Raw genomic sequence first — 56,290 nt, 5'->3', positions numbered from 1 at the left:
CGCTGGCAGCAGCGGTCGTGTTTACCGGCACGAGGCTCACACACTCCGCCGCGCTCGCGCTGCTCGATCCGCACGCACCGTCACGGCAGGTGACGCACGTGATGCGTGAGCTGGGCCGCAGCACTCACCACGTGACGACCCTGCACGCGGTCCTCCGCCTGGCAGCTCTATTGGACACGCAAGACGTGCCCATCGACTACGCCCGCCGCCGCCACCTCGACTACACCGATCTCCTGCCCGAATCACAGTGGGGGCAGCTCTGCCGGGACGCGGGCGTGTCCCCAGGGAGCGGACGACGCTGGGAGTTGGCGCGCGCAGCCCTGTACCAAGAACTCTCCGGGAACCCGCTGCGTGCGATGCCTACGGCGTGGCACACGACCAGGGCGAGCCCGCCCGCCGTAGCCCGCTTCGTAGAGGAGCTCCCGCCGGCGGTGCGGGCGGCGCTCGATCAGATCGCCGCAGAGTTCCTCGTCGCCAACGGCATTCAGGAGCCCGTCACCTGGACACCCGAACCCACCCCTCAGCTCCCGGAAGTCGGACCCCAGATCGCGCCGTCGTGGCCGCCCATCCGGCCGGCACGAGCGACAGCGACAGAAGCCATGCCACCAGACCGGCTGACGCAGGTGTACGCGGCGGGAGCTTCCACCTACACGATCGCCGCAGACACGAGGGTGTCTCGGCAGACAGTGGGTCGCATTCTCGCCGACGCGGGCACCCGGACTCGAAGGGGACGACCCCGCACCTTCGACCTCGACCCCCGTTGGCTCCGCGATCACTATGAAACGAAGCACTGGACCATCGCACAGATCGCGCAGCTCGCCGGCTGTAGCGAGATGACCATCAACCGGCATTTGCATAGCGCCGGCATCCCGGTCCGCCCACGCGGGGCGCGCATCAACGGGTCTACCTCGGACGCAGGCAGGCAACGATCTGACCCGCCCGCCCCGCGGGGCCCATCACAGGCTCACGGACTCCGTCGCAGCACTCCCGTCGAGCCATCGACGAATACTCGAATTCCAGACACGCGAAGGACGTCGGCATGACGCAGAAGAAACGAACTTCCAGTCGGCTGCGGCACGACGCGCGGGAACGCGTGAAGGTGACAGGAGAGAAGTACACCACGGCGCTGAAGGCAGTCATGGATGCGGGTTCATCCAGCAGCCGAGCTGGAGGACGAGATCAGGGCGAGGAGCCTGCGGGTCCCGCCGACACGCAACGCGCACCCGACGACACCCGTGACCGGAGCTGAGTCCGGGGTGGGATCTCTGCGATGACGGTCGAGGGCAAGGAATGCGTGGTGTCGGCCGACTCAGGCCGGGAGGACAAGCCGTGGTCGGCACCTCACCTCGCGCCGCTGTTCATTGAACTCACCGCTGACGAGACGGCGCCGGTGTGGGCGCGTCGCGCTGTGACATTCCTCCATCGCTACGCCCGCGAACACGGCCAATCCCCGACCTTCCGGGAAGTATTCCCGGAGCTCGCGTCGCACGATCTCAGCGCCGCGGAGCATCAGGCTGCCTGGACGTCGTCGTCGCCGCGGTACCTGACGATGGTGCACTGGCAGCGTTGTGGATGGATCCGCTTCCGACGAGAACCGCGGACCCTCCGATCCGGCCCCGCGGCAGGCGAACTGTTCATACCGTCGCCCGCGCCGAAAGCGCGTCCGAGGCAGTCCTAAGCCTTGGCGGTGTTCCCGGGGGAGTCGGGGTGGGAAGAGTAGAGCGCGCCGAGGAGTTCCTCCAGCGCGACGCGCAGTTCGTTGTAGCCCATCGTGTAGAACATCGCGTCGGAGTTCGAGGTTTCGGTGGCGTCGAGGTTGGCGAGGAGTTGACGGGCTTCACGGACCGCCACATCGAGCCACGGCTCGACATCCGGTAGGCCCCGGACCCACTCGTCGATGACGGTGAACGGGATGGGCGCGTATGCGTGGGCGTCGACGCCGACGTGGAACTGGTGCCCATTCGGGCCGTGGTCGCGTGCGTGCGTGTGACCGTGCAACAGCGGGATCCCATCGTCCCAGCGGGGCCGGTGCGACGTGTGTCGGTCCGACTCCTGCGAGTCGCCCTTGTACGGGTAGTGGGATGCGAGGATCCGGTAGCCGTGCCGGGTGCCTTCGATGACCTCCGGCAGAATCGTCCACCCGGCCGCCTCGTAGAGCGGCGCGAACCGTTCGATCGCCTTCCTGGACTGTGTCGCTGGTGAGACCCGGTCATGGTTCCCGGGGACGAGGTACCGGTGACCGTTCAGCTGCGCGGTGAGGGTGATCGATTCCTCGATCGGCCCGAGCGCGACATCCCCGAGATGTAGCACCACATCTGTCGGGGCGACCGTCTCGTTCCAGCGGCGGATGAGCTCGGTGTTCATCTCGTTGACGGTGGTGAATGGACGGTCCGCGAGTTCGCTGATCCGGGCGTGGCTGAAGTGGGTGTCCGCGGTGACGTAGTCGACTCGGTCGAAGTCGAACCACGGATACTCACTCACGGCTAACGCTCCTCGCATGTGACGGATGTCTAGCAGAATCTAGCGGTGTCTAGCGTTTCGGTAGACACCGCTAGATGTTCCTAGAGTTCGTCGAGATCGATCCCGAATTTCCGGGCGAGATCGGAGCGCGCCACCTCCGCACTGTCGGCGGGACGCTCCCGGGCGATACGGGCGATTTCCTCGTCTTCCGCCGCATCCTCCGTGGCGGCGACCGCTGCCAGCTCATCGATCAGGACAAGAACGGGTGTGCCGTCGGCGGTCGCGCGGCGGCGGATCTCGGCGGCGGCATGGCCGAGGGTGTACATCCGCTCCCACGGGTGCTCGCCGTGGCGAGCGATGGCCACGGTGTCGCGGGTGTAGCTGCGCTCATCGCCTGGGACGAGCCACCGTTCGGTGCCGTCCGAGGCGAGGAAGAAGTCGACGTAGCAGTTCCCACACGGCATCCGGTAGACCCCGGGCTCGGTGGGGGCAGAGTCGGTGCTACGCGCGATCATGTCGCGGATGATCCGCCCCCAGTCCGTGTTGCCGTCAGAGTGTGACATCGGCCAGACCCTTCGTTTGGCGAACGGAGTAGTCTCTCACACCGGTGAATTTGTGTCCACTGATTGGGTCAGAGCCTGTTCGAGTCGAGTGGTTGCTCTCGCTCAGGAAGTCTCGCCCGTCGTGAGATGCTCGCCTCATGGCATCGCACACTTCAAGCGGCTGAAAGCGGCCCCAGAAGACCTCATCGACATCCAGCGCTGCGTGACGTTCGTCGCGGGCATGGGCCTGGACCCCGTTTGGCCCGAGGCCCAGCAAGGCCTAGCAGCCGGTGGAAGGCCATTTCACTCGACGCGCTGGACCGATCACAACTCAATGGGTAGCCCACCCGAGGCACATGAACGTGCTGCTCAAGGCGCGCCGCCTCGGTGGGACGGCGGACGGCGACTGATATATCGAGCCGTGTCATCGCAGCCGGTGTCTGCAGCATGCAACAGACTGATCTGGCAACCCGGCTTCGCCGGTAATGCACAGCCCCTGGCAGACACAGCGGGCCAAGTGACCACGAGCGGAGAACAGATGGCGAAGATGCGAGTGCACGAGCTCGCCGCCGAACTGGGAGTCGACGCAAAGGCCGTCTTGGTCCGTCTGCGAGAACTTGGTGAGTTCGTCAAGAGCCCGTCTTCATCGATAGAAGCTCCAGTTGCTCGCAAGGTGAGGGCGTCGTTCGGTGCCCGACCCCCTCGACCCGGTTCGCCTCGGCCATCGCCGATGCGACGTGAGCACGTAGACCCGCATGTCGATCGGCCGGGATTCGATCCGACCGCACCATCCACTCGACAGTTCGGCTGGCGATCGGGCGCTGTGGCGGCGCCCCAGCACCCAGACCTGCTGGCAAACGTCGAGCGCGTTCGATACAAGTACCCGGTCCTGCGTGACCACATCGACGCTCTGCGAAGTCTTGGCTCCCAGGTGGTCTACGCGGGGTTCTGCCGTCAGGATGGCTTCAGGGACTGCGCGATCGTCCATGTGCGATTCAGTGGAGCGATCGAGGCCGGGTTTGGGTTTACCCGCGAGGTGATGATCTTCTACAGTCCGCATGAGGATCTCCAGGGCCGGACCTTCCAGGCTGCGGCCCGCGAGCTCGGTGGCGCCGATCGTTCCATCACTCCGGACATCTTCTTCATGTGGTCGCCCGATCGGCGTCTACAGATCAAACTGAACGACTGGTCGCGCCCCGCGAAACTAGCGATCCCGCTCTTGATTGACGACGAAGACGAACTCTCGCTAATTACCCTTCTTCGCGACTACATCTATGCCCGAGACCTCTTCTACATGACGACTCCCGTGTATGGCGCGAGCTTCTTCGGCCGCAGGACACTGCTGCAGTCGATGCGTGACGACGTGTTCAACCAGCGAGTCACAGGCGTCTTCGGACTGCGGAAGTCGGGCAAGACGAGCATCCTCATGCAGCTTAAGGAGGAGTTGCAAGAGGACAAAGTGGTGACCGTCCTCATGGACCTGGAGGCCTTCCCCTCTCCGCCGGAAGACCCCACCGACGACATCGTCAGCGATCTGCGTCGACGACTGATTGCTGAACTCAAAGCTCACAAGCTGCGCACCCAAGAGCTTTCGCAGCTGCAGGAACGCCCGAGCATCCTCGACCTGAAGAACGCTCTCCAGGCGATACTCAAGCATCTCCACAAAGACGGGCATAGGATCCTGCTCCTCCTGGACGAGATCGAGTACTTGACCCCAGCGGATCGCATCGATATCGCTGAAGGCGACATGCCACGCATTGCGCAGCTGCTATCGGCCCTCAGGAGCATCGTGCAGGAGTCTGAGAACTTCACCTTCGTGCTGTCCGGCCTTACAAGCGCCATCGTTGAAGGTGGACGACTGTATGGTCGACCGAATCCCCTCTTCTCTTGGGCGAAGGCCGTGTACGTGAAGCCGCTGGAGCGAGAAGAGGCGGACGATCTCGCGAGCACCGTCGGCGGCAAGATGGGCATCCAGATCGAACCTGGTGCGCTCGAGGCACTCCACGAGGCGTCCGGTGGTCACGCCTATCTGTATCGAAATCTGAGCTCAGCCGTCGTGCAGCACCTTCCGACCGACGTCTTCCAACGTACGATGACTCGCGCTTCCGTGCTCACAGAACTTGATGATTGGAAGAGTCGCGTCCAAGGCAACATTGAGGAGATGGTCCAACACGTCAAGCGCTACTACGCGAACGAGGCCGTCATGCTGGACGTGCTGATGGACAGTGCAGCCGACTTCAAGGAACTCGCATCCAGCGAGCACGTCGCAGTTCGTCGACTGAAGGACCTGGGTCTGATTCACGAACAGGACGGCGAGTTCGAAGTCAGCGTGATCCTGGAGCTCGTATGAGCGCGACCGACTACTCCGACTGGATACTGGGCGTTCACCGAAAAGCGGAGCAACTCCGCGTCGTGTTCCTGCAGCTGGGCTCGAGCAACGAGCCAGCCCGCCGCGCTCTGGGGGCTTCGCAGGTGAACGTGACGCGCGTCCGGGACTACTTGCAGCCAGATGGCCCACTTACCACCGGAACAGTCGTGATCGACGGGATGGAGTCGCTCACGATGCAGAGTGAGGCCACTCAGATGGGTGCGCTACGCGAGCGCGTCTTCAGCGACGTCGAGGCCGGCGGCAGGGTCATCCTCCTCTCCCGGGCGCCTCGGATTGCTTTCCCTCCAGTGGTCGGGAGTTCGCTCCTTGACGACGCCAGCCTGGCGCATGCTCCGGTCGTCAAGAGCACAGGCGCTCACGAGTGGCCAACGTGCGTTGAAGACGGCGCCTCCCCGGCCGACGTACTGTGCCGGGCGCTGACAGAACTCGGTATGGACCTGGCTGCGTCTCTCGATCGTGTCGTGTACGAGAGCCTGCTGATTGGCCAGAGCGCGCTGGGCCTGCTCAACGCGAGGGAGCTTGAGGCGCTGGATGGTTCCAGCCTTACAGCGCCCGACGGTGCGACTCGGACATGGAATTTTCCGAAGCATCTCGGACCGCTCAAGAAGGCGCTCGACGAGGTTCTCGCGGATGCCCTCGATCCTCAGCAGCAGCTTGCCGAGGTGAGTTCGGGACTCTGGAAGATCGAGCGGATCATCCGACGCGAAGTGCGTCGGCGCGCAATCGCCGCATGGGCGGAGAACTGGCGCACGCAGTGCCTGAACGGCGACCTTCCGGAAAAAGTGCTCGAGCGAGCGAGCGAATCGGCATACATGGGCGCCACGTCGGTCAAGCAATTGCGCGACCCTCTCGAATGGCTCTCACTCGGGGAGTTGCTCCAACTAAAGGACCGTTCCCAGATCGGCGACTTGGGGTTGAGCGCCGCTCACTGGCGACAGTTCAGCGCGCAGATCATGCCGATTCGGAATCGTCTGGCACACATGCGCAGTCTTCGGCCCGAGGACGCCGCCGACGTCGTCAAATGGCAGCGAGTGCTCGAAATGCGATTCCCCACAAATTGAGACGAGCGCACTGCGAGGAGCGTACGCCCGATCAGTAGGCTCATCTCGGTAGCGGGTGAGGAGATTCGAATGGCGGAGAGCACCACTGCCGATCTGGACGTCAACAGGTCCGACCGGCGACTCGGGCGCGCTGTGACGCGGGTTCATCAAGCCTCGCGCACAATCGACCCGGCTCTGAGACCCAGACTCGAGTCACTACTTCACGCAGGCGAAGCGATGGACTTCGTCGCCCGCATCCATGGATTCTCCGACCCCTTGAGTGCATCCGCCCTCGAGTCTTTCGCCGTCCAGGCAGGAATTGGAAGGCAATCACTTCACTCGACCGTGCTGCCGGCGCTGAAGGCTGCCAATGTTGCAGACTTCGCGCTGGACACACAAGGCGTTGTAATCGAGGTGCAGGAGTTTCTGGGCGTAACCGGGAACCTCATCGAACAGTCCTACCGCGTTCTACAGCAGCTCAACCCGACCATCGATGAGATCGTAACGCTGCACTCGATCGAAGTCGCATCGTTCGCCCCGTTGACGACCACCCAACATCTCGACCAACTCCACCGACGAGGATTCAACGACCAAGTCAGCGAAACCGGTCTGAACCTTGCACTGGCGACAGGCCTTACAAAGCGCGTCAACTCCGTCGATCTCGCCGAGGACGTAATTTATAGCCCTTACGTGTGGGAGTCAGGACAGATTGAGATCGCGTCGTTCCTCCGTGGCCTTCCCCCGGGCGAGCGCGACGCGCTTCTCGGCATATGTGAACAGGCAGCGCAACACCCCGGCCTCGCACTTCCACTCCTCGCGCAACCGACCCCCGGCGTGTTCGGCGCAGCACAGAAGGTCGGACTCGTCCAGGCCGCCACCGTCAAGTCGACGGGAGGATCCGGAGCGCAGACATATGTCTTTTCACCTACTCTCGAGTCGGAGGACGACCGGCTCACAACCACCGAGGCGCTGAATCAGCGCAAGCTTTTTGTCGCCCACATGCTCTTCGGGCATGAACGAGCGGAACGTAGCGGCGGTCGAATACACGATCCTGTGGTCCTCGTGCGGGCGCTCCTAAACCGCGGGAGCGTTGGGCCTGCGAGCAACATCAGCACCGACTACCACCTGCTTGAGGCGCACGGCATCGTTCGCGTCCGTGAAACGGACCACGGCCGGGCATACCTCGAACTTGTGAAGGAGGAGATCGTCGAAGGCGGGCTCGCGTGGCTTCAGAACTCATCAACGTCCGCAGGAACGACGGACCCGACGGTGAACCTCCTCCGAGCTCCAGGCGAGTTCACCAACCCAGAGCAAACACGTGCGGGCGCGGGCGACCTCGGAGCCGCTGACGAGATCGCGAGATCAGCGATCCTCGAGCTGAGAAAGGAACTGCAACGTGCCACCCGTCAAGACCGACCCGCTAACCCCCGGTGATCGACTCGAATGCCGCGTAGGCCAAGTGTGGTTCTGGGAGGGGTACTTCACTCGGGTAGGCATCGACCTCATCAGCTACTACGGCGCGGAACTCATCCAAGTCACCGACCTGGATCTACTCGCCATCGGGCTTGGTCCCGGGCTCGAGAGTCACCGGACCATTGGCGAGTCCAAGAGCGGGACGGGGAAGAGCGCGCCGAAACCACTCGACCGTATTGTGTGGCTACGCGGACTGCAAGAGTTGGTAGGCGCAGAGCGAGCGGAACTGACTGTTGCCTCGAGCGTGACGCCCAGAACCCGGGAGCTGGGCCGCCATTCCCGCGTCAGCGTCGAATCGATCAACGACCTCCAGGCGCGAGAGGCCGCACTTAATCTCTCGAAACTCACAGATCTTGGGGCCCACGGACCCAACGCCCTGCTTCTGCGGCGCACAGTCAAAGTAGTCAGCAAGGACGATCCCACGCTCGGACCTGCGTTCAAGTTCCTCACTTCCACCGTGTGGTTTCTAGATCCGTTCGCTGCACTGAAGCAGAGCCTGGGTCTACTTGAGACGCTTTGCCAGCGCTGGACGCCCGGCGTCAAGGATGACGAACAGCTCGCGGTACGGTGGCTCATTTCAGAGACCCTCAGTATCTGGGTACTCAACCTCGTAACGATCGTGGGATTTGTCCGCCCGATGGATCCGAGTGCATTCACAAGTTTTCTTCGCGAACGCCTCGCAGACGGAGTTGTGCCCGCTCAGCGCATGCGCCAGTTGTCGCGCGACTTCGACAAGTTCATCAGTGGACTGCTCGCGGCGGCGAAGGCCTCGCCCGAGGTGCGGACTGAGGCCATGGGCGCGTTTGAGCCCTCACCGCCGGAGTGGGCTGACTCTGCTGCAGAACTCGCAATCCGGCTAGGCCGTCAGCCCGCGCTCCGAGACTTGCCTCGACAGTTTGATCTCGTCGTTCACGAGCGGCTAGCTCGTGGGCGAGACATCTCAGAAGCTGCGGGGGCTCAGCTTCGACTCAATGATCCGGCGGCAAGATCAAGCGTGAGCCTCATTGCAGCGTTCCTGCGAAGCTTTGGCTCTCTGAAGGACGACATCAGCGAGCTTCTAATCGCAGGGTTCGGTAAGCCGGCGCAGGCGCCGCCCGAGCCTGCACCCCAGCAAGAGATCGAAGCGACTGCTCTCACACTGCCCGGCCTCGACGCCGCTGACAGCGTTGCCGAGGACTGACTGGCGTGGGGCTGTAGGGATTCGCCATTCCCCACGGAATCCTGAGCCTTCGGCCACTGCCAACTACCGGGGATTCCCGGCATCCTCGGCCATTTCCAACGGGAACCTACACGTCGTCGAGGTCGTCGTTGCAGTGAGCTTCCGATGGTCGGCGACATGCGCGGGTTCGTCGCGGGGGCCTTCGATCTCGAACCCGCAGACACCGCAGCTATGCAGCCCGATGCCGTCGACGTCGTCCGAGGGGATGTACATCGTGGTGGGCTCTTCGCACATCAAGCAGCGCATGGTGTCTCCGTTCGTGATTGTCAGGTGATCGGTTGGACGGTGGCGGAGTATCCGCGGTGGGAGCCCCAGGCCGCGGCGATGCGGTCGGCAATGTCGCGGTCCTCGCCGAGGTATGGCCGGTATCTCTTGCCGCGAGGGTCGGTGATCACGACCTGGACGACGCCGGCGGGCTCGCGCACGGTGACCCTGGCGGCGGGGATCGGATATGCCTGGACGCGACCGGCGATGATGAAAGTCGGGTACAGGTCGCGTGCGAGCTCCGGGGCACGGAACACGTCGTGAACCCACGCCGTGATGGCGAGCGCGCCGGCGGGGCTGAACCCGATGAGGCGGGCGGGGAGTTGCTCGAGCCCGGCGCGGACGAAGTAGTGCTCGTCGACGAGGATCGGCGTCGGCGGGAGCAGGGTTTGCTCGTCGTGGGCGGGGTAGATGGTGAGGCTGGTGCGGCTGTTCATGAGGCGCTCGTTCATGCGGTGCGGCGGATGCCGGCGGCGATGATGTGGGCCTTGGTGGGCCGGGAGTAGAAGCCGAAGCTGTCGTCGTCGTCGGAAGCGGAGACGGTGGCGGTGAGTAGATCTTCGCCGTCCGGCGTGTGCTGCCGTCGCTCTCCGTGGAGATGGAATCCCGGCTGTCGGTCTCGTCCTGGCGACGGTCTTCACGCAGAGCGGCTGGGTCGGAGCAATGGCGGTGACCGCCGCGACTCTCGTCGTGGCGGCGCTGATCGTCTGGCACCGTGCCCGATCCGGTCTCGTTCGTGCGCTGGATCCTGATCATGCCGTGCGCCGGAGCCGATCTCTGTCGTGGTCACCGGGCAACCCGGGTGAGCTGTTCCAAATCGGCACAGCGCTGTGGCGGAATCCTCCCTGAGAGTAGAGCTCATCCACCGAGTGGTCGCCTAGTTCCTGCAGGCGCCGAGCATCAACGAAGGAGTTATGCGATGTCCTCGTCATCCACCGCGACCGCAGTCGTCCCGAGCGCCCTGCGTGATCTGTATCTGGGCTGGTCCGAGCTCATGGCCACCCACGAGCTGGACATGCGGCTGTTCCGCAGCATCTTCGATGAATGGCACCAGCCGACCATCGAACCGGAAAATGTCACCTACAAGGAGGAGACGGTCGGCGGCGTGCCCGGCATCTGGGCGTTCCCGGCCGGAGCCGATCGCTCCAAGGTCCTCCTCTACACGCACGGCGGCGGGTTCGCCGTCGGCTCTGCGGCCAGCCACCGGAAGCTCGCCGCGCACGTCGCGAAGGCGGCCGGGGTAACAGCGTTCGTGCTGGACTACCGTCGCGCGCCCGAGCACCCGCACCCCGCCCAGGTAGACGACGGGGTCGCGGCGTTCGAGGCCCTGCTGGAGCGGGGGGTCCACCCCGAGGACGTCACCACCATCGGCGACTCGGCGGGAGGCAATCTCGCCATCGCCATCCCGTTGGCGTTGAAGGCGAAGGGACGGCCGCTGCCCGGGCACGTCATCGCGTTCTCCCCGTGGCTGGACATGGAGAACCGCGGCGCGACGCTGGTCACCAACGATGCGACCGACGCGCTGATCTCCGTGCCGCTCCTGGAGGGCATGATCGCCGGCGTGCTGGGGGAGACCACCAGCCCGTCGGCGCCGCTCGCGAACCCGCTCTACGCGGATTTCACCGGGTTCCCCCCGCTGTACGTCAACGCCGGTTCGGTCGAGTCGTTGGTCGACAATGCCATCCGCGTGGCAGAGCGCGCCAAGGGCGCCGGCGTTGACGTCACCCTGCATGTCGCCGAAGGACAGCAGCACGTCTACCCGTTCCTGGCTGGCCGCGACGCGGACGTCGACGCGGAGCTTGCGGCGATCGGCCAGTGGCTTCGCCACTGACCTGCAGCACCCCACCCACCTCATTCACCGAAGGAGTTGCACCATGACATCCACACAGACCACGGACTTCGACGCGATCGTCGTCGGCGCCGGTTTCGGCGGCATCTACCAGCTACACACCCTGCGCGACAAGCTCGGCCTGCGCGTCCGCGGGTTCGAGAAGGGCGCCGGCATCGGAGGAACCTGGTACTGGAACCGGTACCCCGGCGCCATGTCCGACACGGAGAGCCCTTTCTACCGATACTCGTTCGATGACGAACTGCTGCAGGAGTGGGACTGGGCCCGCAAGTACATTGACCAGCCCGACATCCTCCGCTACCTTGAGACCGTCGTCGACCGGTACGACCTCCGCAAGGACTTCCGGCTGAACACCGAAGTCACGTCGATCGTCTTCGACGAAGCCACCAACACCTGGACGGTCGGCACCTCCGCCGGAGAATCCTTCACGGCCCGATACGTGGTGGCGGCGCTGGGACTGCTCGCAGCAACCAACATCCCCGACATCCCCGGGATCGACTCGTTCGAAGGCCGCCTCGTGCACACCGCGGAGTGGCCGGAGGACCTGTCGATCGAGGGCAAGCGGGTGGGGGTCATCGGCACTGGCTCGACCGGAACACAGTTCATCGTCGCCGCGGCCAAGCAGGTGTCGCACCTGACCGTGTTCCAGCGCTCGGCGCAGTACAGCGTCCCCTCCGGCAACGGACCGGTCGGCCCGGGGGAGGTGGACGGATACAAGTCCCGGTTCCCGGAGATCTGGGAGCAGGTCCGAAACTCCGGCGTCGCCTTCGGGTTCGAGGAGTCCACCGTCGCGGCCACCGATGTCGACGAGGCCGAGCGGGAGCGCGTGTTCCAGGCGGCATGGGACCGAGGCAACGGATTCTATTTCATGTTCGGCACGTTCAACGACATCGCTATCAACCCGGAGTCGAACGAGGCAGCCGCTGCGTTCATCCGCCGCAAGATCGCTGAGACGGTCAAGGACCCGGAGACGGCGCGATTGCTCACCCCGACCCAGCCGTATGCGAAGCGGCCCCTGTGCAACCAGGGCTACTACGACGTGTACAACCAGGACAACGTGAAGCTGGTGTCGATCAAGGAGAACCCAATCGTTGAGATCACCCCACGAGGGGTGAAGACCGCGGACGGTGTTGAGCACGAGCTGGATGTGCTCGTGCTGGCTACCGGGTTCGACGCGGTCGACGGCAACTACCGCCGCATCGACATCCGCGGGCGCGGAGGGGTGAGCGTCGACGAGCACTGGGCCGACGCCCCGACCAGCTTCCTCGGCATCATGACGGCCGGATTCCCGAACATGTTCATGATCCTCGGCCCCAACGGGCCGTTCACCAACCTGGTGCCCAGCATCGAGGCGCAGGTCGAGTTCATCACGACTCTGGTGACCGAGGCGGAGCGGAGAGGCGGGCTCATCGAGGTGTCGCAGCAGGTCGAGGACGAATGGACCGAGACCTGCACGACGATCGCAAACTACACGCTGTTCCCCAAGACCGACTCGTGGATCTTCGGGGCGAACATCCCCGGCAAGAAGCACGCCGTGATGTTCTACCTCGGCGGCCTAGGCGCCTACCGCGGCCTCCTCTCGGAGATCCAGGCGAAGGACTTCGAAGGATTCAGCATCGGACAGCCCATCCCGGCCTGATCGACGGTAACCGTAGGCCGGGAGTGTGCTTCCCGGCCTACGGTCGTCCTATGAGCGACAACATGTCAGAAGACGTCACCTTCCGATCACGCCGCTGGGTCCGTCCCGAGGACCTGAACGCGTACGGCACCCTGTTCGGCGGCAGCCTGCTGCGCTGGATCGATGAAGAGGCCGCGATTTACGCCATCATCCAGCTCGGAAACCCTCGGGCGGTCACCAAGTACATATCCGAGATCGACTTCGTCAGCTCCGCACGACAAGGTGACCTGATCGAGATGGGACTGCGCGCCACCGCGTTCGGGCGCACCTCCCTCACGATGCGCGCCGAGGTGCGCAACATGATCACCCGTGACCGCATTCTGACGATCGAGAAGATCGTCTTCGTCGGCCTCGACGACCACGGCCAGCCCATTCCTCACGGCTACACCGACATCACCTACGAACGCGACCGGCTTCCCCACCACCATGGACTCATGCGCACAGAGGATGGATCCACAGCGGACTAGGTATTGGCGGGTCCTAATAGGGAGGCGGATACTGGGTGGGACCACTTGCAGTGACGCGAGGTCCCAGCTATGTCCACCGATACCTATTCCGCCGCGAGCGCGCGGCAGGCTCGTGAACGCCTTCTCGAAGCTGGCGTCGGCGCGCACGGTCTCACTCCCCGAACACTGAACGTCCCCCCGGTGATCGAGCGCAGTTGGCGTCGCTCGTTCACCACCGGTGGCGGCTACGATCCGACGGCGACTCCTGCCTACCACCCGTTCTCCGAACCGGCGGGACGCTTTCAGGACACCGCTGAGATCGTCCTGGCGCGATGGGCGGAATCACTCGCGGACATGCGTGTCGCGCTGCTGGTCAGCGACCGATCCGGACGGATCCTCGCCCGAAAGGTGGGCGACCCGAGCCACGCGAGACGGCTCGACAAGGTGTCCGCGGCCGAAGGATTCGAATTCTCGGAGTCCGCGCTGGGCACGAACGGACTCGGAACGGCGATCGAGGAAAGATCCGCAGTGTTCGTGCGCGGCGCCGAGCACGTCAACGACCGGCTGCAGACCCTCGCCTGCGCTGGCGCCCCCATCCACGACCCTCTTTCGCGGCGGGTCATCGGCTCGCTCGCCCTCGCCTCTCCCGTCGGGGCGTCCCACCCCGCGATGCTCGCGATCGCGAAGCAGGCCGCTCGTGACCTCCAGGACGCGCTGCTTAACACCGCACCGCTGGAGCTGCAGGCGCTGCTGGCCCGGTTCGCGGACGGTACCGCCCGCCACCGTGTGCTGGCCATCGGCCGTGGCGGCGTGCTCGCCTCGACGGGCGCGTTGCCGATGCTCTCGGCCGAGCGGCACGTGACCCTGTGGGACGAGCTCCAGGCCCACCACTGGCAGGGGGATGTCGCATCCGTCTTGCTCGCGGATCGGCCGAGCACTGCCCGCCGCATCGTGAATCGGGCAGGGGAGAGCATCTACCTCGTGGAACTTGCCGAGTCCGAGCCGGCCGCAGCGCCGGAACCCACCCGGCTTTCCCGCCTTGCCGCGCACCTCGACGTGCTCGGCCGCAGCAGCGGGTGCATCGCGATCCACGGTCCGCGCGACAGTGGGAAGACGCTTCTCGCCCAGCTCTGGCTGCGCGAACGCGATCGCCACGACCCGGTCGTCATCGGCGCCCCGGCATTTCGGGAACCGGGGGCCGTGGCCACGGCGGTGCAGGCGCTGAGCACAGGTACATCGGTGGTCGTCTGCAGCGTCGAGTCTTTGACCGACGTTGACTTCCCGGTCCTGCAGCAATTGGCTGGCGCGGCAGATCCCGTCCGGTCCGCCCGGGTGGTGTTCTGTGTCGCAGACGACCTGACTGGCGTCGTCGTCGATTTCCTGGGCCGCCAAGGGCCGCGGCTCGATCTCCCTGCGCTGCGCGATGACCCAGACCGTGTCATCGGCCTGGCTGTGAGACTCGCTCAGGAGTACTCGGTGACACTGAGTCCTGCTGTGCTGCAGGCGCTTTCCCGGTGGGATTGGCGTGGTGGCGCCTCGGAGCTGCGGGTTCTGATTGCCGCGATGGTGGTGCAGCGTCCCGGCGGCACCGTCCTGGACGTCGACCTTCTGCCCGCCGAGATGCGCACACGTGCCCGCCAGCTGCGCGGCATCGCCGCATCCGAGTACCGGGCGATCGATGCGGCGCTGCGGGAGGCGGACGGAAACCGTTCGCGTGCAGCGGAGATCCTCGGTATCGGGCGCACGACGCTGTACCGGAAACTGCGCGCGTACGGTTTCGACGGGCAGAACACCCTGATCTCCTGAAAACAGCGCCCCCGCCTGCCGACCAGGGAGGCCTGGATTCGCAGTTGCGTACTCGGCGCGGCGGAGGCGTTACACGGGGATATCAGGCGGGGGTTCGGATGAGCTTCTTGTTCGCGAACTCGTCCATGCCGTACCGGGCGAGTTCGCGTCCGACGCCGGAGCGCTTCACGCCGCCGAAGGGGAGGTCCGGTGCGCTGCGGCTGGTGCTGTTGATCCACACCATCCCGACCTCCAGTTCGCGGGCGATCTGCGCGGCTGCCAGAGGATCCTGCGTGAAGACGCTGCTGGACAGCCCGAAGGGCGACTCGTTGGCCAGGGCGACCGCGGCCTGCGGGGAGGGCACCCGGTACACGACCGCGGTCGGTCCGAACAGCTCCTCCTCGTAGGCTCGCATCAGCGGGGTGACCCCGGTGAGCACGCTGGGCGGGTAGAAGGCGCCCTCTCGGCGTGCACCGGGGGCGATGTGCAGGGTGGCGCCCTTGGCGACCGCGTCCTCGACGAGCTCCTCGAGCTCATCTCCGGCATCCGCGGACGCCAACGGGCCGAGGAACGTGTCGGGGTCCGTGGGGTCGTCGGGGATGATCTTCGTGATCGCGTCGATGAACTTCCGAGAGAACTCGTCGTAGACGGCATCCACGACAATGAACCGCTTGGATGCCGTGCACGCCTGGCCGCCGTTGGCGATGCGGCCGCGTACGCCGGCTGCCACGGCCGCGTCGACGTCAGCATCCTCTAGGACGATGAACGGGTCCGAGCCGCCCAGCTCGAGGACGACCTTTTTCATGTGCCTGCCGGCCACCTCGCCGACAGCCGAGCCCGCCTTCTCGGAGCCGGTCAGCGACACCCCTTGCACGCGCGGGTCGGCGATGATGCCGGCAATCTGGCGGCTGTCTACGAACGCGTTGATGTACGCGTCGGCTGGAAGCGCGGCGTCGTGGAGCACGCGTTCGATGGCGAGGGCGGACTGCGGGCAGTTGCGGGCGTGTTTGAGGATGATCGTGTTGCCCAGTGCGAGGTTGGGGGCGACAAACCGGGCCACCTGGTAGTAGGGGAAGTTCCACGGCATGATCCCCAACAGCGGCCCGATCGGCTCGGTGCGGACGAGCGCTTCCCCTCCGCCGACGATGTCGAGGGTCTCGTCGGCGAGGAACGCTTCGGCGTGGTCGGCGTAGTACTGGTAGATCGAGGCGACCAGCTCGACTTCCCCGCGGGCCTGCGTGACGGGTTTGCCGACCTCGAGTGTCAGCAGCGCGCTCAGTTCATCAATGCGGTCCCGGTGCAGCTGCGCCGCGCGTGCCAGGATCCCCGTCCGTTCGGCGAGCGGCAGCTCCCGGTACTTGCGGTAGGCCGTGTGCGAGCGGGCGACGATGTCGGCCACGTCCGCATCGCCGATCACGGCGTACTCGGCGACCGTCTGACCGGTGGCTGGGTTGATGGTCCGGTATGCACCCATCGTGGTCTCCTCGCTTCATTGCTGTCGTGCGTCTCACGGGCCACGCCCGCCCAGATCGGCGGTCGTCTGGCGCGGTACTGCCCTCTCAGCCTGTCGCGCCGTGGCCGAGTTCGTCCAATACTGATCCCGGTCCAGATTGATGACGATGGCGCATCAGATGTACGTGGATCGGGTATTGGACGCGCATTGATCGGTGATGGGAGGCTGGGACGGTGACCACTCTGATACTCCGCGAGGGCGCGGACCGGCTTCACGTCGAACTGAACCGTCCTGACGTGCGAAACGCGATCAACGACGACATGGTCGACGAACTTCACGCGGTATGCACGAGCCTGGAGCGAGAGCCCCGCATCCTGATTCTCACCGGAACCTCTACGCCCGAACGGGGTGTGTTCGCGGCTGGCGCAGACATCCGGCAGCTGCTCGAGCGCGGCCGCGACGAAGCGCTGGCCGGCATCAACTCCGGGCTGTTCATCCGTATCGCGCGGCTGCCGATGCCGGTGATCGCTGCGGTCGACGGGTTCGCGATCGGGGGCGGTGCGGAACTCGCGTACGCGGCCGACATCCGGATCGCGTCCACCCGCGCCGTGTTCGGCAACCCCGAGACGGCGATCGGAATCCTGGCCGCGGCCGGGGCGACCTGGCGGCTCGCCGAGCTGGTGGGGGAGCCGCTGGCCAAGGAGATCCTGTTCACGGGGCGCCGGCTGGACGCCGAGGAGGCGCTGCGGTGTGGGTTGGTGGCCTCGGTGCATGAACCCGACCAGTTAGCGGCGGCGGCGGATACCGTCGCCGATCGGATCGCTGGCCAGGATCCGCTCGCCCTCCGCGTCTCGAAGCGCGTGCTCGCTGCGCCGCGGGACGCCCACCCCCTTGTCGACGAACTCGCGCAGGCGATCCTGTTCGAGTCGGACGCCAAGACGCAGCTGATGACCCGATTCCTCAACCGTTCTCAGGAGACCCGATGATCACTGTTCCCTCCACCGTCGGCGTGATCGGGGGCGGCCGCATGGGCGCCGGTATCGCGCAGGTATTCGCTCAGGCGGGCGCGCAGGTCACCGTGATCGAACGCGACCCGGCAGCGGCGGGCGCGGCCGCCGCGCGGTTGGCCGATGGGATCCGCAAGGCCGCGGAGCGGGATGCCTCGGTCGACGTCGACGCAATCGCCGGCCGCGTCGCGGCCAGCGCCGACTACGAGGCGCTGCGGAATGCCGAGCTCGTGATCGAAGCGGTCCCAGAGACATTCGCACTCAAGGTCGAGGCGATGCAGAGAGCAGAGGGGATCGTGGAGGAGTCGGCGTGGCTGGCCACGAATACCTCATCGTTGTCGGTGACAAGGCTCGCGGCGCAGCTCGCGAGGCCGGAGCGCGTGTGCGGACTGCACTTCTTCAATCCGGTGCCGCCCTCGTCACTCGTCGAGATCGTGCTGACGCCGTCGACCGACCCGGACCTGCGGCAACGGGCGGAGCAGTGGGTGACATCGCTGGGGAAGACCCCGATCGTCGTCAACGACGCGCCCGGCTTCGCGAGCTCCCGCCTGGGCGCGGCAATCGCGCTGGAAGCGATGCGGATGCTCGAAGAGGGGGTGGCCAGCGCTGAGGACATCGACACGGCGATGGTGCTGGGATACCGTCACGCGACAGGTCCGTTGCGCACCTCCGATCTTGTCGGGCTGGACGTGCGTCTCGGGATCGCCGAATACCTCTATGAGACGCTCGGCGAGCGGTTCGCCCCGCCGCAGATCCTCCGCGACAAGGTCGCGGCCGGGGAGCTGGGACGCAAGACGGGACGCGGCTTCTTCGACTACGCGTGAGTCGTGGCCGGCTGGACGCCCGGCGCGGTCACGCGCTGAGCACGATCCGGCCGGGCACGCCGCCCGCGGCGAGCCGGTCCAGCGCATCCTGCACCGCCGTCGCAGACAACTCCCCGTCGATGATCGGGAGATGCGGGAGCGCGCCGCGCCGCGCGAGCCCGACGAGCTCCTCGAGCTCGCCGAGGGACCCGACGAAGCTTCCGCGGATGGTGATGATCTTCAGAGTGAGCAACGCGGTGGGGATGACCAGCTCTCCGCCGAACAGCCCGACCTGAACCATCGTTCCGCCCTTGCGGAGCGCGGCGAACGCAGCGGGAGCTGTTGTGGAGTTGTTGACGAAGTCCACGATCGCCGCGACCGGCCCACCGGCGCCGGCGACGATGGCGGCGGCAAGGTCTTCCTGGCGGGCGGAGATCGTCGTGGTCGCTCCGAGCTGCCGCGCCAGTTCCAGATTGCGCTCCTGCAGGTCCACCGCGAGGACTGCTTCGTGGCCGAGCGCGCGCAGCGTGGCGATCGCCATCAACCCGACACCGCCGGCGCCTATCACCACGACCGGATCGGACGCGGTGGCCGGAAGGGCCTTGCGCGCGGCACTGTAGGCGGTCAGGCCGGAGCAGGCGAGAGTTGCGGCCCACCGCTCTTCGATCCCGGTGACGTCGAGGAGGTAACGGGGGTGCGGGACGAGGATAAACTCGGCATACCCGCCGTGGCGGGCGACGCCGAGGTTACGGGGCGAGGGGCACAGGTTCTCGTGACCTGCCTGGCATGCGTCGCAGGAGCCGTCGCCGATCCATGGGTAGACAAGGCGATGCTCACCCGGCGAGACCCCGTCGGCGTCGGGGCCGGCCGCTTCGACGACGCCGACGACCTCATGGCCGAGGACAAGCGGGTAGGTGACGCCCCGGTCGATCAGATTCAGACGCCCCCGGCTGCCGAGATCGTAGTACCCCTCACGCAGGTGCATGTCGGTGTGGCACACCCCGGAGCGAACAACGCGGAGGAGCACTTCGGTGCCCTCGGGCGTTGGTGTCGGCAGTTCCACATCGGTCACGGTGTGGTCGTCTTGGAAGATCGCGAACGCGTGCATGGTTGTCCTCGCCGTTGATATACGCACAGTGGACTCCACGCTTCCACTTCGTTCTGATTCTCTCCAATACCAAATGGCAGGCGGATTGATACCTGGCGACCCTTAGTCCTGCGGCGTCGGGAGGACGGATTCGGACAACCGGAGCACGGCGTGCAAGGCACGGTCGTCGCTGTCGCGCAGCCACGCCATCCGCAGCTCGACAGGTGCGACGTCGTCGGTCAGGCGCAGGAAGCGCAAGTGCGGGTCGGCGATGCTGTCGATCACCGAGGACAGGGTCAATGAGCAGCCGATCTCGGCGGAGACGAGGGACATCAGCGTCCACGAGTCCGGTGCGTGCTGGACGACATCGGCGTTGAACCCGGCGGCTCTACTCATCTGTCGCAGCCGCTCCAGCAGCAACGTGCCGGTCTGCGGTTGGAGCGACACGAACGGCTCACCCTCGAACTGCGCGATCGACACGGCACCGGCGTCGGCTAGACGGTGGGTCTCCGGGACGGCGATGACGAGTTCCTCGACAGCGATCACGCGGGTGCGCACGGCGGCGGGAATGTGGTCCCACCTGCCGAGGGCGATGTCGATGTCGCCGCGGGTGAGCAGCTGCATCGCCGGTTGGGCGAAGTGCTGGCTGAGCAGCTCGAGGTGGATGCCCGGGTGGTTCTGGTTGACCGCTCGGGCGAGCAATCCGACCATCACGTTGGAGGACGCACCCGCGTACGCCAGACGGACGTGACCGATCTCGCCCGTTCCGGCTGCGCGGGCGACCCTGCTCACCCTGTCCAGCGCGTCCAGGACCTCCTGGGCGGGGGCGACGAGGGCCTCGCCCACCGAGGTCAGCGTTACCTTGCGGGTGCTCCGCTCGAACAGCCGCGCACCCAACTCCCGCTCCAGCTGCTGGATGCCGCGGCTGATCGGCGGCTGCGCCATATGCAGGCGCTCGGCTGCCCGCCCGAAGTGCAGTTCCTCGGCGACGGCGAGGAAGGCGCGCAGCTGCTGCAGATCCATCCAGGGATTATTGCATAATCCGTACCGATGGAAGGTGGATTGGCATACAAGTCTGGATGAGTCGGCCGGGGTCGCGCAGACCCCGGCCGACCGAGATCACTGCGCGGTATAGCCGCCATCCACGACATACTCGGCGCCGGTGACGAAGGAAGCCTCGTCCGAGGCGAGGAAGAGCACGACGTTCGAGACCTCCTCGGGCTGGCCGGGCCGGTCGAGGATCGTCGTGGACAGCACGGCCTTCGTCGACTCCGGCGTCGCCAGCAGCCCCGTGGTCATGGGGGTGGCGATGACACCGGGATGCACAGAGTTCACCCGGATGCCGTACTTGGCCAGGTCCACCGCGCTGGCCTTGGTCAGCAGCCGGACGGCGCCCTTTGACGCCTCATACGCGGCGGCGCTCGGTGCGCCGACGATGCCGTAGATGGACGAGATGTTCACGATCGATCCGCCGCCTGAGCGGACCAGAGCAGGCGCCGCGGCCTTGGTGCCGAGGAAGACGCCCTTGGCATTGATGCGGAAGATGAGGTCCCACTCCTCCTCTGTGGTCTCCTCGACGGGCTTGAGGATGAGCACCCCCGCGTTGTTGACCAGGATGTCGAGCCGACCGAAACGCTGCTCGGCTTCTACCACGATCTCGTCCCACCTCGCCGCGATCGCGACGTCCTGCTCCAGCCCCACGGCCGTCCCGCCGTCACTGTTCGCTTCGGCGACGGTCTGCTCGAGCCCGGCGGAGTCGACGTCGGTGGCGAGGACGCTCGCCCCTTCCTGGGCGAGGCGGCGCACATGCGCGCGCCCCATCCCGTTCGCCGCGCCGGTGACGATCGCGACCTTGCCTGCAAGCCTGCTACCCATGGGTTCTCCTTAGCCTCATTGCTGATCACGCCCAGGCGCAGGCCGCTGTCGGCACCGTCGCCTCGACGCTCCCCAGGGTGATGTCCAAACGGGAGTCTCGAGTGTGCCGTTCTGGAACAGCCCCTCGTTTCATGAGATCACAGCATCAATACGTGTCCGATCAGGTATTGGACGGACATAAACGGCTGCTGGGAGTCTGGATGGACATGACGACGACTGAGGTGTTCCCGATGATGAAGAGCTCGCTCCCGGATGACCGGACGGTGCAGGACGTTCCCGGCGGCCCTTTCGACGGCCTCCTAGTCGCCGATTTCGGCCGGGTACTTGCCGGCCCTTACTGCACGATGCTGCTCGCGGACCTCGGCGCGACGGTCATCAAGGTGGAGAGCCCGCTGGGGGATGAGACACGCAGCTACCGGCCACCGGAGTACCGAGGCGAGTCGACCTACTTCCTCTCCATCAACAGGAACAAGCAGTCTGTGGTGCTGGACTTCCGCAACCCCGATGACCTTGTCCTCGCACAGCGTCTCGCGGCCAGAGCCGATGTGGTCACAGAGAACTTCAAACCCAGCGGGCTCCGGCGATTCGGCCTGGACTACGAGTCCGTCAAGCGGGAGAACCCCAATGTGATCTACGCGTCGATCACCGGCTTCGGCACCGCGGGAGGCGCAGGGCTCGCCGGCTACGACCTGCTCGCACAGGCACTGTCCGGACTGATGAGCGTGACCGGCGCGCCGGACGCGGAAGGATTCCGCGCGGGCGTTGCGGTGTTCGATGTGATCACCGGATTGCACACCTGCATCGCGATCACCTCCGCCCTTTACCACCGACAGCGTTCGGGAGAGGGACAGCACGTCGAACTGAACCTGCTGTCCTCCGCACTGTCGGGCATGGTCAACCAGACCGGCGGGTTCCTGCTCAGCGGGCAGTCTCCTACCCGGATGGCCAACGACCACCCCAGTATCTACCCCTACGCACCGTTCCCCACCCGTGACGGGGAACTGGTCCTCGCGATCGGCAACGATGTGCAGTTCGCCACGTTCTGCGACACCATCGGGCTGCCGCAGCTGGCCGCAGACACCCGCTTCGCGTCCAATGCGGACCGCAGCGCGCACCGAGACGCCCTGCGCCCGTTGCTGACAGCACGGCTGGCGTCCAAGACCGCATGGGAATGGTTCGACATCCTCAGCCCGTTGCAGGTCCCATGCGCGCCGGTCCTGGATGTTCGCGGAGGCGTCGAGTTCGCCGCCAAGATCGGGCTGGACCCGAGCGTTCCGGCCGGCACCGACGACCAGGCGGTGCCCACCATTCGCAACCCGATCACGTTCTCCCGCACCCCCGCGACCTACCGCACCGCGCCTCCTGCACTCGACCAGGATGGCGAGGCGGTCCGACGGTGGCTGCAAGACGCGGAAGGCGATGAAGACCACGTCGGCGGCCGGGTCACCGTCCCGGCGATTCGGGAAGAGGGACACTAAGATGACGATCACGACGACAGCACACCCGGTCGACACAGACTTCTACCAGATCGGCGATCTTCTCGGCGACGACGACCGCAACCTCATCACACGTGTGCGCGGATTCGTGGACTCCGAGGTCCTCCCTGTCATCAACGAACACTGGGAGTTGGCGGACTTCCCCTACCAGATCCTCCCCGCCCTGGGCGAGCTTGGGATCGTGGGCACCGCGATCCAGGGCTACGGCTGCCCGGGACTGACCCGACTGCAGACCGGCCTCGTCGCGATGGAACTGTCACGCGGCGACGGCAGTGTGAACACGCTCAATGCCGTGCACTCGGGACTCGCGATGGGCAGCATCGCACTGCTCGGCGACGACGAGCAGAAGCAGCGCTGGCTGCCCGAAATGGCAGCCCTCCGCAAGCTCGGCGCGTTCGCGCTGACCGAGCCCGAGCACGGATCAGACTCCGTTGCGCTGGAAACCACAGCCCGCCGCGAAGGAGACGTCTATGTGATCGACGGTGCCAAGCGGTGGATCGGCCTCGGCCATGTCGCCGACATCGTCATCATCTGGGCACGCGACACCGCAGACTCGAAGGTGAAGGCATTCGTCCTTGAGAAGAATGCCGATGGAGGATACCCCGACGGATATGAGGCCGAGGCGATCACCGGGAAGATCGCCAAACGCGCGATCCAGCAGGCGCACATCGAGATCTCCGGACTGCGGATCCCTGCCGGGAACAAGCTCGCGAAGTCGAGCTCCTTTCGGGACGTCTCCGCGATCCTCAATCGCACCCGCAGCACCGTCGCGTGGGAGGCGCTCGGGCACGCACTCGCCGCGTACGAGGCGGCAGCGGCCTACGTCCAGGAGCGCGTCCAGTTCGGCAAGCCCATCGCGAGCTACCAGCTGGTGCAGAACAAGCTGGCCAACATGCTCGCCGATCTCACCGCGATGCAGCTGCTCTGCTTCCGCACAGCCACCCTGCAGGATGAAGGCCGACTGACGAACGAACAGGCCTCGCTCGCGAAGATGTTCACCGGCGAGCACGCGCGTGCACTCTGCCGGGATGCCCGTGACCTCCTCGGCGGCAACGGACTCCTTCTGGAGAACCACGTCGCCCGCCACCTCACCGACATGGAAGTCGTCCACACGTATGAGGGAACCGACTTCATCCAGTCGCTCATCATCGGGCGCCAGATCACCGGAATATCGGCGTTCGCCTGACCCTCGGCCGACCACGGAAGGGAGCCCGCCATGACCGCGAGCTTTGTCTACGATGCTGTCCGCACCCCCTTCGGGCGGGCGGGTGGCGCGCTCAGCGGCATCCGGCCCGACGATCTCGCCGCAGTCGTCATGAAGGCGACCGTCGCGCGCATGGGCCTCGACCCCGCGCGCATCGATGACGTGATCTTCGGCGATGCGAACCAAGCAGGAGAGGACAACCGCGACGTCGCCCGTTTCGGGGCGCTGCTGGCAGGCTTCCCCACCAGTGTCACCGGCGTGACCGTCAACCGACTCTGCTCGTCGTCGCTGGAAGCGGTGATCCAGGCCGCCCGCGCTGTCGAGACCGGCGACGCCGGTCTCGTGCTCGCCGGCGGAGTGGAGTCGATGAGCCGGGCGCCGTTCATCGTGGAGAAGTCGCCGAGGCCGTGGCCGGCGGTCGGTAACCAGACACTGTGGAACACCTCCATCGGGTGGCGGATGACCAACCCGAAGCTGCCGAAGCAGTGGACCATCTCCAATGGAGAATCGGCGGAGAAGATCGCCCGAGAGTGGGGAATCTCCCGAGATGCCCAGGACGAGTTCGCCGTGCGCTCTCACCGGCTGGCAGCTAAAGCGTGGGCTGACGGGGTCTACGATGGCGAGATCGTGCACGTGCCAGGGGCCGACCTGGCACGCGACGAGGGCATCCGGGACGACACTTCCGTGGACAAGCTCGCCGGGCTTACTCCGCTGTTCGCGCGCGACGGCGAAGGCACCGTCACCGCCGGCAACTCCTCGCCGATCAACGACGGCGCTTCCGCCGTTCTGATCGCCGCGGAGGGTGCGCTGCCCGGCGAGCCACTCGCGCGGATTGCGGGACGCGGGGCGCATGGCGTCGATCCGCATCTGTTCCCGATCGCGCCGATCGAGGCGGCGAACAAGGCGCTCGCACGCGCCGGCCGGTCCTGGGCCGATGTCGACGTGGTCGAGCTCAACGAGGCGTTCGCTTCACAGTCGCTCGCATGCGTCGCCGGGTGGCCTGAACTTGATCCTGAGCGGGTCAACATCCACGGCGGAGCGCTGGCCATCGGCCATCCGCTGGGCGCTTCGGGGGGCCGCATTCTCGGGCATGCCGCGCATGAGCTTGCGCGACGCGGAGGCGGCGTCGCCGTCGTGGCGATCTGCATCGGCGTGGGTCAAGGCCTCGCCGTCGTGCTGGAACGGTGACAGTGAGACCGCGAGCATCCGTTCGTGGTGGGGTCATTGGCAGTCCCAGAGTCAACCGAAGCTTCAGCATTCCCCTCCGACGTTCTTCCTCGACGGTGAGATGCTCGAGCTCGGCCAGCTGCAGTGACCTCCAGCGCTCTCGCCGCCGTGACAGGCCGCTGACCAGACAGGGTCGGCGCGTCAGAGAGCGGTGTAGGAATCCGCCATTTCCCGTGGAATCCTGAGTCCGGGACCACCGCCAACTAGCGTGGAATCCCTGGGGTTATCCGCCATCTCGAGCGGGAACCTACACCTGATTGACCCTTCCCACCTTCGAAAGTGCGTCGTGAAGCAGCGTGCCGCGCACCGACCATGGGTGCAAGTCCCCGAGAAGTCACCGGCGACGTGACGTCGTGTTGGATGCCGACCGAGGACGGCTAAGCCGCAGGGCGGGTCGATGGGACCCATCGCTCAGCTCCCTCGGTGAGGGTGAGGTGAGGGACCAACCAGAAGTCGGGGGCCGCCATAGAAGCGGGTCGCGCCGGGTTCCGTTGCCCTCGTTACAAGACGTGCCCCATCGCGCCCGGGTCTGCTCAGGCACGGCTCACACCGCGCGGCGGCTTGTAGGCACGCGCGCTTAGCGTCTGAGCGGTCACCCGCGTTGCGTTCAGCCGGGGGTGATGCGAGAGAAACCCGCGGGAGATTAGCTTCGCCCTCGGGTCGCAGCCGAGGACTGGCTGCGGGTGTTCCACGATCTGAGGGGCAAGTATGGGCAGTCGTAATCGAGGCTGGAGGGCGCCTCTCGGCGCACCCAAGGGTGGGGTGGCGTCGCGGGCGACGGGCGCGGCCCCGCGGGTCATGCTCGCCGGTGCTGTTCTCGCGCTCGCTGGTGTGACCGTGAGCGGTTGCGCGGGGGCGCCCGAAGCGAATGCGGAAGCTAAGCTCGCGTCATCTTTCGAGGACCTTTTCTCGGAATGGCTCGCAGCGTCCGACGCGACGGCGTACGACAAGGTCGTGCTGCAGGAGGCGATCGAGACGGGAGCAATCACGGAAGATCAGTATCGGCAGGGTCTTGACCTGTACCTCGCTTGCATGTCTGAGGCCGGGTACCAGTTGCGGCAAACGCGGTACTCGACGGGAGTGGTCAACGTGCAGCCCCCGGCCGCGGTGAACGATGTCGCCAAGCTGATGGCAACGGATTCCCTTTGCCGAGAGAAGACGTCTGTCTTCGCTGTCATGGGCTACGAGACGCAGCAGGGGAATCCTGACCTGCTTGTGGATGCGGGAACCGTCGCCTACAGGTGCTTGAAGAAGGACGGTCTGATCGCCGACGACGTCACCGTCGAGCAGGTCGCCGCATTCCTCACGGAAAGCCACCGGAAGGTCTATCCCTTTGATGTCCATGATCTCGGCGTGGAGTCCTGTTTCTACGCCGCGGGGATGGCGTATCAAATCGACGTGACGGGGTAGTTCCAGGCGGTTGTGATCACACGCCTACGCCACCCAGTACCCCACCGCACACAGCATCCGCGTCTCCTCATCCGCTCCCGCGGGCGGCTCGATCGCTGGCGGGAACACGCCCCACTGGCGCCACGCGTCGGCGTGCGGCACGACGTGCTCGTTGAGCCCTTCGATCAGTTCGGGGGAGAGGTGGAACGGGATGCCGAAGTGCTTCGCGATCGAGTACGCCTGGAACGCGCGGTAGGTCGCCATGTGCGCGAAGCCTTCCGTCGCCGGGTATTCGCCGTACGTGAAGCGGAACGTTTCGGCGAACCCGCCCGAGCGCACGGCCGCCCCCGCGGCGTCGTTGAGCGCGTCGTACGAGGCGATCGGATCGTCGCCGAGCAGGTCGGCGTCGGCGAACGGGTCGCCGTCGGCCGCTGCGCGGCCGACGATCACGTCGGGGATCCACGCCTCGTCGTAGGCGTGGCGGCCCAGACTGCCGAGCAGCGTTAGCGACTCGAGCTCGCTCCACTCCTTCGGCACGGGGGCGGAGAAGTCGGCGGGATCGAGCTGGTCGATGACCTCGCGCAGCGCGGCGTCGGAGTGGAGGAAGAGTTCATCCGCTTTCATGGCGCCGACGGTACTCCCGGGCACCGACACGGACCAGGCGCGATGCGACGCAGCACGTACGGCGACCCGGCCATCGGCACGAGCCAGTCCCGAGACGCCCGAGGCCCCGCGACGACCTGGGCAACCGACACGGACGAGGCCCGAGGCGCCCGAGGCCGCACGGCGACCCCGGGCACCTCGCTGGCGTCAGGCAGCCGACGGGACGATGTCGGTCGTGACGGCCAGTTCGCGCGCGGCGTCGATCTCGCCCTGTAGCGTCTCGACGCGTGCGGTCGCGAACTGTACGGAGTCCGAGCCGAGCAGCTGGTGCAGGGGAGCGCTTTCCGTGCGGGCGACCGTGATGTTTGCGGCGGCGGCCTTGGCCGGGTCTCCGAGCTGAGTCCCGGGCATGTCTTGGTGCGCCCGGGTCATCTCGCGGATCGACGGATATGCGTCTACTTCGCGGGTGGGCAGCCCGAGGGAGTTGGACGTGAGGAAGTCGGTGCGCATGTAGCCGGGCTCGACCAGGTGCACCTTGATGTCGAACTCCGCGACCTCGGCCGCGAGCGATTCCGTCATCCCCTCGAGCGCGAACTTGCCGGCGCAGTAGAGCCCCCACCCCGGGAAGGACGTGAGGCCCAGGATCGACCAGACGTTGATGATGGTGCCGCTTCGCTGGGTGCGGAAGTCGGGGAGGACGGCACGCAACACGTTCCAGACGCCGAAGATCTGCACGTCGAACATCTCGCGCGCTTCGTGATCGGTGACCTCTTCGATGGCGGCGAGAAAGCCGTATCCGGCATTGTTCACCACGACGTCGAGGCCACCGAAGCGGGCCTTCGTGGCATCCACGGCCTGCGCCACCTGTGCCTCGTCGGCGAGGTCGACTTCGAGGACGAGGAGACGCGACGTATCGGCGTCGGCCAAGGCGCGCGTCACCCGCTCGGCGGAACGGGTCGTCGCGGCGACCATGTCACCGCGTGCGAGCAACTGGGTGACGAGGTCCCGTCCGAGTCCGCGAGAAGCACCCGTCACGAACCAGACGGCGGGGCGGTCAGTGGGTGAGGCATGATTTCCTCCGTTCAGGTGGGCCGGCGGCTGTCGTTCCGGCTGGTGAACTCAGGCTCTCGCTCGGGAGGTACCCGTGGGGGCTGATATAAGGGCGCGATACCGATGTCCTGGCGGCCAACGCGATGGCACGCGCTCTTTTCACCGATTTCGATCGGATGCCTCCCCGTGAGCGCAACTATGCGCGGTGGATTCTGTGCTCGGCGGAGGCACGCGAGCTGTTCGTGGATTGGGAAGAGCAGGCGCGCAACGCGGTCGCTTCACTTCGCCTCGAGGTGGGGCGCGATCCGCACGACCCCGACACCACCAAGCTGGTCGAGCATCTGACGGAGGCCAGCAGCGAGTTCCACACCTGGTGGGCGGAGCACCACGTGCACCAGCGGACATTCGGCAGCAAACGGCTGCGGCATCCCCTCGTCGGCGAACTCACCGTTCGGTACGAGTCGCTCACGCTTCCCGGCGACACCGAGCAGGCGCTCTACATCTATACGAGCGAGCGCGGGTCCGCCTCACGAGAGGCTCTCGCTCTCCTGTCCAGCTGGACCTCGCGCACGCTCGCCGTCTGACTCAGCGGCGGACCCGCGCTCCGCCAGCGAGCGCCCCGAAGATCCGCTCGTAACGCTGAGCCGGGTCAAGGCTGAGCCCGGCCTTGATGAACGCCGCCCAGTCGTCGGCGAGCACTTCTTGCGCGCCCGATTCGACGGCGTCGAGGGCGGCGCGTGCGACGTCGATCGGCGCGACCCTCGGACCCGGGATGCCATCGGACATGTCGGTGTCGACCAAGCCCATGTGGACGGCGACAACATGCGTGCCCTCAGCCGCCAGCTCCAGGCGCGCGCTATCTGCGAGTGACCAGGCCGCGGCCTTCGAGGCCGAATACGCGCCCGACAGGGGAGTCGTGAACCAGGAAAGCGCTGAAACGACATTGATGATCGCTCCTCCGCCATTGCGGGCGAGCGCGGGTGCGAACGCGCGGATCATTCGCAGAGGGCCGTAGAAATTGGTGTCCATCTCGCGGCGAATGTTCTCCTCGTCTCCGGTGGTCAACGGAGTGCTCGTCGAGATTCCCGCGTTGTTGACGAGGACGTGGACGTCGCCCGCGACGGCGGCGGCGGCAACGATCTGGGCGGGGTTGGTCACATCGAGCCGGATCCTCTCGACGCCGGTCGCGGTGATGCTGTCGATGTTACGCGCCGCGGCGTAGATGGTGGCAGCCCCGCGGCGCTTCGCCTCGTCGACGAATGCCGCTCCCGGACATGGGCCAGAGCTTCCTGACACCAACCTCGCTCTGTCGCAGCTCAACCGTGGTGCCGAGCAGCGTGCTGACAGGAAGTCGGCACTGAGCGACCTGCGTGAGTCGGGCTCGATCGAGCAGGATGCCGACAGGGTGGTGCTGCTGCACCGCGAGGCTGCATACAGGAGGGGCTCACCGCGTGCGGGTGAGGCCGACATGATAGTCGCGAAGCACCGTGGCGGGCCGACCGACACCATCACCGTGGTGTTCTAGGGGCGATACTCGCAGGTCACGGACACGGCGCCGGGGATACAGGCCTGAGGCGACATCCGTAGCACAGTAGGTTTCACGGAGTTGTCCATATCGAACTGATCGCCTTCGCCTGGGTCAGTGCTCGACTGCCACCACCGTGTCGTAAAGCCCGTAGTGTCGCAGTCCCGCGTGTGACTCGACTCCCGTGTATTTGAGTGATGCATCTTCGTAGCGTCGGAAGGCAAACACTGCTTGGTTCATGTGCCCGGCGTTGAAGACGCCAAGTGAAACCAGAAGATTGAAGTCTTCGACGGTGAGGCCGGTGACGGCCTGGAAGAGCTCCGGCTCGATCTTGGTGATGACGTCGTAAAGGGTGTTCTCGCGGAAGTCCGTCAAGTACATGAAGGCGGGGATTCGCGTCGCGAATTTGATGAGCTTCTCTTGGATCTGCTTGCGCTTGGACTTGTACTCCTTCTCTTCGGCCGTGAGCTCCTTCTTCTCGACCGGGGTGATGTCGTCGCCCTTCTCCTTCTTCGTCTTGCCGACGGACTCGCTCTTGTTCACCACGGTTTCAAAGATGCTGGCCCCAAGGGCCCTAAAACCCTCGATGTTCATGACCGCCTTCATCGCGGCATCCGACGCCATGATCTTCTTGAGGGTGAGGTTGTCGACGTTGACGAGCACCGCCGACTCCCACTTGCGGGCGAGGAGGGTGGCGGACGTGCCAGACATCGCGATGTCGAGGACGCCAGCCGCATCGACCTGCGTCATGTTCGAGCCGTCGTAGGCCAGCACGGGCAGGAACGACACGAGCTCCTCGACGGCGCGCTCGGGATTCGGGCTCTCGGGCGAAAGTCCGCGCCCGTACTCGCTGATCTGCCGTAGCGCCCGCGTCGGCGCGAAGTCAAAGACGAAGCAAACCGGCTTGAGGATTGCCTCTTCGTTCGGATCGTCGCCGTTGGGGTTGCGAATCGTCCACGGCGATTGCACTCGGAACGCGGCCTGGAAGTACGTTTCGGGCGCCCGCAGATTGCGAAGCATCAGGATCGACGACCACTGCGGCACGGTCACACCGGTAGTCAGCTTGCCGACCGTCAGCGTGATCGTCTTTGTATCGTGGCCGCCGCCGATCGCCTCGCGCACCGGCGGCAGCGCGTCGAGTCCGACCCCGACGCCGGGTGCAGATACATTCACGACGCGATAATCGTGCCAGAATGCGTTCTGCGGCTTGGCCAGCAGGTTCGCCATCGCCGCGCACGAAGCGGTGCGCGGCAGCATCCAGAGCGAGTGCTGCATGTACGGCAGCAGGCGCGCGTCAGAGTACGGGAACGGCGGTCGCGTGCCGGCCCTCATTGCATCGACCTGTGTCGGCAGATAGCCGCCTCGGATGATATCGAGCCACTTCTGCACATCGTCCTCGTGGACGAAGGATGCCTCGGCCCCGATCCCCTTCGCCTCGAAGAACGCGTTGAGATCGAACTCGTCGAACTCGCCCTGGCTCGCGATCGCAATGAGCTCGTCAGGCATCTGGTACGTAAGCAGACGCATCTCAGGCAACGGGGCGTACGGATTCGGCTGATCCGGATGCTGCGCCACGAAGTTTGCCTTCGCTCGCTGCTCGTCGGTGTACGTCCAGTTGAAGATCTGCTCTTCGATGAACCGCCCCTCGTTGAGCACCTTGAACGGTGTGCCCGAGAGGTAGAGGTAGGCGCGCGCCTTGATGGGTACGAACGCGTCCTCGTCGCTGCCGCGCTCTTCAAGCTCTTCGGCGAAAGTCTCTTCCGCAGCCGAGAACTCGAGCGCCTCCTCCTTCTGGCGGACGGTGTCATCCTCGCCTTCGAAGAGCTCTTTGGCCGTGTCTCGCCAGGCACCGAAGTGGTACTCGTCGAACACGACGAGGTCCCACATCACCTCAGTCAGCCATTTGTGCTTGGCCTTGAAGTTGCCGGCGGCGTCGCGGCCCAAGAGGTCCTGGAACGACCCGAAGAAGACGAGCGGCTGATCCGGGTCGACGGATGCCGGATCCCCGCCTGTCTTGCGCGACAGGTACTGCCACCCGTCGAAGTCGACGTGGGTCCTGAGGTCGGTGTCCCACGCGTCCTCGACCGCGGGTTTAAACGTGACGACGAGCACGCGCTTGGCGCCGAGCTTCTTCGCGAGCTGGTACGTCGCGAAGGTCTTGCCGAAGCGCATCTTCGCATTCCACAGGAACTCGGGGACGGCGTCTTCGTCCTCGGCCCAGATCGACTCGTAGTAGTCGTGGGTCTTGTCGACCGCCGCCTGCTGCTCGACGCGCATCGGGAAGTCGAGGGTGGGCGTGCCCTCGTACGCCTTGTTCGCGCGCAGCTCGGCGATCGCCAGCCGGACGTCTTCGACGGTGCAGCGCATCCACTCGAGCGTCGGGTTCGCGAACTTCTTCTTCTTGAGGCGCTCACGCACGTCGAAGTCGCGGAACACCGTGCCGTCGGGCCTATCGGCGGGTTCGTCGAGCACGATCTCGAAATTCTCAATCGCGGCGGTCTTGAGCTGCTGTGCGACGCGCTTTTTAACGTCCTGTGTCGTCTGCCCGACCTTGAGGAGCCCAGAGTGGGCATCGTCGGCGATCGAGTACGCGTAGATTCGCAGGCGGGCTTCGAGCTTCTCGGGGAGAAGCTCCTCGATCGACTTAGGCATAGTAGTCCGCTGCCCAGCTAACTGGCTTCACGAACCGAGCCATGAAGTCTCGATCTTCGTCGGAAAGTCCGTACTTTGCCGCGAGATCGTCGTCGTGCCACGCCCGTGAGAAGTCCTGCGTCGGCGCCAGCGTGTACACACCCTTGGTCACGTGCTGAGACACACGCTTGAGTGTGAGCATGAATCGGAAGAACTGGGTTCCCATGTAGGTCGCCACGTTGCGGGCTTCGGCGTCGTTGGAGAAGGGCCCGATGACGAGATACGTCTCAGTCGAGATCTCGCCGGGGCCCGCGATGATTGGCTTGGAGAGAACGAGATGCGGGTAGTCGTCACTCCCCGGGCTCGCGTAAGGCACGAGAAGTTTGGTCGCGTCCACGAACCCCACTCCAGAGGTCACAACCGCCCGAGGGGCGTACACGATGCCGCCGTTCCGGTATACGCGAACGCCGCCATCGACCGGCGTCTGACTTCCGGCGAAGGTCGTATCCAGACCAAACGGCTTTCGCGAGCTCACCAAGGAACTGAACCTCTTCGCGAGCGGCAGCATCAGTTGCCCGGGCTGGTCACTACCTTCAACAGCGAGGACCTTTCTCAGGATCGCGATGCCCTCGTTGTAGCGGACGAACGTTTCCAGCCCCGGCTCGACCAGAGGCCTCACTGCCGATGACGTAATTCCGCCGCGTTCGTGCGTGTACACCTCCGCATCGCCCGGATGATCCCGGTCCCACAGGAAATAGCAGATTCCCCCGCGATTGTTCACACCGGGAAACACGTCGCCGGTGTCAGGGAAGTCGTGGAGGACCCGCAGTCGGTCGTCACCGAGCATCGAGGTGCGGAACTCTGCCAACCCCTTGCCCCCGGCGTACCAACGCGCGGGAATCACAACCGAGAGAAGACGTGGCTCAAGCGCCTTCGCCTGTTCGACGAATCGGTGATAGATCGGCGCTGCGCTCGAGCCAAATCCACCGTCGTCGAGCTGGTACGGGGGGTTGCCAATGATGACATCGAACTGCACGTCTGCTCCAAACAGTTGCGCCATACGCGCCTTCGGGTTCTTCGTGTGGATAAAGGCGTAGGCGTGCGTCTCGAGCTCGTCAGATCGCTCATGGGCTGTTCTGCTTGCGCCACAGTAAGCACAGCGGTCCCCCGCCCACGTGTGCGCGGTGCGCTCGAACCAGATATTGCCCCAGTCGCGGTCGAAGGATTTCGCGATCGAGTGTTTGCCCGTGGCATCCTTCGAGCAGTAGAGGCTGCGGCGCGCGAGCATCGCGGTTAGCCGCGTGATCCCGATGCCGTAGATTTGCTTGGTCAGGATGTGATCAACGCGTTCGCTGAGTTCGGGAATCTGCGACTCGAGACCGCCTGTCAACCGCCGGGTAATCTCACGCAGGAATACGCCCGACTTCGTGAACGGGTCGAGGAACGTGACCGTGGGATCGGACCAGATGGAGTCGCCGTCGTTCGCCTCGGCCCACGCGACCTCGAGGGTGTCGAGCATCTGGTTGGCGAGCTCGGGCGGGGTGAAGACCTCGTCGTTCGAGAGGTTCGCGATGCACGTGAGCACGTCGGGGTTGTGGCCGCGAAGGGCGAATGACGCCTTTCCGTCGAGGACCGGCGCGCTCATGCCGCGATCTCCTGCACGGTCATCGAGGGGTAGGTGCGCACCGGGGTGAAGATCTCGTGCTCATGGAACGCCCCGAACAGACCCATCGAGGCCCCGGCGCGCTGAGTCAGGTCGTCGAAGCGGAAGTCGCGCCGCTGGTACTTGCCGCGCCCGAGGTAGCCCCACTCGGGAACCGTGATCGCTTTGCCGAAGGCATCCGACATCTTCAGGGCATCGCCCTGCACGATGTTCGCAGCGAGCACGGCCAACGCCGCGCGCTTCCACTCGTCGCCCGCGTCAGGACCCAGATATAGAACAAACGTTCTCGCGAGGTTCGCGCGGCATTCGGCAACGTTGTCGGCCAGTAGCTCGATGCCATAGACGCACATCAGTCCGAAGAGAGCGTAGTGGCGCTTTTCGAACTCGCTTCGGCCGTGCCGTGCCGACACCGCGGCGAGCTTGCGCTCGAGGATCGGTACCAGGAAGTTGCCTGATCCGCACGCGGGTTCGAGGAACCGGGAATCGATGCGTTCGGTCTCGGACCGGACCAATTCGAGCATGTCGTCAACGAGCCAGCGTGGCGTGAAGACCTCCCCGTGGTCGGCCACCCGCTGACGTGACCTGACCAGCTGCTCGTCAGCATTGGCGCCTATGCGCCGCGCCCCAAGTGTCGCCATCTCTGATCCTCGGCAAGACCTACTCGTTCTCTGGCGGATCCGCCTTGGCCCGCACAGCCGACTCTAGCTGCCCCGCCGGGCGCGCCGCGGACTTAGCTCACGGGACAGGCAATCTCCGGGGCCAGCACTCGTGTTCGCGGCCGGATTGTCGTCGGATTACGACGGGGGGCGAGTTCGGTCATGCGGGGTCGGTGGGATGTGTCGCGCCAGCTGGCCGTTCGACCCGGGCTGCCCCTGCCTCTCGAGGTCGACTACGACCAATTCAGTGAGGATGTGCCGGCAAACCGCATCCTGCATACCGCCATTCGAGCGCTTCGCTCAGTGAATCTCTCACGCGGCGTTGAGTTAATTCGCACGGAGCTCGAGATGAACTTCTTCGAGACGGGTCTGGTGCCGCGCGGGATGCCGCTGCCGACTGTCGTGATCACGAGATTGAACGAGCATCTCGGGCCCGCTCTCATGCTCGCCCGGCTGATCCTGGAGGCGGTGTCGTGGACGCACCGTGAAGGCGTCCGGCGGGGCGGCACGTTCCTGCTGAACATGGCGACCGTATTCGAGTCGTTCGTCGCCGAACGTCTCCGCGCGCTTCTGGAGCCGAAAGGTCTGCGCGTCACCCCGCAGGACAGAAGATGGTGGCTCGATACAGAGCGCGTCGTGGCGCTCCGCCCAGACGTGGTCGTCGAGGCCGGGGTGCCGACGAGCGTCGCGGACACCAAGTACAAGGTGCTCAACGACGGGAATGGTGGTCCGCCGAGCGGTGACGTCTACCAGATGGTGGCTTACGCACTCGCTTTGGATGTGCGGACGGCTCACCTCATCTACGTTTCGGGCGACGTGGTCTCTCAGATCATTCGCATTCCCTCGGCGCGGGTTGACGTTCACGTTCACGCCGTGAGCCTCGCCGGAGGTATCGACGATCTCGAAGCCGAGATGGCTCGGTTGGCTAGGGCTATCGCACCGCCTGCGTAGGCGGTGATCCGAGCAGGCGGGGCGCTGGACGGATGCCGGAGGTACGGGGACGATAGACCAGACGCGTGAGGGGGCGCGTCGCGTCGAGAGGATCGGACATGGCTCAGCCGTTGCGCTACGGCATCAACGTCTCCCTCGACGGCTGCGTCCACCACGAAGCGGGCCTGCCGCCGGATGCCGAAACGATGGCGTTCTGGACCGACGAGCTGCGCCGCTCCGACACGCTCCTCTACGGGCGCGTGACGTACGAGCTGATGGACGGCGCGTGGCGTAGGCCCGTATCGGGACAGTGGCCGGGTTGGATGGATGCCAGCGAGGTCGCGTTCGCGGAGGTGATGGATCCGATGCGGAAGGTCGTGGCCTCCACCACCCTCGACAGCGCGAACTGGAACGCCGAACTCCTTAGCGCCGACCTCCTCGACGGGGTGCGGCGGCTCAAGGAGCGGCCGGGGCGGGGAATCTCGCTCGGCGGAGTGCGGCTGCCGGTGGCGCTCGCTGCGGCGGGGCTCATCGACGAGTACACATTCGTCGTGCATCCGGTGATCGCCGGTCGCGGGCCGCGACTGCTCGACGGTGTGGAGCTGACGCTCGAGCTGGTCGAGCGGCGGGAGTTCCGTTCCGGGGTCACGGTGCAGCGGTACCGGCCGGCTCACACTCCCGGGATTAGCACTTCAGCGAGGTAGGCGCGCAGCCGGGGAACGTCGACAGTCAGCGTGCGCCAGACGCGGTGCGGGTCGAGGTCGTCGTACTGGTGCGCGGCGAAGTTCCGCATGTCGATGATCTGCCGCCACGGCTGCTCTGCGAACCGCTCGCGTATGGCGACCGGAATCTTCGCGACACCCTCACCGATACGGATCAGCCCCATCTCCGCCGCCCACTGCGCCTGGACGTCCGCGAGGAACGAGTCCTTGCCGCCGGTCACGATCTGCGCGATCACATCGCACACTGCGATGACCCGGGTCGCGGCATCCCGAGCTTTGTGCGTCTCGACGTTCACACCGGCACCGCTTCTCGCAGGATACGGTCGCGAAGATCCCCACGAAGGGCATCGGATGCCACGACGTCGACCTCCGCGTGCAGGAGATCTGCGAGGGCGAGGCGGAGCCCGATCTCGTCGAGCAGTCCGGCCTCGGGTGTGAAGTCGACGAGGAGGTCGATGTCGGAGGACTCGGTGGCCTCGTCGCGGGCCACGGATCCGAAGACGCGGGGGTCGGCGGCGTGATACTCCACGACGAGGCGACGGATCTCGTCGCGGTGGCGGAAGAGCCGGTCGCGAAGGCTGCCCGCGAGCGCTCGCCGGATGCGTTCGAGAACCTCGGCGCTCGGCTGGCGGCGACCGTTCTCGTACGCGGAGATGTTCGGTTGCGGCACCTGAGCGGCGCGGGCGAGTGCGGCCTGGCTCAGGCCGGCCGCTCGTCGTTCCGCGCGGATGTCCATATCGACAGAATACCGCAGGGGTTATCGCGGTCGATATGGCCGCGGGGCGGTGCCACCGTGGCGACCCCGCCCCGCGCGGTCTTCAGGGCCTAGCGCGCGAGGCGCGTGTGGTCGGTGCAGCGCACCGGGTCATTCCGCCACGACCGACACACTCCACGTCACGCCGAACCGGTCGGTCAGCATGCCGAACCCCGCGCTCCACGCCGACGCCGCGAGGGGCTCGACGATCGTGGCATCCACCGCCAGGGCATCCCAGTAGCCTCTCAGCTCGTCGAGCGTGGGCGAACTGATCGAGACGAACAGCGCCTGGTCGGTGATCGTCGTGTTGTTCTCGCGGTGAGTGGAGCCGCCGCCGGCGATGCCGCCCTCGGTCTGGCCGGGGATGTCGTATCCCATGATGCGGAACCCGTTCTCGGCGGCGACGAGGCCGAACACGACTTTGTCGGCACCGGGGATCTCGGCCGGCATCCCGAAATCGGCGTACGTGTTGATGACGAGGTGGCCGCCGAAGACGGACTGGTAGAACTCCAGCGCCTGGCGGGCGTCGCCGCGGAAGTTCAGGTGAGGGGTGGTCTGCACGGACATGTCTGCTCCTTAGGTCTCGGGCCGGATCGGCTCGTGACACCACCCTCGCAACCGTGTAGGTCGGTTTCTGTCCTAGACCGGAAATACCCTGGATGCCATGACCACGACCTCGCGGCTGCTCACCCTGCTGTCGCTGCTGCAGACGCGGCGCGACTGGCCGGGGTCGCTGCTCGCCTCGCGGCTCGGCATCACCGACCGCACGGTGCGCCGCGACATCGATCGCCTGCGCGAGATGGGCTACCGCATCGAGGCGACGATGGGTCCGGACGGCGGGTACCGTCTCGACTCCGGCGCCGAGATGCCCCCGCTGTTGTTCGACGACGACCAGGCGCTCGCGGTGGCGGTCGCGCTGCGCACCGCCCCGGCGCTCGGCGCAGGCATCGGCGAGGCCGCGATCCGCGCGCTCGCGACGATGCGCCAGGTCATGCCCTCGCGTCTGCGGCACCGCCTCGACACCCTCGAGGTCACGACGGTCGCGCGGCCGGGGGAGGTGGCATCCGATCCGATCTCACTCGACGTGCTTGTGACGCTCGCGCAGACGATCCGCGACCGGGTCACGCTGCGCTTCGACTATGGGACGGACTCCCCGCGGCGCGTCGAGCCCCACTACCTCGTCGTCTCGGACGGCCGGTGGTACCTCGTCGCGTGGGATCTCGACCGCGACGACTGGCGGGTCTACCGGGTCGATCGCATCCATCCCCGCATCCCGCACGGCGCCCCCTTCACCCCGCGCACGGTGCCGGGTGGCGACGTCGACGCGTTCGTCTCGGCCCGGTTCAAGGGCGCGGATGCCAACGCCTGGCCGTGCCGCGGAACGGTCCTGCTGCACCTCCCGGCGCGTGCCGTGTCGCCCTTCGCCGGCGACGGGACCGTCACCGCTATCGACGAGCACACCTGCACGCTCGAGGCGGGGTCGTGGTCGTGGGGAGCGCTCGCCGCGTCGTTCGGGCGGTTCGAGGCCGAGATGCAGGTCGTGGGTCCGCCGGAGTTAGCGGCGGCGTTCCGGGTGCAGGCCGAGCGGTTCGCGCGCGCGGTGTAGCGACGCCTCAGGCGCATCACCCCTCTGCCGATGCGCCGCCGTTTCGGCAGAGAACCGCGGCGACCGGACGCTGCCCCGGGTCGGCGCGCCGATGGACGTCCGCGATGGTGAACCCGGCGCGCTCCAGTACCGCCGCCACTTCTTCGACGGGCCATCGGTATGCGCGGACCACCGCGTGATCGAAGGGCTCGATCGCACCGTCCGAATCGAAGTGCCCCAGCAGCAACGTGCCGTCCACCCGGAGCGTGCGTCGGAACTCCGCGAGCGGCGCGGCGATGTCAGCCGGGCTGTAGTGGATGGTCGAGAACCACGACAGGATGCCGCCCAGCGAGCGGTCGGGCTCGTCGATCGCCTCGATGCTGCCTACGGCGAACGGCACGGCGGGGTAGGTCGAGCGTGCGTGCTCGATGAACTCGGGAACGCGGTCGATTCCGCGCACCTCGACGCCCAGGTCGAACAGGTGCCGTGTCCAATGGCCCGGGCCGCATCCCGCGTCGACGATGCGACCGGAGACCGAACGCGCCCACGACTCGACGATCTCGCGATCGACGGGATGGACGGCATCCATCGTTCCGATCCTCTGCGCGTACTCGGCGGCGCGGCTCGAATACGCGGCGGTCACATCGGTCACGACCCGAGGCTATCCATCCGCCCAGGACCCGTAGCCTGACGCCGCCGCCCGACGACAAGGCTCACGCCTCCGCGAACCACCCGTCCGCGCCGAGATCCGACCCCGCGCGCGGCATGTACTGGTCGAAGTACACGCGGGCGACCAGCTCGCGGCGGCTGGTGACGCCGGCCTTGTCGAAGATCGACTTGAGGTGATCCTGCACGGTGTACGGCGAGACGTGCATCGACGCGGCGATCTCCTTCGTGTCCGCGCCGCGGAGAACGGCGCCGACCACCTCGCGTTCGCGAAGAGTCAGCGCGAACGCCGCAGCCACGATGTCGATGACTTCCTGCGGGCGTGCTTCCTCGATGGTCACGACCACCTCGCCGGCGCGGTCGCCGAGGCCGCCGAGCGGCGCGGCGTGCAGCACCAGCCACACGCCGTCGGCCGTGCGAGTGCGGGTGCGCGGCATCCGGGGGAGTGTCCCCGCGGCGAAGCGGCGCGCGCCGCTCACGAGCGCCTGGATGTAGCTGAGGGGGTCCGCCCCGGGCGCGGACAGCTGTGCGAGACGTTCCTGCGCGCCGGGGCTCGACTGAACGACGCGATCCGAGGCGTCGATGATCAGGACCGCCGGGCCGGTCGGGTGCACGGCCTCGCGGCGGGCGAGCTGCGAGAGCAGACCCGTCCGGATGCCACGCGTCAATGCCGGCGCGATATCTGTCAGCAGCTGCAGCTCGCCCGCGTCGAAGACCGCGTCGTCGCTGCCCCGGAGGATCGACAGCGTCGCCCACACGCCGGCGCGATCGGCGAACACGACGCGTGCTTCGTCGACATAGCCGAACCGGGGGACGACGAGATCGGCCATGCGTTCGAGGCGGCCGACCTGACCCTCGGTGGCCGCGTGGATGCCGACGGCGACGTTCCCCGCCGACGCCATCTCGTCGTAGTGGGTGGGGTCGGGCTCGCCGCCGTACTCGATGCGTGCCCACGCCACGTCGGCGTCGTTCCGGCCGTGCAGGTCGCCGAGTTTGTGCGTGCTGGAGATCATCGACGTCGCCGGATCGGTGCTCGAGAAGCAGCCCGCGACGAAGGGGATGACGCTCAGCAGTGCGGCGGCGGACTCCTCCATGAAGTCCGCGAGCGGCAGGCCGGCGCGCGACAGCACATCGATGTCGCTGCGCGCGCGTCCGGCGGCCAGAGCGGTGACCATGCCAACAGTGTGCTCCGCTCCGGGCTTCGCCACCATCCCAGGATTCTGGGGGGGCCGGAAATCCCCTCTCGTCTGGGATGGATGCCGATGACGAAGGGGAGCAGAGTCGTGCCGTCACTCACCCGAAAGAACGGTTCTCACCATGTCATCCATCACCGAAACCGCCCTCGACGAGCGCGCCGCGAAACTGCGCGACGCGCTCGGTTCTCGCGTCATCCTCGCCGGCGACGCCGACTACGACGCCGTACGGTCGCTGTGGAACGTCGCCGTCGACCAGCGTCCGTTCGCGGTCGTCGTGCCCGCGTCGGCTGAGGAGGTCGTCGCCGTCGTCCGTGCGGCGACCGCCGCCGGCCTGCGCATCGCGGCACAGTCGACCGGGCACGCGGCGCCGGGCCTTTCCGAAACGGACCTCTCCGACGTCGTGCTCGTCCGCCTCAGCGCGCTGCGCGGGGTCACCGTGCACCCCGAGGCTCGCGCCGCGATCGTGCTCGGCGGTTCGCAGTGGAACGACGTCATCGCCGCCGCCGCACCCCACGGCCTCACGGCGCTCCACGGCAGCGCCGGTGACGTGTCGGTCGCCGGGTACTCGCTCAACGGCGGTGTCTCGTTCTACGCGCGAACCCACGGACTCGGCGTGAACGCCGTCCGCGCCGTGCAGATCGTCACGGCCGACGGTTCGCTGATCCGGGCGAGCGCCCGCGAGAACGCCGACCTGTTCTGGGCCGTCCGCGGCGGCTCCGGGTCTTTCGGCATCGTCGTCTCGCTCGAGATCGAACTGCTGCCGTACGCCGACGTGTTCGCCGGGATGCTGCTGTGGGGCGCTGCGCACACGCCCGCGGTCACTCGCGCATGGGCCGAGTGGACGGCATCCGTGCCCGAATCCGTCACCTCGACCCTGCGCGTGATGCACCTGCCGCCGCTGCCGGAACTGCCGCCGTTCCTGTCCGGCCGGTCGGTGGTCGTGATCGACGGAGCCGTGCTCGAGTCCGACGCGCGCGCCGACGAACTGCTGCGCCCCCTGCGCGACCTGGCGCCCGAGATCGACACGTTCGCGCGCATCCCGTCCGCCGCACTCGTGCAGGTGCACATGGACCCGCCGCAGCCGACCCCCGCCGTGACGCGCCACCGCGTACTCGACGCGCTGCCCGAAGGGGCTGTCGCGGCGTTCGTGGAGGCATCCGCCGATCCCGGGCTGTTCGTCGCAGAGATCCGTCACATCGGCGGTGCCGCCGCCCGGCCCCTGCCGGACGGAGGGGCCGTGTCGGCGGTCGACGGCGACTACATCGTGCATTCGATCGCGGTTCCGCCCGTGCCCGAGGCGGTGCCCGCGGCGTCGGCCTCGGCAACGGCGCTCGTCGACGCGTTCGAGCCGTGGGCCGGGGAGGCGCTGGCGCTGACGTTCCTCGACGGCGGGATGGACCGGTCGCCGGGCTTCGGAGCGTCGCTCGATCGCCTTCGCGCGCTGAAGGCGCACTGGGACCCAAGGAACGTGTTCGCAGCGGCGAACTCGGTGTAGGCGACCACGTCGGGCGGGGTCGGCGATCGCCGGCCCCGCCTCTGCGTCAGAGCGTGCGCCACTCCCCGGCTGCGTCCACGCAGCGCTCGATGAGCGTGGCATCCGCGGGTTTGCGTTCGATGGTCGCGCGGTAGTAGATCGGCCCGATCGTCATGGCCGCCGCCGCCGTGGCGTCTCCCCGGAGGGAGAGTTCCCCGTGTCGCGCTGCTTCGCCCAGGGCAGCCGTCAGACGCTCGGAGAGAACGCTTGCAAACCCCTCGCGACGGGTGTCCATGGCCGCGTCCCACAGGGCCGTGTTGACCAGCGTCGACGTGACGGCGCGCACGTCGTCCTGATCGAGTTGTCCGGCGATAGTCGTCAGTTCGCGGGTGAGCCACTCTCGGTAAGGCGATGCGGCGTTCTCGAAGAACGGCAGGGGAACGGTCGCCATGGCCTCGGCCAGCAGCTGATCGGTCCGTGGCCAGTGGCGGTAGACGGTCGCTCGCCCGATGCCGGCGTGTTCGGCGATCTGGTTGTGCGTGACCGCTGCCGGCCCGTGCAGAAGCAGCAGCTCGCGGGCGGCGTTCACGATCGCCTCGCGGCTGCGCCGGAAGCGGGGATCGGACTCGCTGCTCACGACTCGAGTCTATGAGATGTCTTGACTCATAAGTGAGCACATGCCAGAGTCGGCTCTATGAGACAAAACGTATCGCAAATGACCATCGCCGTCCTCGGCGCGACAGGCGCGACGGGGCGGCACGTCGTCGCTCGCGCGCTGGAGGACGGACACCACGTGCGCGCTTTCGTGCGCAAGCCCGGCTCGTTCCGGCCGTCGGAGCGTCTTCGCGAGGTCGACTGGACGGATATCGCCGATGCGGACACGCTCAGCGGTGCCCTGCGCGGAGCCGACGCCGTCATCAGTGCGTTGGGAGGAGCGAGCACCGGACCGACGACCGTCTGCACGGATGCCATGCGCACCGCGGTACCCGCCATGGAAGACGCGGGCGTCGACCGGCTGATCGCCGTCAGTGCCCACGGAGTGCTCGAAACCCGCGACCGGACTCTGTACTCGCGGGCGGTGTGGTCGGCCGTCGGGGAGCGGATGAAGGACAAGGAGGCGATGGAACATCTCATCGTCGCCTCCCCTCTGAAGTGGACGATCGTCCGCCCGCCGATGCTGCGGAACACCCCGGCATCCGGTTCCTACATGACGGGAGATCGGCTCCCCATCAGGCTCTGGCACTCCATCGGACGCGAAGATCTCGCCGACTTCCTCGTCCGCGAAGCGGAGGATCCCGCCTTCGTTCGCCGCTACCCCCGTCTCCACCGATGACCGCGGCGAAGAACGGCGTCGCCGTCGTGACCGGCGCGACCGGAGGGATGGGACGCGTCCTCGCGCTCGCGCTGGCGCGTCGGGGCATGCACGTCGTGACGGTCGCTCGGGCGCCGCAGCGCGCGCGAGAACTGCGCGACGAGATCGCGCGGGACGGCGCCGGTTCCCTCGAAGTCATCCCCGGGGACCTGTCGCACCGCGCCGGCATCCACGCGGCGACGGCCGCGATTCGTGAGCGCCACGACGTGATCGAGCTCCTCATCAACAACGCCGGAGCGCACTACGGCGAACACCGGCTCTCGGCCGACGGCATCGAGATGCACGTCGCTGTCGACTACCTCGCCGCCTACGGGATGACGGTCCTGCTGGCGTCGCAGTTGAGGAGTGGCCGAGCGCGCGTCGTCAACGTCGCCTCGGACACGCTCCGCGATACCCGGCGACTCAAAGGGGGAGGTCAGCCCCGTCCCGCGACTCTCGACATCGAGGCGCTGGGCGATCTCGCCCTTCTCAACCCGACTGCCGGCTTCGTGCCCTTCGAAGCGTACGCGCGGGCCAAGCTGCTGACGGTGATCGCGGGGTACGCGCTCGCACGTACCCTCGCGGGCGAGGTGACCGTCAACGCGGTGCACCCGGGCATCGTCGCCACCGACATCATCAGAGATGTCATGCCCGCGGCTCTCCGACCTTTCGGCGGGCTCCTCCGCCGGGCGATGCTGACGCCCGAGCAGGGGGCGGCCGCGGCACTCCGGCTCGCGACCGACCCCGACCTGGACGGCGTCACGGGACGCTATTTCGTTCGCGACACGGACACGCCCACGCCCCCCGTGTCGTACAGCGTCGATGTCCAGACGCGACTGCTCGCAACGACCGACAGGTTCCTCGAGTCCGGAACTCAGTCCTTCAGGAACGGATAGTCCGTGTACCCGCGCTCGTCGGGGCCGTAGACCGAGGGCTGGTGCACCTCGTTCTCGTCGGCGCCGCGCTCCCATCGCGTGACGAGGTCGGGGTTGGCGATCGCGGGGCGGCCCACCGCGACCAGGTCCGCGATGTCGTCGTCGATCGCGGCGATGGCCTCGTCGCGCGTGGTGACGAGGGAGAAGCCGGAGTTCACGATGAACGTGCCGCCGAAGGCGCGGCGGAGGTCCTGCACCAGCTCGCCCGCGGGGTCGCTGTGGAGCACGCTCACGTAGGCCAGGCCCAGGGGTGCGAGACCGGCGACGAGCGCCTCGTAGGTGGCGCGGGTCTCGGCGTCGTCCTTCTCCCACACGTCCTGGATGTTGTGCGCGGGGGAGATCCGGATGCCGACGCGCCCGGCGCCGACCTCCGCGACGACCGCTCGCGCGACCTCGATGACGAAACGGGCGCGGGCCTCGGGCGAGCCGCCGTATTCGTCGGTGCGCTGGTTGGAGGCGGGGGAGAGGAACTCGTGCAGCAAGTAGCCGTTGGCCGAGTGCAGCTCGACGCCGTCGATTCCGGCATCCACCGCTCGACGGGCGGCGGCGACGAACTCGTCGCGCACGGTGGCGAGCTCGTCGGTCTCGAGCGCGTGCGGCACCGGGTAGGCGACCTTCGTGCCGTCGGCGAGGCGGGTGTCGCCCTCGATCGCGATCGCGGAGGGCGCGACGATGCGGTCGGTGCCGGTGATGAGCGGGTGCGTGACACGTCCGCCGTTCATGAGCTGCATGAAGATCGTGCCGCCCTCGGCGTGCACGGCATCCGCCACCTTCGCCCACCCGGCCGCCTGCGCGTCGGTGACGATGCCCGGCTGCCCCGGGTACGCCCGCGACTCGGCGCTCGGGTAGACACCCTCGGTCACGAGTAGACCGATGCCCGCGCGCTGCGCGTAGTACTTCGCCACGATGGGGCCGGGAACGCCGTCGGCTCCGGAGCGGAGGCGGGTCATCGGGGCGAGCGAGACGCGGTTGCGGACGTCGACGTCGCCGACGGTGGTGGGGCTGAACAGGCTCACGGGTGTCCTTTCGAGGGGGAACAGGGCCGACCCTCCCCAACCGGGGGCGCGTGGCGACTATTCCCCGGGCACGCGAGACGCGGGGAGCCTCGGCGGCGTCCCCGCGTCCCTCCGATAGACCCCGCCATCACCCCCGGTTCCGCAGGTGACGCGCGATCTCCGCCTCGATCTCGCGGCTCGACGACACCCCGTACTGGCGCGCCAGACTCGCTGCGGCTTGTTGGATGTTCGCCTGAGCGACATTGACCGCCATTCCTGCGGCAAATGCGAGCGCCTTTGCGACTTCGATGATCTTGACTTCGGGTACCTTCGCCATGGGTTCCTCCCCTTTCCTGCACTCGGGCGAGTGCGGGTCCACTGTCCGAGAAACAGGGTCGAGGAATTTCCGGTACGACCGGAAATTCGTGCGCTCGCGGCGCCCGAAACTGGGCCACATGGATGCCATGGATAACGCCGTCTCACTACCGCAGCAGTCTCCGTCGGAGACCTTGCACGCACAGTCCTACACTGATGCCGAGACGCTGGCTGGGGGAGCCGAGGGGGATCGGATGCACGAGGAAGCATCGCCGATGACGCTCGTCGTCGAGATGATGAAAGACGGTATTGAGTTCCCGGTGCTTGACGCCGAGGAATTCGTGCTGGAAGAGGGTGAGAGCTTTGAACTCGGTTCCTTCGTCAATAAGGACCTCAGCCAGACGTATGCCCCATTCCTGGATGAGTTCGCCGCCATCACCGAACACATCCCACGGACGCTCGTCGTCATCAGTCCGCGCGGCCGCCTCATCCACGTCTTCGTCGATCTCGGTCGGTACCACCGAGGACAGTTCGAGGCCTGGGTGGATGACGAGAAACTCGAGGCCGCCCGGCCCGCCCGGGGCGCTGCGTATCACGTCGTCGACCGTCATGAGCAAGACGGCTTCATCCTGCGGTTGCGGCACAAGACCCAGGGCCGATGGCTGCGCGTGATCGCGCGGTTCGGGGTGCGTGGCATTCCCACCGCCACCACGCGCCACGAGGCGCTCGAGTTCTTGCGTTCGTACATCGTGCCTCAGATGGCCTCCGGTCAGGCGGGCGAAGCACTCGCCGCGGCTCTGGACGCGTACGGGGACGGTCGCCGGAGCTCCCGCGAAGACCTTGTACGTCGGACGTTGGAGACGGCGGCATCTCGGTTCGCGATGACCGAGGGGACGCTGAAGGACGCCACGAGGTACGCCTACCGGAAGGTGTTCGTCTGGATCGTCGGGCAGCAGGTGAGGGTCCGGCACCGTCCGGATCGAGAGAAGTGGCTGACCGCCCTGGCCGCACTCGAACTCGATCGGTTCACGGCGCCCGGGGAAACGGGAGAGTTCCGGGAGAGCAATCGGGTCGAGGGCCTTGTCGACCTCGCCGCGGCCCTCAGCGACGCCGGCGTCCTCACGCGTGACGACCTCGCCCACTTGCTCGACGACGCGACCGGGCGTCGATGATGCGCGTACGGACGAGCGGCCCGGTGTCGGTGAGCGGCTCCCGCTACGAGCAACAGGATGCCGCTGCCATCCACGCCACTCCGAGGTTTGCCGTGATCGTCGTCGCCGACGGGGTCAGCTCCTCGCCAGACGCGGGCGCCTGCGCCCAGGTCGCTGCGCGCTCCGCGTGCGACCATCTCGCAGTCTTCCCCGCCCACCGTCGGGACCCCGCGCCCTTCCTTCACTCCACGGCTGATGCGGTCACGCAGGATCTTCGCGCTGCCGTCACCGCGGGCCGGGTGCACGAGCGTTCACAGTCCACTCTGGCCGCGGCCGTGGTCTTCCGCGGTTTTTGTTGGGCGCTGAGCCTGGGTGACAGCCGGGTTGCTCTCGTCCGCGACGGCCAGCCGATCGAGTCGACGACGAGGCACAGCGCGGCATCGGCTCACGCGGGCGGACTCGGTCCGCGCAGCACTTCGCCCGCGTTGACGCGATGGGCATCCCCCGCCGGCGACGGTGGAGGCGTCACGGTGCAGTGCTGGCGGCTCGTTCCCGGTGATGCCGTCTTGGTGACCAGCGACGGTGTCGACGACGTTCTGCCGCCGTGGAGGGCGGCCCAGGTGATCGCCACGGCGCACCGCGACGAGTGTGATCCGGCAGACATGGTGTTGGCCGAGATCGACGCCGTCGGCGGCGCCGTGGACAACGCAACGATCGCCGTTCTTTCGATCCCGACCGAGAGGAGCCGTTGATGGCACGAAGGTCTCACACCGCCGCGAGAGGGCCTCACTCGGTGCGCCTGCGCTCCGGGGGCTGGGTGCATTTCGATGACTCGCCCGAGAACCGCATCGACGCGGGGCGGGCGCGAAGCGGTCGATCGTCGTCTCGGGTCGTGGAGGGTGCGTTCGAGGCGCCGTGGAGCGGCCCCGTCGCCGCGGCCGTCAAGATCGCCGACGGCGAAGACGGCGCACGGTCCCGGCTCCGAGCCGAGATCGCCACCTATCGGAACCTCCACGACCTCCCCGTGGTGAAAATGCTGGGCTACCGGAGACAGCGGCACCGGGACGTGCTGGTGCTGGAGCGCGGGATGTTCTCGCTCGACGACCTGCTCTCGGCGCGCCCCACCGACAGGAGTCACCTGCGCGACCCCCTCGTTCAAGAGGACGTCGAGAGTGTGATCGGCGAGATAGCGACCATGGCCGGTGCGTCCCTGGTCCGCGTCCTCCGCGCGCTCGCCGCCGCTTCGGAATCGCGTGATCCGTCCCGTCACGGTGACATTCGGTTGGAAAACCTCCTCATGGTCGACCGTGACGGAGTGCTGCAGGTCGTGGTCGGAGACTGGGGCTCACCCGCGCGCACCATCGATGTCGACGCCGACATCGAGGCGGCCGGTATCGCACTGTGGGAACTGCTCCACGACGGCCACACCCCCTTCACCCTGGGGAAGGGCACGCCCGCTCTGCGACGCGACGATCCGCGCCTCACCCAGCAGCGCCATGAGCTCGTCCTCGACACCGATGCGTGCAACGACGCGCGTGCATGCGCTCTGGACGGCGCCCACGATGCGGACGGTTCGGTGCATGGCGCCGCGCACCGACTTGCCGTGGCGATCCTCCACTCCGGACGGGGGGACGCTCCGCGCACACCCACGGAGATCATCGAAGGGCCGCTCGCCGACGCGGTCGTCGCCGCAGGGCTCGACCTCCAGCGGGCGCAGGTCGACGGCGAGTATCGCACCCGCCCCGCTCATTCGTTGGCCCGCTTGATGGCCTTCACCGACGTCGCCGTCGCCGACGCTCACGGCAGGGGATGGATGCCACCCGGTCCACCGCCACGCAGTCGCTTCGGGGTCGTCGAACGGGCTCCCCGCGACCGGCGCGCCCTCCCCGCGCTTCGACGTCTGACCGTGCCGGCGCGGCTGGCTGCATTGCTCACGGCCACCGCCGTAGGCGTCCTCGTCGGCTATGCCGCGAGCACCGCTACCGTCCTGCCGTCGGGCGGCCCGATCTCGTCTGCCGCGTTCGAGCGGGCTGCCTCGCTTGTCGTGGGGGCGGGGTTCGTGGTGCTCGGCCTCGTCACCTGTGCCGGGGCCTGGTTTCTGGCGCGGGGGGTGCCGCGTGGACACCGTGCGCCCCTCCTCGAACGTTGGTCACCCGTGTCGGCTGTCGCGGGCTTCGTGACCGCGTCGATCGTCGTGGGGACGTGGGCGGCGGCATCCTTGTGGAGTCCGCCGACGCCTGCGGGCGCGTCCACCGGTCCGTGGCCGGAGGTCGTCGCGCTCGGCGCGGCGGTGGCGGCGGTCGGGGTGAACGCGGTCGTCGTCGCCGTGGTCGAACGCACGCACTATGTCGCGCGTCTGCGCCGAGGCCGACGGGAGCGGTGGTGGATGCTGACGGCCGCGACGACGGGTCTCGCCGTCACCGTCGTCATCGTCGGGTCGCTGCTGGCGGGCTCCGCCGTCCCGCCGACCCTCGTCGCCTCGGCCGAGACGCTGTACACGGGGATGCCGGGCAGCGAGCCGGCGTTCTTCAACCCGGACGCCGTCGCCGTCGCCGAGGACGGTTCCACCGCCGTGTTGGAACGGTACGCCGACGAAGCGGACGTCGTGTGGATCAAGCGGCCCACCGCGCCCTGGGCTCCCGAGATCCGCATCCCCCACAAGCGAACCAGCTCGACGCCGGCCTCGGAGGTGGGCGGGTCACCCATCGACGCCCTCGCCGCGACGCTCCCCGGGCTGAGTCCCCCGCGGGGTGTCCCCGCGGGGGACCGGCTCACTTCCCTCAACGATCTCGGATTCCTGGACCCCCGTCACGTCGCGGTGATCGGTGCGGAGGGCGTGTCGGTCATCGACCTCACCGCCGAGGTTCCCGTGGCCCGAATCGTGGATGCCAGCGTGCGCGCCGACGCTTTCGATCGGGACGCCGCGCTGGCCGTCGTCGACGACGGCATCCTCGTCACCGACTTCGACCACGAGGCGTTCGAGCAGGGGCACCCCGAAGAGTTCGAGAAGTGGAAAGCGATGGCGACGTGCCCGGACGCGGCGCCATGGACGGCCACCCGGGCGGACGTGGTGAAGATGACCGATCCTCTCGGCGACGCCCGCGTGGCTCCCCCGACATGGAAAGACCCAGGGACGGGAGCGGACTGTCGCCGTAACGCGTGGACGATCGTCGCCGATGGATCGAAGGGGGCGGTCATCGAGCGCACGCGGGACGACTCATCCGCGTACCTTGCCTATCGACCGCTGGACGATCGTCCCAGTGTGCGGCTCACTGACACAGTGACGGAGTACGTCGGTCCCGGCGTCGAGCACGGCGGCCGTTTGCTCGTGGAGTTCGCGAACTGTCTGCAGGGGTTCGCACTGGATTCGTCGGTCATCCCTCTTCCTCGAGTCGCGGATCGTTCGTGGTACACGACGACCGTCGACGACGATGTGTGCCGCAAGCCCGAGGGGACGGCCGGTTTCATCGGAGCCGACGTGGACGTCGAAGGTGAGCCCGGGCAGCAACCGACGGGCGGGTCCGATAACTCCTCGACCCAAGCTCAGCCGGCGGACACGTGCGTTCCCCCTCGTGCGGGCGTGTCTGTTCTCGATCTCACGAAATGGGCGCAGAAGCCGCTGGCGGTGAGACCCGACGGGTCGATCCTGATCGCCGCACCCGCGGCTGCCGGCTGCAGTGCGGCCCTGTGGTCGCTGGATGCGAAGTCGTCTGACTGGATGCCGGAAGGCGGTGTTCTCACCGAGCGCAAAGGCGCTGAGGCGGCGACGATGCTCGTAGTTTCGCCCGAGTCAGTCAATGGCGGCGCCGCGTGGTTCGCTCCCGGGCATTGGGCTGTCCTCTCGGACGACGGGTCTTCGCGGTACCCGTGGTCGGGTGAGACGACGTCCTACCGTGCGCTCACCCCGCGCGTCATCACGACATCGGACGCGACCGTGGGCGCCTTCGGTGCCTATTCAGCCGACCTCGAACCGGACATCGACCGCACCAAGATCGTCATCGACGGCGACAACGTCGACCTCGGCGACTTCGAGGTCGATGTCCCCGGCATCCGGGATCTCGCCCCTCTTCGCACCTCGGAGAGCGGCACCACCAGCACGGTCGTGATGGCGCTGTGCGACGGAATCTTCTCCTTCGACCCCACCCAGCTGGGCGCCTCCCCGGAGACGACCGGATGGTTCGAGCCGTCGCCGGACGCGTTCCGGCGGGTCGCGGGCGACCCGGCTCGTGTCGTTCCCGGAGATCCTGCTGCTCCCGACTGCGGGCAGGTTCCCACCGAAGCCCGCGATGCGCACGGGGAGATCGCGTTCGCGCTGCGGCCGACCGCCGTGGACGCGGTGACGGTCGGCGATGCCGTTGTCGTGGCCTACGCGGAAGCGGGAACGTTCGCGGGACAACGGGTGTCACGTGTCCGCGTCATCGACCCCGATGCCCAGCTGGCCGACACCGTGAAGGGGGACGTGGCCTACACGCTGGGGTGCGACGAAGACACCACGTACGACGGCACCTGCCTCGGCGACCTCGATCGTCTCGGTCTCGAGGCATCCGACATCGCCATCTCCGACGACGGTTCCGTTGCCGTGAGCACCACGTCGGCCGTCGGATGGGGCCCGGTGCTGCTCTTCCGGAACGGAGAACGACGGGTGGTTCGACTCGACCCCGGGATGCTGGCATCCGGTGTCGCCTGGAGCGGTGATCGCCTCGTGGTCACCGACGCCGCGCGAGGCGATGTCGTGGCGCTTTCGTTCCCGGGCTGACTTTCCGACGGCGCCGGAAGATACGACCCCCCTCTGGCGAGACGCTGAGACCACTCCGAAGGACGCACGGTTCTTCGGGGGGCGACACCGACGCGGTGCCGTTTCAGCGGGGCGATGCCCCTCGTCGAAGGAGTCAGACGATGTCCACCACCACCGACTACGCCCCACCGGTCGATGCGCCCGTCAGCGCAGTTGTACCGGTGTGCTTGCTGGGCGACACGAGTAGCTCGATGGCCGCCGGCCCGGGGCCGGTCTCGCCGATCGCCGCGCTGAACGCGGGCTTGAGCTCACTCATCTCGACGCTACAGATCCACCCCGAGGCGGCGGATACCGCCGTTGTCGAGATCATCGAGTTCTCGTCGACCGCGTCCGTGGTCATGCCCTACACGCACGTCGACGCCGCCGCCACGCCCCCGGTGCTCTCGGCCAACGGCAGCACCGGCTACGGCGAGGCGTTCGCTCTGGCTCGTCGCGGCCTCGAGGCTCTCGTGGCCGCCCACCGCTCCACGCTCGTGTATCGCCCGACGGTCTACATGATCACGGACGGCGGGCCGACCGACACGGGGTGGGAGAGCGAGCTCGACACCCTCTGCAGCCTCCCGTTCGCTCCGAACATCTGCGTGTTCGGTGTTGCCGGTGCCGACGAGGCCGTCCTTCGTCGCATCGCTCGGCGCGACCGCGGCATGGTCTGGCTCGCTGATGAGGGCACCGATCCTGCGCAGGCGTTCGCGGCGCTCTTCCCCGCGCTGGTCCGCACCGTGCTGAACTCGGCCTCCGCCGCGGCGGCGGGAGCGCCGGTGCCCGCCCCCATCCCCACCAACGTGCCCGGGATGACGCAGCTGGATGTGGTCTCCGGTGCGCAGTAAGCAGACCCAGGACGTCGGGGGGTCGCGCACGGCGCGGCCCTCCGGCCCCATGCAGCGCCTGTTCGGGCGCCCGCACTCGATCTCGACGGAGGTCCTGCTGCCCGGACGATCGTCCGCGGCCACTCCCGCGTCCATCCAGGCCGACTACGGCAGGATCGTCGGGACCGATGTGGAACTGCGCGCCGCGAGTGTTCGCGGGCTGTCCCATCGAGCCGATCCGGGGCACGTTCGCCAGGACTCCTACGCCTGGGCCACGCGGGACGACCGTCTCTACGTGGCGGTCGCTGACGGAGTGGGGTCCGCCTCACACAGCCAGATCGGCGCCTGGACGGCGACGCGTGCGGCCATCGAACTGCTGTCGTCAGGGCTCGGTGACCCCCGCATGCTGGGTCGCGTCGTGGCGGCGAGGGTCACCGCCACGGCGCGGGAGCTGGGCGTTGATCCCGCCGCGCTCGCCACCACCCTCACCGTTGCCATGGTGCGGATCGGCGACGAGGACACTCCCTGGCGCGTGGCGGTCGCCGAGTGGGGGGACTCCCGCGCCAGCGTCTTCACCCCGGGCGAAGTCGTCGACGGTCACCCGGCGTGGCGGCGGATCACGGCGGAGACCGCTCCCGTCCTCGCCAACGACGTGCCGGCGCTTCCTCTGCACGCTGAGCCCACGGCCCGAGGCACGACGATGCTGGCGCCCGGAGACGTGCTCCTGGTCGCCACCGACGGCATCGACGCGCACCTCCGCGCCGAGAATTCGGTGGGTCACGGACTCGGCCATTCGTGGACGCGCCCGCCCTCGATCGCCCAGTTCCTGTGTGATGTCGACTTCGAGCGGGTGGGCGCGCGAGACGACCGTACCGCTGTGGCCCTGTTCCGCCCGGCACGCGTCGTTGACCCCGATGACGTCGGGGGTGCCCGATGATTCGGCTTCGAAAGGCGGCGGCGGTCCAAGTCGATGACCTCGGCCTGCTGCCGATGGATCCCACCGCCGCCGCCTCAGGATTCGAGGGGTCGGTCGTCCCGTGCGCCGAGGTGTTCTTTCTGGCCAAGATGTACACCCGGCCGCGCAGCGGGGCCGAGGCCGCAGCGATCCAGCGGCTCATCGACCTAAAGGAGTACGAGCTGTCGCCCGCGGATCGGGAGTTGGCCGCCCGCTCCTTCAGTTGGCCCGCGCACCGGATCATCGACGGACAGGGCGACACCGTGGGTGTGCTGATTCCGCGGGCGGAACCGAGGTTCTCGTTTCCGTTCCAGGGTGGATGGCATCTCCTCGAGGGGCAGCATGTGGCGCGGGCCACCAGCGTGGCCGGGACCTTCACCGCCGAGCAGCGCCTTCGATTCGCCCTCGACCTCGCCACCGCATGGGATGTTCTCGATCGGCACGGACTCGTCTACACCGACGCCAACTCGCGCAACATCCTCTTCGCAACCTCGGGCGACCCCTCGACGTACTTCCTCGACTGCGATGGTGTTCGTCATCACGACGATCCCACGCTCGAGTTCCGGACGCAGCCGAACTGGAGCGATCCGCACGTCACCGGGGCCTCGATACAGAACGACAGGTACCTACTCGCCGTGTGGGTGCTGCGCATCCTCTCCGCGCAGATGGTGAGACCGCAGCCGACACCGACGGATGCCGAGACGCTGCCCGCCATGACGCGACGTGCGAAGGTACGACGCCTCGTTGCCCACGGGCTCGGACCGGCGGGATCGCGTCCCGCTCCGGCGGACTACGTCGCGGCTCTGGGGGGTGAGTGAACGGTACGGCGCCGGCCCGGCCGCGGCCCGGCCGTACGATGGTGCCTCCCGAGACCGACCCGGAGGACCCCGCGATGACCGAGAACCCCCTCGCCCACCGGCTCGACTACGACCTCGACTCCCTCGATGACGGTGCGCTGTCGGCATCCCCTTTCGCGCTCTTCCAACGGTGGCTCGCGGATGCCGCTGACCTGCCCGAACCCAACGCGATGGTGGTGTCGACGGTGGATGCCACGGGCTCGCCGACGGCGCGCACGGTGCTGCTGCGCGGAATCGATGACGACGGCGCACTGTGGTTCTTCACGAACCGGCAGTCGCGCAAGGGGCGCGCGCTCGCGGAGAACCCGTCGGTGTCGGTGCTCTTTCCCTGGTACGCACTGCAGCGCCAGGTCATCGTGCTCGGTCGCGCCGAGCCGCTCCCGGCGGAGCGGGATGACGCGTACTTCGCGTCGCGCCCGCGCGGTTCGCAGCTGTCGGCGTGGGCGAGCCAGCAGTCGGAGCCCGTGGCATGCCGAGCCGCCCTCGAGGACGCCATGGATGCCGTCGAAGCGCGCTTTGCCGACGACACCGCCGTGCCGCGCCCACCGCATTGGGGCGGGTACCGGATCGAACCGCGAGAGATCGAGTTCTGGCAGGGCCGCCCGTCGCGGCTGCACGACCGGATCGTGTTCACGCGCGACGGCGCCGGGTGGGGGGCGATGCGGCGGCAGCCGTGAGTCCGGGACTCGGCATCCGTCGCTCGTGATGGTGCCGCAACGGACTGGCGTCGGCCCCGGGCCGCTCCAGCCACGGAGGCGTCGGGGCGCGAGCGTCGGGGCCTCGCTCCGGCACTCGACCGCGTCAGTTCGGTTGGGCCCCTACGATGCCGATCGCGAAACCTCGCACCACGTCGGCGAGCCGTGCGTCGTCGCGCGTCGCGAGCCACCACGCTGCCAGTCCTTCGGCAGACGCGTGGATGCCGTCGGTCAGAACGTCGACGTCGACGGGAGTGTGCGGGTGGGACGCCGCCCATTCGCTGACGTGCGCCCGTATACGGCTTCGAGCATGCCGCGCCTCGCTGGAGACGGCGTCGGCTAATTCGGGAGACAGACGCGCCGTCGCCGTGAGCGCGGCGAGACATTCGGAGTAGCGCGGGTCGCTGCGTACCGCGTCGGCGAAGGCGGTGAGTGAGCGGATGATGGCCTCCTGCGCGTCGCTGCCCTCCAGGGGCGCCCCCCACGCGGCGTCGATCGCGTCCGTCGTGTCGCGCACCAGCAACGCCCGCACCAGTTCCGTTTTCGAGCCGAAGGTGTAGGACACCAGTCTGTGGGCGACGCCGGCGCATTCGGCGACCGAGCGCAGCGACAGTGCGTCCGGACCACCTTCGCGCAGAACTTCGGCGGCGGCGTCGAGCAGCACGTCGCGCCGGTCCTCGCGCGCCATGTACGCGCGCGTTGAGCTCACAGCGGTCTCCGAGGCATAGCATCCATTCTACTTTTATCCACTTGGACCAAAGGAGATGTGAGATGACCGACCCGACGATCACCCCTGCCGTGGCCGATGACCTCGACGAGGCCGCCGCGGTGCTCGCCGAGGCGTTCCGCCTCGACCCCGTTCTCATGGCGATCGTCCCCGGCGGTGGGGATCGTGATCGACGGCTCTCGGCCCTGTTTCGTGCCACCCTCGAGGCCGGTCCATTCGTGACGGGAACGGTTGATCTCGCTCGCGACGACCGCGGACGCATCGTCGGCGTGGCCGCGTGGGAGGGTCCGCTCGGAGCGGGCGGCGAGGGAGCTCGTCATCTGCGCCATCTGCCGGCCCTGGTTCGCGCGCTCGGCCTGTCGGGCCTGCGTCGCGCCGCCCGCGTTTCGGCAGCGTGTCGGGCCTATCGGCCCCGTCAGCCGCATTGGTACCTGGCCGAGATCGGAGTGGCGTCGACGGCGCGGGGGCTCGGCGTCGGGGCGCGTTTGCTCGAGACGCACCTTGCCGCGCTTGACCGCATGAGGCAGCCGGCGTACCTCGAATCGTCGACGGTGGTCAATCGGCGAC

General features: G+C 67.2%; 53 protein-coding genes and 3 pseudogenes (2 of these 56 cut by a window edge). 34 read left to right on the top strand and 22 right to left on the bottom strand.

Annotated elements, in window-relative coordinates; genetic code table 11:
- The 3 genes in view from P5G46_RS08760 to P5G46_RS08750 are tightly spaced (at most 21 nt apart) and all read left to right on the top strand, a layout consistent with a single transcriptional unit that may run on beyond the window.
- Window positions 1–1,043: the 3' end of a TniQ family protein gene (locus P5G46_RS08760; protein ID WP_101305218.1), read on the top strand. Its footprint begins 1,201 nt before the window's first position; the window shows 1,043 of its 2,244 coding nt (coding positions 1,202–2,244); its start codon lies off the left edge, out of view; its stop codon occupies window positions 1,041–1,043.
- On the top strand, window positions 1,040–1,249 hold the full coding sequence (locus P5G46_RS08755) for a hypothetical protein (RefSeq protein ID WP_133177970.1): 210 nt from the start codon (window positions 1,040–1,042) through the stop codon (window positions 1,247–1,249). The genes P5G46_RS08760 and P5G46_RS08755 overlap by 4 nt, the downstream gene beginning before the upstream one ends.
- A 21-nt stretch (window positions 1,250–1,270) precedes the next feature.
- Window positions 1,271–1,678 (top strand): hypothetical protein, encoded by a 408-nt coding sequence (locus P5G46_RS08750; protein ID WP_043341843.1) that lies wholly within the window; start codon window positions 1,271–1,273, stop codon window positions 1,676–1,678.
- Here P5G46_RS08750 and P5G46_RS08745 read toward each other — a convergent pair.
- Window positions 1,675–2,481, bottom strand: a complete 807-nt coding sequence (locus P5G46_RS08745) for a metallophosphoesterase (protein ID WP_005054963.1) — start codon at window positions 2,479–2,481, stop codon at window positions 1,675–1,677. The genes P5G46_RS08750 and P5G46_RS08745 overlap by 4 nt on opposite strands.
- Before the next feature lie 80 nt (window positions 2,482–2,561).
- Window positions 2,562–3,023 (bottom strand): hypothetical protein, encoded by a 462-nt coding sequence (locus tag P5G46_RS08740; RefSeq protein ID WP_005054965.1) that lies wholly within the window; start codon window positions 3,021–3,023, stop codon window positions 2,562–2,564.
- Between the two features lie 517 nt (window positions 3,024–3,540).
- Between P5G46_RS08740 and P5G46_RS08735 the strand changes: the two are divergent.
- From P5G46_RS08735 to P5G46_RS08715, 5 genes and pseudogenes are all read left to right on the top strand, one after another.
- A pseudogene (locus tag P5G46_RS08735) lies at window positions 3,541–3,690 on the top strand (translation initiation factor IF-2 N-terminal domain-containing protein); the annotation flags it as partial.
- A 42-nt stretch (window positions 3,691–3,732) separates the two neighbouring features.
- Window positions 3,733–5,352 (top strand): AAA family ATPase, encoded by a 1,620-nt coding sequence (locus P5G46_RS08730; protein WP_230007221.1) that lies wholly within the window; start codon window positions 3,733–3,735, stop codon window positions 5,350–5,352.
- Window positions 5,349–6,452 carry a hypothetical protein gene (locus P5G46_RS08725; RefSeq protein ID WP_005054969.1) on the top strand — a complete coding sequence of 368 codons (1,104 nt, stop codon included), beginning with the start codon at window positions 5,349–5,351 and terminating at the stop codon, window positions 6,450–6,452. Before P5G46_RS08730 ends, P5G46_RS08725 begins: the two co-directional genes overlap by 4 nt.
- Window positions 6,453–6,668: 216 nt before the next feature.
- Complete coding sequence (locus P5G46_RS08720; RefSeq protein ID WP_165801300.1) at window positions 6,669–7,865, top strand: hypothetical protein; 1,197 nt, start codon at window positions 6,669–6,671, stop codon at window positions 7,863–7,865.
- Window positions 7,828–9,084, top strand: a complete 1,257-nt coding sequence (locus tag P5G46_RS08715) for a hypothetical protein (RefSeq protein ID WP_005054973.1) — start codon at window positions 7,828–7,830, stop codon at window positions 9,082–9,084. The genes P5G46_RS08720 and P5G46_RS08715 overlap by 38 nt, the downstream gene beginning before the upstream one ends.
- Before the next feature lie 305 nt (window positions 9,085–9,389).
- Here P5G46_RS08715 and P5G46_RS08710 read toward each other — a convergent pair whose 3' ends face one another.
- Window positions 9,390–9,824 carry a hypothetical protein gene (locus tag P5G46_RS08710; RefSeq protein ID WP_101305219.1) on the bottom strand — a complete coding sequence of 145 codons (435 nt, stop codon included), beginning with the start codon at window positions 9,822–9,824 and terminating at the stop codon, window positions 9,390–9,392.
- Window positions 9,825–10,306: 482 nt separating this feature from the next.
- Here P5G46_RS08710 and P5G46_RS08705 point away from each other — a divergent pair, with 482 nt between their 5' ends.
- From P5G46_RS08705 to P5G46_RS08690, 4 genes are all read left to right on the top strand, one after another.
- Window positions 10,307–11,218 carry an alpha/beta hydrolase gene (locus tag P5G46_RS08705; RefSeq protein ID WP_005054979.1) on the top strand — a complete coding sequence of 304 codons (912 nt, stop codon included), beginning with the start codon at window positions 10,307–10,309 and terminating at the stop codon, window positions 11,216–11,218.
- 43 nt (window positions 11,219–11,261) lie between these two features.
- Window positions 11,262–12,875, top strand: a complete 1,614-nt coding sequence (locus P5G46_RS08700; RefSeq protein ID WP_005054981.1) for a flavin-containing monooxygenase — start codon at window positions 11,262–11,264, stop codon at window positions 12,873–12,875.
- 50 nt (window positions 12,876–12,925) lie between these two features.
- Entirely contained in the window at window positions 12,926–13,381 is a 456-nt protein-coding gene (locus P5G46_RS08695; RefSeq protein WP_230005328.1) for an acyl-CoA thioesterase, read from the top strand.
- A gap of 69 nt (window positions 13,382–13,450) precedes the next feature.
- The gene (locus P5G46_RS08690; RefSeq protein ID WP_101305220.1) at window positions 13,451–15,166 is read left to right on the top strand and encodes a helix-turn-helix domain-containing protein; all 1,716 of its coding nucleotides are present in this window, start codon (window positions 13,451–13,453) and stop codon (window positions 15,164–15,166) included.
- Between the two features lie 82 nt (window positions 15,167–15,248).
- On the opposite strand, the gene P5G46_RS08685 is transcribed toward P5G46_RS08690, so the two are convergent.
- On the bottom strand, window positions 15,249–16,619 hold the full coding sequence (locus tag P5G46_RS08685; RefSeq protein WP_005054987.1) for an NAD-dependent succinate-semialdehyde dehydrogenase: 1,371 nt from the start codon (window positions 16,617–16,619) through the stop codon (window positions 15,249–15,251).
- A gap of 212 nt (window positions 16,620–16,831) precedes the next feature.
- Between P5G46_RS08685 and P5G46_RS08680 the strand changes: the two genes are divergently transcribed.
- Window positions 16,832–17,584: an enoyl-CoA hydratase/isomerase family protein gene (locus P5G46_RS08680; RefSeq protein ID WP_005054989.1), complete on the top strand. Its 753-nt coding sequence runs from the start codon at window positions 16,832–16,834 to the stop codon at window positions 17,582–17,584.
- Window positions 17,581–18,429 carry a 3-hydroxyacyl-CoA dehydrogenase family protein gene (locus P5G46_RS08675; RefSeq protein WP_005054991.1) on the top strand — a complete coding sequence of 283 codons (849 nt, stop codon included), beginning with the start codon at window positions 17,581–17,583 and terminating at the stop codon, window positions 18,427–18,429. The genes P5G46_RS08680 and P5G46_RS08675 overlap by 4 nt, the downstream gene beginning before the upstream one ends.
- A 28-nt stretch (window positions 18,430–18,457) precedes the next feature.
- Here the strand turns inward: P5G46_RS08675 and P5G46_RS08670 are convergent, their stop codons facing one another.
- The 3 genes from P5G46_RS08670 to P5G46_RS08660 all read right to left on the bottom strand — a co-directional run bounded on the left by P5G46_RS08670 (window position 18,458) and on the right by P5G46_RS08660 (window position 21,370).
- Window positions 18,458–19,516: an alcohol dehydrogenase gene (locus P5G46_RS08670; protein WP_005054993.1), complete on the bottom strand. Its 1,059-nt coding sequence runs from the start codon at window positions 19,514–19,516 to the stop codon at window positions 18,458–18,460.
- Window positions 19,517–19,618: 102 nt separating this feature from the next.
- Window positions 19,619–20,518 (bottom strand): LysR family transcriptional regulator, encoded by a 900-nt coding sequence (locus P5G46_RS08665; RefSeq protein WP_005054995.1) that lies wholly within the window; start codon window positions 20,516–20,518, stop codon window positions 19,619–19,621.
- 96 nt (window positions 20,519–20,614) lie between these two features.
- Window positions 20,615–21,370 carry an SDR family NAD(P)-dependent oxidoreductase gene (locus tag P5G46_RS08660; RefSeq protein ID WP_005054998.1) on the bottom strand — a complete coding sequence of 252 codons (756 nt, stop codon included), beginning with the start codon at window positions 21,368–21,370 and terminating at the stop codon, window positions 20,615–20,617.
- Between the two features lie 152 nt (window positions 21,371–21,522).
- On the opposite strand from P5G46_RS08660, the gene P5G46_RS08655 reads away from it, so the two are divergent.
- The 4 genes from P5G46_RS08655 to P5G46_RS08640 all read left to right on the top strand — a co-directional run bounded on the left by P5G46_RS08655 (window position 21,523) and on the right by P5G46_RS08640 (window position 26,707).
- A complete protein-coding gene (locus P5G46_RS08655; RefSeq protein WP_232783957.1) occupies window positions 21,523–22,848 on the top strand; it encodes a CaiB/BaiF CoA transferase family protein in 1,326 nt (441 codons plus the stop codon).
- A 1-nt stretch (window position 22,849) separates the two neighbouring features.
- The gene (locus P5G46_RS08650) at window positions 22,850–24,052 is read left to right on the top strand and encodes an acyl-CoA dehydrogenase family protein (RefSeq protein ID WP_005055001.1); all 1,203 of its coding nucleotides are present in this window, start codon (window positions 22,850–22,852) and stop codon (window positions 24,050–24,052) included.
- A 30-nt stretch (window positions 24,053–24,082) separates the two neighbouring features.
- A complete protein-coding gene (locus tag P5G46_RS08645; protein WP_005055005.1) occupies window positions 24,083–25,258 on the top strand; it encodes a thiolase family protein in 1,176 nt (391 codons plus the stop codon).
- A gap of 801 nt (window positions 25,259–26,059) precedes the next feature.
- A complete protein-coding gene (locus P5G46_RS08640) occupies window positions 26,060–26,707 on the top strand; it encodes a hypothetical protein (RefSeq protein ID WP_408905487.1) in 648 nt (215 codons plus the stop codon).
- 24 nt (window positions 26,708–26,731) lie between these two features.
- Here P5G46_RS08640 and P5G46_RS08635 read toward each other — a convergent pair whose 3' ends face one another.
- Window positions 26,732–27,310 carry a hypothetical protein gene (locus P5G46_RS08635; protein WP_408905486.1) on the bottom strand — a complete coding sequence of 193 codons (579 nt, stop codon included), beginning with the start codon at window positions 27,308–27,310 and terminating at the stop codon, window positions 26,732–26,734.
- A gap of 186 nt (window positions 27,311–27,496) precedes the next feature.
- A complete protein-coding gene (locus P5G46_RS08630; protein ID WP_408905485.1) occupies window positions 27,497–28,324 on the bottom strand; it encodes an SDR family NAD(P)-dependent oxidoreductase in 828 nt (275 codons plus the stop codon).
- Window positions 28,325–28,464: 140 nt separating this feature from the next.
- On the opposite strand from P5G46_RS08630, the pseudogene P5G46_RS08625 reads away from it, so the two are divergent.
- Window positions 28,465–28,923 (top strand): annotated as a pseudogene (locus P5G46_RS08625) (MmyB family transcriptional regulator); the annotation flags it as partial.
- 1 nt (window position 28,924) lies between these two features.
- Here the strand turns inward: P5G46_RS08625 and P5G46_RS08620 are convergent.
- Window positions 28,925–29,635, bottom strand: a complete 711-nt coding sequence (locus P5G46_RS08620; RefSeq protein WP_408905484.1) for an SDR family oxidoreductase — start codon at window positions 29,633–29,635, stop codon at window positions 28,925–28,927.
- Window positions 29,636–29,639: 4 nt separating this feature from the next.
- Here P5G46_RS08620 and P5G46_RS08615 point away from each other — a divergent pair.
- Window positions 29,640–29,864 (top strand): annotated as a pseudogene (locus P5G46_RS08615) (DnaB-like helicase C-terminal domain-containing protein); the annotation flags it as partial.
- Window positions 29,865–29,978: 114 nt separating this feature from the next.
- Here the strand turns inward: P5G46_RS08615 and P5G46_RS08610 are convergent.
- Genes P5G46_RS08610 through P5G46_RS08600 form a run of 3 tightly spaced genes read right to left on the bottom strand, consistent with a single transcriptional unit; the run spans window position 29,979 to window position 34,796 of the window.
- Window positions 29,979–32,516: a GIY-YIG nuclease family protein gene (locus tag P5G46_RS08610; RefSeq protein WP_408905483.1), complete on the bottom strand. Its 2,538-nt coding sequence runs from the start codon at window positions 32,514–32,516 to the stop codon at window positions 29,979–29,981.
- Complete coding sequence (locus tag P5G46_RS08605) at window positions 32,509–34,140, bottom strand: Eco57I restriction-modification methylase domain-containing protein (protein ID WP_408905482.1); 1,632 nt, start codon at window positions 34,138–34,140, stop codon at window positions 32,509–32,511. Before P5G46_RS08605 ends, P5G46_RS08610 begins: the two co-directional genes overlap by 8 nt.
- Window positions 34,137–34,796: an N-6 DNA methylase gene (locus P5G46_RS08600; protein WP_408905481.1), complete on the bottom strand. Its 660-nt coding sequence runs from the start codon at window positions 34,794–34,796 to the stop codon at window positions 34,137–34,139. The genes P5G46_RS08605 and P5G46_RS08600 overlap by 4 nt, the downstream gene beginning before the upstream one ends.
- Window positions 34,797–34,976: 180 nt before the next feature.
- Between P5G46_RS08600 and P5G46_RS08595 the strand changes: the two genes are divergently transcribed.
- Together P5G46_RS08595 and P5G46_RS08590 are read left to right on the top strand one after the other, a co-directional pair.
- Window positions 34,977–35,765, top strand: a complete 789-nt coding sequence (locus tag P5G46_RS08595) for an McrC family protein (RefSeq protein ID WP_408905480.1) — start codon at window positions 34,977–34,979, stop codon at window positions 35,763–35,765.
- A 98-nt stretch (window positions 35,766–35,863) separates the two neighbouring features.
- Window positions 35,864–36,448: a dihydrofolate reductase family protein gene (locus P5G46_RS08590; protein WP_408905479.1), complete on the top strand. Its 585-nt coding sequence runs from the start codon at window positions 35,864–35,866 to the stop codon at window positions 36,446–36,448.
- Here P5G46_RS08590 and P5G46_RS08585 read toward each other — a convergent pair.
- The 3 genes from P5G46_RS08585 to P5G46_RS08575 all read right to left on the bottom strand — a co-directional run bounded on the left by P5G46_RS08585 (window position 36,415) and on the right by P5G46_RS08575 (window position 37,787).
- Window positions 36,415–36,762, bottom strand: a complete 348-nt coding sequence (locus tag P5G46_RS08585; protein WP_408905478.1) for a HepT-like ribonuclease domain-containing protein — start codon at window positions 36,760–36,762, stop codon at window positions 36,415–36,417. The two genes, P5G46_RS08590 and P5G46_RS08585, sit on opposite strands and share 34 nt — an antisense overlap.
- Complete coding sequence (locus P5G46_RS08580) at window positions 36,759–37,202, bottom strand: helix-turn-helix domain-containing protein (RefSeq protein WP_408905477.1); 444 nt, start codon at window positions 37,200–37,202, stop codon at window positions 36,759–36,761. Before P5G46_RS08580 ends, P5G46_RS08585 begins: the two co-directional genes overlap by 4 nt.
- 129 nt (window positions 37,203–37,331) lie before the next feature.
- Window positions 37,332–37,787 carry a VOC family protein gene (locus P5G46_RS08575; protein WP_408905476.1) on the bottom strand — a complete coding sequence of 152 codons (456 nt, stop codon included), beginning with the start codon at window positions 37,785–37,787 and terminating at the stop codon, window positions 37,332–37,334.
- A 97-nt stretch (window positions 37,788–37,884) separates the two neighbouring features.
- Here P5G46_RS08575 and P5G46_RS08570 point away from each other — a divergent pair, with 97 nt between their 5' ends.
- Complete coding sequence (locus tag P5G46_RS08570; protein ID WP_408905475.1) at window positions 37,885–38,826, top strand: helix-turn-helix transcriptional regulator; 942 nt, start codon at window positions 37,885–37,887, stop codon at window positions 38,824–38,826.
- 16 nt (window positions 38,827–38,842) lie between these two features.
- Here P5G46_RS08570 and P5G46_RS08565 read toward each other — a convergent pair whose 3' ends face one another.
- Together P5G46_RS08565 and P5G46_RS08560 are read right to left on the bottom strand one after the other, a co-directional pair.
- The gene (locus P5G46_RS08565; protein WP_408905474.1) at window positions 38,843–39,457 is read right to left on the bottom strand and encodes a class I SAM-dependent methyltransferase; all 615 of its coding nucleotides are present in this window, start codon (window positions 39,455–39,457) and stop codon (window positions 38,843–38,845) included.
- A gap of 61 nt (window positions 39,458–39,518) precedes the next feature.
- Window positions 39,519–40,646: a helix-turn-helix transcriptional regulator gene (locus P5G46_RS08560; protein WP_408905473.1), complete on the bottom strand. Its 1,128-nt coding sequence runs from the start codon at window positions 40,644–40,646 to the stop codon at window positions 39,519–39,521.
- 142 nt (window positions 40,647–40,788) lie between these two features.
- Between P5G46_RS08560 and P5G46_RS08555 the strand changes: the two genes are divergently transcribed.
- Window positions 40,789–42,162 (top strand): FAD-binding oxidoreductase, encoded by a 1,374-nt coding sequence (locus P5G46_RS08555; protein ID WP_408905472.1) that lies wholly within the window; start codon window positions 40,789–40,791, stop codon window positions 42,160–42,162.
- 46 nt (window positions 42,163–42,208) lie between these two features.
- On the opposite strand, the gene P5G46_RS08550 is transcribed toward P5G46_RS08555, so the two are convergent.
- Window positions 42,209–42,778 (bottom strand): TetR/AcrR family transcriptional regulator, encoded by a 570-nt coding sequence (locus P5G46_RS08550; protein ID WP_408905471.1) that lies wholly within the window; start codon window positions 42,776–42,778, stop codon window positions 42,209–42,211.
- A 78-nt stretch (window positions 42,779–42,856) separates the two neighbouring features.
- On the opposite strand from P5G46_RS08550, the gene P5G46_RS08545 reads away from it, so the two are divergent.
- Together P5G46_RS08545 and P5G46_RS08540 are read left to right on the top strand one after the other, a co-directional pair.
- Window positions 42,857–43,474 (top strand): NAD(P)-dependent oxidoreductase, encoded by a 618-nt coding sequence (locus P5G46_RS08545; protein WP_408905470.1) that lies wholly within the window; start codon window positions 42,857–42,859, stop codon window positions 43,472–43,474.
- Window positions 43,471–44,388: an SDR family NAD(P)-dependent oxidoreductase gene (locus tag P5G46_RS08540; protein ID WP_408905469.1), complete on the top strand. Its 918-nt coding sequence runs from the start codon at window positions 43,471–43,473 to the stop codon at window positions 44,386–44,388. The genes P5G46_RS08545 and P5G46_RS08540 overlap by 4 nt, the downstream gene beginning before the upstream one ends.
- Here the strand turns inward: P5G46_RS08540 and P5G46_RS08535 are convergent.
- Entirely contained in the window at window positions 44,367–45,443 is a 1,077-nt protein-coding gene (locus tag P5G46_RS08535) for an alkene reductase (RefSeq protein WP_408905468.1), read from the bottom strand. The genes P5G46_RS08540 and P5G46_RS08535 overlap by 22 nt on opposite strands.
- A 127-nt stretch (window positions 45,444–45,570) precedes the next feature.
- Window positions 45,571–45,759 carry a hypothetical protein gene (locus P5G46_RS08530; protein WP_239278167.1) on the bottom strand — a complete coding sequence of 63 codons (189 nt, stop codon included), beginning with the start codon at window positions 45,757–45,759 and terminating at the stop codon, window positions 45,571–45,573.
- A gap of 253 nt (window positions 45,760–46,012) precedes the next feature.
- On the opposite strand from P5G46_RS08530, the gene P5G46_RS08525 reads away from it, so the two are divergent.
- The 7 genes from P5G46_RS08525 to pdxH all read left to right on the top strand — a co-directional run bounded on the left by P5G46_RS08525 (window position 46,013) and on the right by pdxH (window position 54,978).
- Window positions 46,013–46,909: a hypothetical protein gene (locus P5G46_RS08525; RefSeq protein WP_239278165.1), complete on the top strand. Its 897-nt coding sequence runs from the start codon at window positions 46,013–46,015 to the stop codon at window positions 46,907–46,909.
- A gap of 29 nt (window positions 46,910–46,938) precedes the next feature.
- Window positions 46,939–47,640, top strand: a complete 702-nt coding sequence (locus tag P5G46_RS08520) for a PP2C family protein-serine/threonine phosphatase (RefSeq protein WP_375095048.1) — start codon at window positions 46,939–46,941, stop codon at window positions 47,638–47,640.
- Window positions 47,640–51,644: a serine/threonine-protein kinase gene (locus P5G46_RS08515; RefSeq protein WP_408905467.1), complete on the top strand. Its 4,005-nt coding sequence runs from the start codon at window positions 47,640–47,642 to the stop codon at window positions 51,642–51,644. The genes P5G46_RS08520 and P5G46_RS08515 overlap by 1 nt, the downstream gene beginning before the upstream one ends.
- Before the next feature lie 140 nt (window positions 51,645–51,784).
- The gene (locus P5G46_RS08510; RefSeq protein WP_239278140.1) at window positions 51,785–52,510 is read left to right on the top strand and encodes a vWA domain-containing protein; all 726 of its coding nucleotides are present in this window, start codon (window positions 51,785–51,787) and stop codon (window positions 52,508–52,510) included.
- Window positions 52,500–53,426, top strand: a complete 927-nt coding sequence (locus P5G46_RS08505; RefSeq protein WP_239278138.1) for a protein phosphatase 2C domain-containing protein — start codon at window positions 52,500–52,502, stop codon at window positions 53,424–53,426. The genes P5G46_RS08510 and P5G46_RS08505 overlap by 11 nt, the downstream gene beginning before the upstream one ends.
- Window positions 53,423–54,262 carry a hypothetical protein gene (locus P5G46_RS08500; protein ID WP_408905466.1) on the top strand — a complete coding sequence of 280 codons (840 nt, stop codon included), beginning with the start codon at window positions 53,423–53,425 and terminating at the stop codon, window positions 54,260–54,262. Before P5G46_RS08505 ends, P5G46_RS08500 begins: the two co-directional genes overlap by 4 nt.
- A 74-nt stretch (window positions 54,263–54,336) precedes the next feature.
- Complete coding sequence (pdxH, locus tag P5G46_RS08495; RefSeq protein ID WP_408905465.1) at window positions 54,337–54,978, top strand: pyridoxamine 5'-phosphate oxidase; 642 nt, start codon at window positions 54,337–54,339, stop codon at window positions 54,976–54,978.
- Between the two features lie 124 nt (window positions 54,979–55,102).
- On the opposite strand, the gene P5G46_RS08490 is transcribed toward pdxH, so the two are convergent.
- Window positions 55,103–55,705, bottom strand: a complete 603-nt coding sequence (locus tag P5G46_RS08490) for a TetR/AcrR family transcriptional regulator (RefSeq protein WP_408905464.1) — start codon at window positions 55,703–55,705, stop codon at window positions 55,103–55,105.
- A gap of 62 nt (window positions 55,706–55,767) precedes the next feature.
- Between P5G46_RS08490 and P5G46_RS08485 the strand changes: the two genes are divergently transcribed.
- On the top strand, window positions 55,768–56,290 hold the 5' portion of the coding sequence (locus P5G46_RS08485) for a GNAT family N-acetyltransferase (protein ID WP_408905463.1). 95 nt of this gene lie beyond the right edge of the window; the window shows 523 of its 618 coding nt (coding positions 1–523); it begins with the start codon at window positions 55,768–55,770; its stop codon lies beyond the right edge, outside the window.

This window comes from Microbacterium mcarthurae, assembly GCF_046064585.1.
GTDB lineage: Bacteria > Actinomycetota > Actinomycetes > Actinomycetales > Microbacteriaceae > Microbacterium > Microbacterium mcarthurae.
This window is presented reverse-complemented; position numbering and strand designations above follow the sequence as displayed.

Coding starts and splice junctions, on each gene's coding strand:
- P5G46_RS08610 (WP_408905483.1), bottom strand. CDS start 32,516: ATGCCTAAGTCGATCGAGGAGCTTCTCCCCGAGAAGCTCGAAGCCCGC.
- P5G46_RS08605 (WP_408905482.1), bottom strand. CDS start 34,140: ATGAGCGCGCCGGTCCTCGACGGAAAGGCGTCATTCGCCCTTCGCGGC.
- P5G46_RS08665 (WP_005054995.1), bottom strand. CDS start 20,518: ATGGATCTGCAGCAGCTGCGCGCCTTCCTCGCCGTCGCCGAGGAACTG.
- P5G46_RS08675 (WP_005054991.1), top strand. CDS start 17,581: ATGATCACTGTTCCCTCCACCGTCGGCGTGATCGGGGGCGGCCGCATG.
- P5G46_RS08545 (WP_408905470.1), top strand. CDS start 42,857: ATGACCATCGCCGTCCTCGGCGCGACAGGCGCGACGGGGCGGCACGTC.
- P5G46_RS08705 (WP_005054979.1), top strand. CDS start 10,307: ATGTCCTCGTCATCCACCGCGACCGCAGTCGTCCCGAGCGCCCTGCGT.
- P5G46_RS08660 (WP_005054998.1), bottom strand. CDS start 21,370: ATGGGTAGCAGGCTTGCAGGCAAGGTCGCGATCGTCACCGGCGCGGCG.
- P5G46_RS08700 (WP_005054981.1), top strand. CDS start 11,262: ATGACATCCACACAGACCACGGACTTCGACGCGATCGTCGTCGGCGCC.
- P5G46_RS08710 (WP_101305219.1), bottom strand. CDS start 9,824: ATGAACAGCCGCACCAGCCTCACCATCTACCCCGCCCACGACGAGCAA.
- P5G46_RS08725 (WP_005054969.1), top strand. CDS start 5,349: ATGAGCGCGACCGACTACTCCGACTGGATACTGGGCGTTCACCGAAAA.
- P5G46_RS08645 (WP_005055005.1), top strand. CDS start 24,083: ATGACCGCGAGCTTTGTCTACGATGCTGTCCGCACCCCCTTCGGGCGG.
- pdxH (WP_408905465.1), top strand. CDS start 54,337: ATGACCGAGAACCCCCTCGCCCACCGGCTCGACTACGACCTCGACTCC.
- P5G46_RS08690 (WP_101305220.1), top strand. CDS start 13,451: ATGTCCACCGATACCTATTCCGCCGCGAGCGCGCGGCAGGCTCGTGAA.
- P5G46_RS08525 (WP_239278165.1), top strand. CDS start 46,013: ATGACGCTCGTCGTCGAGATGATGAAAGACGGTATTGAGTTCCCGGTG.
- P5G46_RS08720 (WP_165801300.1), top strand. CDS start 6,669: ATGGACTTCGTCGCCCGCATCCATGGATTCTCCGACCCCTTGAGTGCA.
- P5G46_RS08595 (WP_408905480.1), top strand. CDS start 34,977: ATGCGGGGTCGGTGGGATGTGTCGCGCCAGCTGGCCGTTCGACCCGGG.
- P5G46_RS08740 (WP_005054965.1), bottom strand. CDS start 3,023: ATGTCACACTCTGACGGCAACACGGACTGGGGGCGGATCATCCGCGAC.
- P5G46_RS08540 (WP_408905469.1), top strand. CDS start 43,471: ATGACCGCGGCGAAGAACGGCGTCGCCGTCGTGACCGGCGCGACCGGA.
- P5G46_RS08685 (WP_005054987.1), bottom strand. CDS start 16,619: ATGGGTGCATACCGGACCATCAACCCAGCCACCGGTCAGACGGTCGCC.
- P5G46_RS08635 (WP_408905486.1), bottom strand. CDS start 27,310: ATGAAAGCGGATGAACTCTTCCTCCACTCCGACGCCGCGCTGCGCGAG.
- P5G46_RS08750 (WP_043341843.1), top strand. CDS start 1,271: ATGACGGTCGAGGGCAAGGAATGCGTGGTGTCGGCCGACTCAGGCCGG.
- P5G46_RS08670 (WP_005054993.1), bottom strand. CDS start 19,516: ATGCACGCGTTCGCGATCTTCCAAGACGACCACACCGTGACCGATGTG.
- P5G46_RS08755 (WP_133177970.1), top strand. CDS start 1,040: ATGACGCAGAAGAAACGAACTTCCAGTCGGCTGCGGCACGACGCGCGG.
- P5G46_RS08500 (WP_408905466.1), top strand. CDS start 53,423: ATGATTCGGCTTCGAAAGGCGGCGGCGGTCCAAGTCGATGACCTCGGC.
- P5G46_RS08570 (WP_408905475.1), top strand. CDS start 37,885: ATGACCACGACCTCGCGGCTGCTCACCCTGCTGTCGCTGCTGCAGACG.
- P5G46_RS08600 (WP_408905481.1), bottom strand. CDS start 34,796: ATGGCGACACTTGGGGCGCGGCGCATAGGCGCCAATGCTGACGAGCAG.
- P5G46_RS08650 (WP_005055001.1), top strand. CDS start 22,850: ATGACGATCACGACGACAGCACACCCGGTCGACACAGACTTCTACCAG.
- P5G46_RS08530 (WP_239278167.1), bottom strand. CDS start 45,759: ATGGCGAAGGTACCCGAAGTCAAGATCATCGAAGTCGCAAAGGCGCTC.
- P5G46_RS08575 (WP_408905476.1), bottom strand. CDS start 37,787: ATGTCCGTGCAGACCACCCCTCACCTGAACTTCCGCGGCGACGCCCGC.
- P5G46_RS08555 (WP_408905472.1), top strand. CDS start 40,789: ATGTCATCCATCACCGAAACCGCCCTCGACGAGCGCGCCGCGAAACTG.
- P5G46_RS08580 (WP_408905477.1), bottom strand. CDS start 37,202: ATGGACATCCGCGCGGAACGACGAGCGGCCGGCCTGAGCCAGGCCGCA.
- P5G46_RS08590 (WP_408905479.1), top strand. CDS start 35,864: ATGGCTCAGCCGTTGCGCTACGGCATCAACGTCTCCCTCGACGGCTGC.
- P5G46_RS08730 (WP_230007221.1), top strand. CDS start 3,733: ATGCGACGTGAGCACGTAGACCCGCATGTCGATCGGCCGGGATTCGAT.
- P5G46_RS08560 (WP_408905473.1), bottom strand. CDS start 40,646: ATGGTCACCGCTCTGGCCGCCGGACGCGCGCGCAGCGACATCGATGTG.
- P5G46_RS08515 (WP_408905467.1), top strand. CDS start 47,640: ATGGCACGAAGGTCTCACACCGCCGCGAGAGGGCCTCACTCGGTGCGC.
- P5G46_RS08510 (WP_239278140.1), top strand. CDS start 51,785: ATGTCCACCACCACCGACTACGCCCCACCGGTCGATGCGCCCGTCAGC.
- P5G46_RS08695 (WP_230005328.1), top strand. CDS start 12,926: ATGAGCGACAACATGTCAGAAGACGTCACCTTCCGATCACGCCGCTGG.